The sequence below is a fragment of the Candidatus Acetothermia bacterium genome, assembly GCA_024653305.1.
GTDB lineage: Bacteria > Bipolaricaulota > Bipolaricaulia > Bipolaricaulales > Bipolaricaulaceae > JACIWI01.
The window spans coordinates 1-56,577 of record JANLFW010000004.1 but is presented as its reverse complement, the minus strand read 5'-3'; the positions used below and the strand labels follow the sequence as shown (position 1 = coordinate 56,577).

The following is a 56,577-nucleotide window of genomic DNA, read 5'->3' as shown; positions in this document are numbered from 1 at the left end:
TACCATCCCCGGGTACTTCGGGGGGCCGGCGGGTGGGATGGTGGTCGCGGCGGAACGCGACCTCGGCGGGTTTACGGTGGGGGCCGTGGTGGGGATCGGGGCCCGCCTCCAGGACTGCGTGATCTCCTGTCTGGGCGCCTACGAGAAGACCTTCCCCGTGGACCCGTTCCCGGGTGGGTTCCAGTTCACCTACGCCGAGCTCACGGCGGAGGAAGTTCCGTTCTGGTGCGGGGTGACCCTCGACCTGGGGTTTGCGTTCACCAAGGAGGAAGGGTTCGACTACCTCGAGGTGGTGGCGCGTGGCTTTCCCATCTGCTGCGGGATCAGCTTCGACGCCTCCGCCAAGTTCACCACCATCGGCAAGACGGTGGCGGTTGAGCCCAAGTGGGAGGGCGTTGGGGAGGCGTGCTTCCAGGTGTACGGGGACGCGGTGTTCACGGACCACACCTGGCGGGGCCTGGAGATCTACGGGTTCAAGGCCCGCTGTGAGCTTGGGGGGTGCGGCTACGCCGAGTTCCTGACCGCATTCAACGTGGCCAAGGTCGAGGAGATCTTGGATGAGGACGTGCGTGAGGACGGCGAGTTCGAGTACCTGAAGCTTGGGTTCTGTGGTCCGGGCTGCTGCGGTGGTCGGTACTCCCTGGATGTTGGCCTGTACTTCAAGCCCGCGGGCACCCTGTTCGGGCTGTCCCGGTTTGTGGCCGAGGCGGCGGTCCCCGTCCTGCAGAACCTCACGGTGACCACTTCATTCACCGCTGAGGTGGGTGGGGACATGGGCCTCAGCGTGGGCTGGGTGCTCACGTTCTAGGGAGGTGGGCCAATGACGCGTTGGAACACGGCGATCTTGGGCGGGGTGATCCTCGGGATCCTGACCCTCTCCGGGCGTCTCTTCATCCCCGCCGTGCCCACCGGGGTGATCGAAGGGTACGTGGTGGACGCCGGGGCCGGCTCGCCCGTGGTCGGAGCCCACGCGACGGTCACCGTGGTCCAGAACGGGGTCACCGAGGTGTACGGGCCGTACACGGTGCCCGCGGGCGGCTTCTGCCCGTCTTGGGGGTGGCCCGACTGGTGGGAGAACACACCCGATCCCATCTTCGGCCTGTTCACCGGCCCGGGTGGTCCGGTCGTGTACTGATCTTTTGGGAACAGGGGGCCGGGACGAGTCCCGGCCCCTTTTCTTTTCCCCTCACCCTGACCCCGACGAAGGGAGGAGCACCCGGAGGGCGGAGGGGAACAGGGGGGGCTACAATCGCCGGCGATCGCCCGATGGACGTAGCGCGGAGGTGTGAGGAGATCCTGCGGCGGGTCCCCCCTGGGGTGACGGTGGTGGCGGCCGCGAAGGGGCGGAGCGCTGCGGAGGTGCGGGAGGCGATCCGGGCTGGGATCGCCCACATCGGGGAGAACTACGTCCAGGCGGCGGAAGGAAAGCGCCGGGCCATCCCCGAGCCGGCCACGTGGCACATGATCGGCCCCCTTCAGCGCAACAAGGCCCGCCGGGCCCTGGACACCTTCGACTGGATCCAGACCGTGGACTCCCTTCCTCTTGCGGAGAAGCTGGAGGGGGTTCTCGCCCCGCGGGGAGCCACCCTTCCCGTGCTCGTGCAGGTGAACGTGGGCTGCGAGCCCCAGAAGGCAGGGGTCCTGCCCGAGGCGGTGCCCGAGTTCGTGCAGGCCCTGGTCCGTCTCCCCCACCTGCGGGTGTGCGGGCTCATGGCCGTCCCCCCTGCCCCCGAGCGGCCCGAGGACTCCCGTCCCCACTTCCGGGCCATGCGCCGGCTGTTCGAGGCCCTCCGGGCCGAGGGGATCCCTGGGGTGCGGATGGAGGTCCTGTCCATGGGGATGTCCCAGGACTGGGAGATCGCCGTCGAAGAGGGGGCGACCATGGTCCGCCTGGGGACGGCACTCTTTGGCCCGCGCCCTTGACCCCCGCGCCGTCCATAGTACCATTGGTGGCACGAAATTCAAATTCGTGCTACAAGGAGGAACCATGCGACCTATGCGCCTTGCGATTCTCTCGGTCTTAGCCCTCGCCGTTCCCCTCTTCGGCCAACCCCTTGCCGTGGTGGCCACGTCCGTGGTTTTCGGGGACCTGGTCCAGGCCGTGGGCGGTGAGGAGGTCACGGTGACCACCCTCATCCCCGCCGGGTTCTGTCCGGCCCACTACGACCTCAGGCCCAGCGACCTCCTGGCCGTGGCCAGGGCGGAGCTCGTCCTCTACCACGGCATCGAGCCTTGGCTGGAGCGGCTCCTTGGGAACGTGAACCCCGGGGCCAAGGTCCTCGGGCTTAAGGGGGCCTGGAACACTCCCGAACTCCTTGCCGAGAAGGTCCGGGCCGTGGCCCAAACCCTCACCGAGCTCCGCCCCGAGCGAGCCGAGTACTTCGCGGAGCGGCTGGAGAGGTTCCTCTCCGATCTCTCGGCGGTGGCCGCCGCAATCCTCGGCCGGGCCCAGGAGCTCGGTTTAGCCGAGGTCCCGGCGATCGTGATGCAGTGGCAGGCCGACTTCGCTCAGTGGCTTGGGCTCACGGTGGTGGCCACCTACCCCCCTGAGGAAAGGTTGACCTTGCGGGACCTTTCTGAGCTTGCGGCCGCAGGGCGGAAGGCCGGGGTTTTGCTCGTGATCGACAACCTGCAGTCCGGGACTTCTTTTGGGGCCCGCCTCGCTTACGTTCTCGGGGCGGTGCACGTGGTCCTCACCAACTTCCCCGGGGCCATTCCCGGGGCGGGGGATCTCGTATCCATGCTGGAGGTCAACGCCCAAGCCGTGTTCGCCGCGGTGCAAACGGTGCGGGAGCGGCCATGAAGTGGCTTGCCCTCGATCCCACCGTCGACCCCCGCGAGCTCTGGGAACTCGGGGCCAGGCTTCACGGCCACCGGGGCCCGTTCTTGGCCGTGGGGATCCGGATGGGGCTTTTGGCCCTCCGGCTCCTCCGCTCTTCGGGGTTCACCGGGATCCGGGCGGAGGCCGAAACGGGGGGTAAGCCCCCGGTTTCCTGCCTTGTGGACGGCCTACAGATCGCGACCGGCTGCACCGCTGGGAAGGGGAACCTCGCGGTGCGGGAAGGGGGACGTCCGGCGGCCCGGTTCGTGAGCGGGGACCACGCGGTTCGCATCGCCCTGCGGGACGAGGTGGCGCGGGCCCTCCTCGATGGGGGGGCCACCGAGGACCAGGTGGAGTGGATCCTTTCTGCCCCTGTGGAGGAGCTGTTCACGTGGGAGAGCCCGCCCTTGAGCTGAGGGACGTTGCGGCGGCCTACGCCGGGGCGGACCGGCCCGCCATCATCGGTGTCTCCTTGACCCTGGGGCAGGGGGAACTCGGCGTGGTGGTGGGCCCGAACGGGGCGGGCAAGACCACGTTGCTCGAGGTGATCCTGGGCCTCCTCCCCTATCAGGCCGGATCGGTGCGCGTGTTCGGGGCCGAGGTAAGGGCCGCCGGCCCGGCCCTGCGGCGCCGCGTCGCCTACCTCCCCCAGGACCTGGTCTTCCCCCCGGACACCCCTTACCTCACCCGGGACGTGGTCATGATGGGCCGGTTCGGCCGCCTCCGCCCCTGGCAGCGCCTGCCGCGCCGGGACCAGGAGCGCGCCCGCGAGGCCTTGACCGCATTCGGCCTCGCGGACAAGGCAGGCTGGCCCATCGGCCACCTCTCCGGGGGGCAGCAGCGCAAGGCCCTCCTCGCCCGGGCGTTCGCGAAGGAGGCAGCTCTGTTGCTTCTGGACGAGCCGTTTTCCTCATTGGACCCCGCGGCCCGGGCCGACCTCGCCCAGGCCATCCTCGCCCTCCGGGGGGAGGGGATGACCGTGCTCGCCGTCCTGCACGAGGACGTCCTCCTCTCCGAGGCCGATCGGGCCTTCCTCATGCGAGAGGGGAAGCTTTCCGAGCTTTCTTCCCTCCCTTTCTGCCTGGAGGAGCTTTGGGAGCGGCCCCTGCCATGTGGGGCTTGATCCTCCCAAGTCTTGTGGGGAGCGTCCTCGCGGGTGGGCTGTCCGGGCTCCTCGGGGTATGCGCCCTGAGGCTTCAGCTTTCGTCGGTGGGGTTCGCCATGGCCCACGCCGCGTTCGCCGGGGCCGCCCTGGCCCTCCTCGTTCCCGTGCCCCCGGTGGTGCTGTCCCTCCTCTTCGCCCTGGCGGTGGCGGCCCTGCTCGGGCCGGCGGCAGAGTACACCCGGCTTCCGGCGGAGGTGGTGTTGGGGGTGGCCTTCCCCCTCACCATGGCCTTGGGGTTCGTGTTCCTGGCCCTGGCCCCCGGCGAGGCCATGGCCTCCCCGGCCCTGTCCCTCCTTTGGGGGAGCCTCCTTGGGGTGGGCTGGCGCGACGTGGCCCTCCTCGCCGGGGTCCTGGGGGGGAGCGCCCTCTTCATCGGTCTCTTTCGCCGGGAGGTCCTCTCCGTGCTCCTCGAGCGGAGGCTGGCCGAGGAGGCGGGAGTTCCGGCCCGCCCGTACCTGTGGCTGATCCTGTTTTTGATTGCCGCGGCGGTGGCGGTGTCCCTGAAGCTCGTGGGGGGAATGTTGGTCTACTCCCTCCTCATGCTCCCGGCCTCGGCGGCCAGCCAGCTCGTGTGGGACATGAAAAAGCTCCTCGTCCTCTCTCCCATCCTTGGGGCCCTGTTCGCCCTCGGGGGTCTTGGGGTGTCGCTGGCCCTGGACCTCCCGGCGGGGGCGTCCATCGCCCTGGTGGCGGCGACCGGGTTCGCCCTGGCCACGGTCTTCTCCCCCAAACGCCGCCGTCCCAACCCCACCCCGAACTAGGCCAGGGACGCCAAGCCCCGAAGGAGAAGCCCCACGAGGAGCGCGACCCCGGTGGTGCCGAGGAAGACAAGGCCGGTGCGCCGGGGCCCCAGTTCCCGCCCCAGGGCGGCCAAGGTGGCCACACACGGCATGTAGAACAGAACGAACACAGTGAAGATCACCATCTGCCCTGGAGCAAGGACGGCGGAGAGGTCGGCCGTGCCAAAGGCTTGGGTGAGCATCACGAGGGAGAGCTCTTTACGGAGGAGGCCGAACACGAGGGGCACCCCTGCCTCCGGGGGCAGGCCCAGCGGCCACGTGAGGAACCGTACACCGGCGTTCAGGCCCCCTGCCCATCCCAGGGCCTCGGCCAGGGCGAACACGGCGCTCGTCCCAACGAGGAGGGGCCAGGCCACGGCCACAAAATCCCGCAGCCGCAGCCACACCTTGCCCAAGGTGGTGCGGCCCCCCGGCCGCCGATAGGGGGGGATTTCCAGGATCAACCCAGGCCCCATCCCCGGTAGGAACCGCCGGAGCAGTGTGCCCGAAACGGCGATCACCGCGGCGTTTAGGAGGTACAACCCCAACGCCACAAGCGGGCCCATGAACCGGCCCACGAGCCCAAACACCACGATGGCCCGACCGGCGCAGGGCACCATCACCGCGAGCGCCGCGGTGACCAGACGGTCCCGATCGTCCTCGAGGATCCGGGTGGCCAGGACCGCCGGTACCGAGCAGCCGTAGCCGAGGAGGAACGGGATCACGCTTTTGCCGTGCAGGCCCATGCGGTGCATGAGCCCGTCCAGGAGGAACGCGGCCCGGGGCAGGTACCCCACGTCCTCGAGGAGGGCGAGGAGGAGAAGGAACGGCACGAGGTAGGGGAGCACGAGGGCGAGCCCGGCCCACAGCCCTTCCATCGCCCCCACCGCCACCTGCCCCCATGCCCCCGGCCCCACCGCCCCGGCCAACGCCTCGGTCAGCCCGGAAAGGGGTTCCCGGAGGAGCCTCTCCAGGGTGCTCCCCACCTGAAACACGATCCAGAACAGGGCGAACAGGACCAACCCCAGGATGGGGTAGCCCAGGTAGCGGTGCATGAGGACCGAGTCGGCCTGGTCCCGCCAGTCCAGGTGGGCGTGGGTCACCTGGGCCACGGCCTCGAAGGTGCGCACCGCTTGGGCGTGGCGTTCGTCGGCGAGCACGAGGGCGGGGTCCTCGCCCCGGGTTCGGGCCAGGGCCTCCCGCACCGCGTGGACTTGGGCCGTGGCCGCGGGGGGGACGTCTGGGAGTGGGGCTCCAGCCAGGGCCTGGATCGCCATGTACCTCGGGGGAAGGCCGGTATGGACGGAGGCCAAGGCGTTCTCCACTGTGGTCAACGCTTGCTCCACGTCGGCCGAATAGCGGGGTGGGTTGGCGGGACGGGCGTTGGGCAGGGCGGCGAGGAGGGCGGGGAGGCCTACCCCCCGGGTGGCCACCGTGGCCACCACCGGTACCCCAAGGAGCTGGGCCAGCTTCTCCTGGTCGACGGCGACGCCTTTGCGCCGTGCCTCGTCCATCATGTTGAGGCACAGCACCATTGGGATCGCCAGTTCGGCGAGCTCCAGGGTAAGCTCAAGGGACCGGGAGAGGAGGGACGCGTCGATCGCGTGGACTACGGCGTCCACTTCGCCGGAGGTGAGGAAGGCCCGGGTCACTTCCTCGGCCCGGTCGCCGGAGGACAGGGAGTAGGTGCCGGGGAGGTCCACGACCTCCACTGGTTGGCCGGCCATGTGGGACCCTCCCCGCAGGATTTCCACGGTGGTGCCGGGGAAGTTGGAGGCCACGGCGCGCCAGCCCACGAGGGCGTTGAACAGGGTGGATTTTCCGGAGTTGGGCTGGCCGACGAGGGCGATGCGACGGACGTTCACGGCAGAGGCTGGACGAAGATCCGGCGGGCGATGCCGCGGCCGAGGGCGACCCGGCATCCGTCCACCTCCAAGAGCACCGGCCCCCGCCAGGGGCCCTGGGCCACCGTGCGCACCACTGCCCCGGGGCGGATGCCCAAGCTGCGCAAGCGCAGGGCGAGGCCCCGGCCGCCGCCGATGGCCACCACCCGCCCCGGCTGGCCGGGGGGGAGGGCGTCCAGCGATCGCCAGCAAAAATCGATACTCATTTTCAAACTGAAACTCTACCCCGGCTCACCCTCCCCGTCAAGAGCACCCTTTCCACCCCCGTCCCCACACGGGTACGCCGGAGAGCGGACACCCCGCCTGGCAGGCTCGCCATGGCCCCCGTAGCATCGGGCCATGCCGCGGCTGCACGTGCTGGTCCTGGTGGTGATCCTGTTCCTCCTCACCCTCGGCCTCACCGGAAGCCTCCGCCAACCCCTCACCCGACCGGGCGCGGTCGTGGTGGTGGTGGACGCCGGACACGGTGATCACGACTCGGGCGCGGTCGTGGCCGGGGTGAAAGAAAAGGACGTGAACCTGGCCATTGCCCTGCACCTCTTTGCCCTCGCCCGGTGGGAGCCGCGGCTGGAGGTGGTCCTGACCCGGGCCTCCGATCGGTACGTCGAGCTGAAAGACCGGGTCGGCCTGGCCGACCAGGTGGGGGCGGCCCTGTACCTGTCCATCCACGCCAACGCGTCCGCGGACAAGGGGATCTGCGGGGTGGAGACGTGGGTGGACAGCACCCGCCGGCCCGACGACCCGAGCTTTCGCTTGGCGGCCGAGGTCCAGCAGGCGCTGGTACGCGCCACCGGGGCCACCGACCGCGGCGTGCGATCCCAGCCCCTGTACCTCAGCCGCACCAAGCTCCCGGCGGTGCTGGTGGAGGTGGGCTACCTCACCTGCCCCGAGGAACGCGATCGGCTTACCTCGTCCCTGTACCAGGGAAAGGTCGCCCGCGGCATCTTGCAGGGCATCCTCGCCTTCCTCGGCGGACCTTGACCGGTGACCCGTCACGCGTGAGGGCGATGCGTGACGAGAGTGCTAGCCCTTACCGCTCTCCAGCCACGCCCAGATGAACGGCCATAGCTCCCCGTCCAGCACGCTCTCGACGTTCCCCACCTCGACCTCGGTGCGGTGGTCCTTGACGAGCTGGTAGGGCTGGAGCACGTAGGACCGGATCTGGTGTCCCCACTCGATGTCGGCCAGTTCCCCCCTCAGTTCCTCGAGCTTCTTCGCCTGCTCCTTCTCCAGGAGGGCCCGCAGGCGCGCCCGCAGGATGCGGAGGGCGGTCAGCTTATTCTGGTGCTGGGAACGTTCGTTTTGGCAGGACACGACGATCCCCGTGGGGAGGTGGGTGATCCGGACCGCGGTCTCGTTCTTCTGCATGTGCTGGCCGCCGGGGCCGCCGGCCCGGAACGAATCGATTTTGATGTCCTCCTCGGCGATGTCCACGTCCTCCTCGGGGACCACCGGGGTCACGGTGACCGAGGCGAACGAGGTATGACGGCGACGGGCGGCATCGAACGGGGAGATGCGCACAAGGCGGTGGATTCCGGTCTCCCCCCGGAGGAGGCCGTACGCGTACCGCCCCCGCACCTCCAGGGTCGCCGACTTGAGCCCGGCCTCCTCACCAGGGGTTTCGTCCACCAGCCGTACTTGGAACCCATTGCGTTCGCAAAATCGGGTGTACATCCGGAGGAGCAACTGCGTCCAGTCTTGGGCGTCGGTCCCCCCGGCCCCGGCGTTGAGGGCGAGGAAGCAGTCGTTGCGGTCGTACGGGCCGCTGAGGAGGAACTGGAGCCGGGCCCGCTCCACCGCCTCGGCGAGAGCGGTGAGGCGCCCCTCCGCCTCGGCCTTGGCCGCCTCGTCCCCTTCCTCTTCCGCCAGCTGCCACAGGACCTCGGCCTCCTCGAGCTCGGCCACGAGCGCCCTGAACTCCTGCAGCCGCTCCTTGGCCGCCTCCAGCTCCTGGACCTTGCCCTGGGCGGCCGCCCGGTCTTCCCAGAACCCGGGGCGGGCCATGTCCGCCTCGATCACCGCCACCCGCTTTCGCAACGCGTCCAGGTTCAGCCGCCGTTCCAGGCGCTCCAATTGCTCCTTGAGGTCGCGCAGCCGCTCCATGAGAAGGAACTTAGCCCGGTTCGGGAAAGACCGCAAGCTATAATCTGCCGTGGCCGGTATCCTGTACATCTGTTCCACCCCCATCGGGAACTTGGAAGACGTGACCCTGCGGGTGCTGCGGATCCTCCGCGAGGTGGACGTGATCGTGGGGGAGGACTCCCGCCGCACGCGGAGGCTCCTCGCCCACTACGGCATCCACACCCCGTTCGCCCCGAGCCTCTACCAGGGGGTGGAGGCGGAGCGGGTGGAAGGGGTGCTCCGCCTCCTCCGGGAAGGGAAGGATGTAGCCCTCGTTTCGGATGCGGGGACCCCCCTCATTTCCGACCCTGGGTATCCCTTAGTACGGGCATGTGTTCGGGAAGGGATTCCCGTGGTGCCCATCCCCGGTCCCACCGCGGCGGTGGCCGCCCTGGTGGCCTCAGGCCTTCCCCCCGACCGGTTCTTGTTCCTCGGGCACCTTCCCCGCCCGATCGGGCCCCGCCGGCGGGTACTGGAAGGCCTTCGGGACCTGGACTGCACCGCGGTTGCCTACGACTCCCCACACCGGATCGTGGCCACCTTGGGCATCCTGGCCGAGCTGTACCCTGACCGGCCGGTGGTGGTGGCCCGGGAGCTCACCAAGCTTCACGAGGAGTTCGTGCGCGGGACGGCTCAGGAGGTCCACGCGGCCCTGATGGCCCGCGGGGAGGTGAAGGGGGAGGTGGTGGTCCTCATCGGTTCCGCTCGGCCAACCCCACCCTCCACCCCGGAGGCCGTCCGCGACCTCTACCACGGGCTCCTTGCCCAAGGCCTCACCCCGAAGGAGGCGCGGGCCGAGACGGCCCGGCGGTTGGGAGTTCCCCGGCGCACCGTATACCGGGGCATCCACGGCCCCCCTCCGGTGGAGGGGGACGAAGCCCTTGGCTAAGATGGCGACCGCTAGAGGCCGTTATGTGCGCTCTCCATATCCGGGAATTTGCGGGAACCGCGTACGTGCTCCGGCGGTACGTGGCGGAGGTGGCCGGCCGGATCGTGGGCCACGGGGTCTACCACCACATGCCCCACCGCTTCCATCCCGGGCGGTTTTGGATGTGGGTCGAGGTCCACCCTGCCCACCAACGGCAGGGGATCGGTACCCTCCTCTATGACCGGATCCTCGCCGACCTTCTGGGGCTCGGGGCCGTGCTCATCAACACCTCGGCCCGGGAGACGATGCCCGGGAGCATCGCCTTCCTCGAGAACCGCGGGTTCCGCGAGGCGATGCGAAGCTGGGAGTCCCGCCTTGACGTACAAAGCTTTGACTTCGCCCCGTTTCAGGGGTACACCAAGCGCATGGATCGGGAGGGCATCACCATCACCACCCTGGCCGAGGAGAAGGAGCGGGACCCGAAGTGGCTGGAGAAGGCGTACGATCTCCACACCACGGCGATGGCCGACGTCCCCGCGCACACGCCGTACACGCCCCCACCCATGGACGAGTTCGTACGCAACCTCATCGAGCACCCCAACACCCTGCTCGACGGGTACTTCGTGGCCAAGGACGGGGACCGCTACATCGGGGAGAGCTTCCTCAGCCGGAACAAGGAGGAGCCGGAGCACCTGTATCAGGGCCTGACCGGGGTGCGGCGGGAGTACCGCGGCCGGGGGGTGGCGGTGGCCCTCAAGCTCAAGACCATCGAGTACGCGCGGGACCACGGCTACAGGCTGATCAAGACGTGGAATGCCACCACCAACGAGCGGATGCTGGCGATCAACGTTCGGCTTGGGTTCGTGCGCCAGCCGGCGTGGATCGAGTTCGAGAAGAGCCTCGCAGGCACGGGATGAGGGCCGTTCCCGTCCTCGACCTGGCCGGCGAACCGTACGAGGTGGGTTATGAGCACGGTCGCCGGGCCAAGGCCCTGATCGAGCACAACCTAGACCTGTACTTCCGCCGGTTTCGGGACGAACTGGGGCTGTCGCGGGACGAGGTCCTGCGGCGGGCGCGGGTCCACCTCGAACGCATCCGGACGGGGTTCTCCGGCTACGCGGCGATGGTTGGCGGTTTGGCCGCCGGGTCTGGCCTGCCCCTCCTCCCCCTGATGGCGCTCAACGCCCGGTACGAGCTCTTCTACGGGGAGTTCGTGCGCCAGGGGCTGGGCGGGAGCGCGTGCACCGCGTTCGCTGCCCTGCCCGAGCACGTCCAGGAGGGACACCTGATCCTGGGGGAGAACTGGGACTGGTTCCCCGGGGTGGCCGAGCTGTGGCTGCGGATCCGAGGGGAGGACCTCGCAGTCCTGTGCTTCACCGAGGCCGGGATCGCCGGGGGCAAGATCGGGCTCAACTCGGCCGGGGTGGGCCTATGCGTGACCGGCCTCGTGTCCCACCTCGACCGCTGGGAACGGGAGGGTGTCCCGTTCCACGTGCGGTGCTGGCAGGTCTTGAACGCCCGCACCTTGGACGAGGCAGTGGCAACGGTGGAGTCAGACGGATCTCCTGGATCGGCCAACTTCCTCCTCGGGCAGGCCGGACGTCCCGGCCAGGGGGCGGCGGTGGACCTGGAGCGCGCCCCGACCGGGGCCCTGCGGTGGGAGCCGCAGCAAGGCTTCCTCGTCCACGCCAACCATTTTCTGGCCCCAGAGCGTCTGGGGCTCGTCCAGCCGCTCGCTGAGGAGCGGCACTCCACCTACCTCCGCCAGGCGCGGCTCACCGAACTCCTCGGCCACGCCGCCGCCCAAGGACCGATTGCTGCGGAGGCCCTGCAGGACTTCCTCCGCGATCACCTGGGCTTCCCCGACTCCGTATGCCGCCATCCGAGCCCGGCCTTCCCGGATCACGCCCAGTACCACACGGTCCTGTCGGTGATCATCGACCTCCACGCCCGCCGCCTGTGGCACACCGCCGGGCCTCCCTGCCGATCGGGCTACAGCGAGGTCGCGCTTGCGGAACCCTGAAATCCGTCCGAGCGCGCCGGGACACGGGCGTTGGACTCCGGTCAAAACGCGTCGCGCAAGGGGGAAACGGCCATGGACCGTGTCATTCCAGTAAAATAGTGACTCCAGGGAGCTTGAAAACGTTGATGCTGCCATGAGAAGCCCGGAGTTACCCGAGTACACGGAGGGCGAGGAGATCGCGAACGCGGTCACCCACGCGGTGGGGACGGGCCTCAGCCTCGCCGGCCTCGCCGCCCTCGTGAGCCTGGCCGCCCTGCGCGGGGGCGACCCCTGGCGCCTCGCGAGCCTCAGCATCTACGGGACGACCCTCGTCCTCACCCACCTCGCGTCCACGCTGTACCACGGCTTCCGCGACCGCAGGGTGAAGGCGTTCTTCCGCGTGGTGGATCACGCCGCGATCTACCTTCTCATCGCCGGTACGTACACGCCGTTCCTGGTGATCAGCCTGCGCGGGCCGTGGGGTTGGACGCTCCTTGGGGTGGTGTGGGCGATGGCCATCGCCGGTGTCGTGTTCAAGTCGGTCTTTCTCGGGCGGCTGCGCAAGCTCTCGGTGGTCACGTACGTGGTGATGGGCTGGCTGGTGGTCGTGGCTTCTGATCAGGTGCTCGCCCACATTCCATTGGGGGCGCTCGCGCTCCTGCTTGCCGGCGGCGTCGTATACACGTTGGGGATCGTGTTCTATGCTTGGAAACGTGTCCCGTTCAACCACGCGATCTGGCACCTCATGGTGCTCGCTGGCTGCATGTGCCACTACTTCGCGATCTTCCTCTATCTTTTGCCCACCCGCTGACCAGACCTCGCCGTGATCGAGCCCTGGTGGGGCCCCGGCGCGGGTGATCGAGACGATCAGCCTCCATCCGCCCGATCCGACGCTTCCCCGAGGATCTGGGCGATGTGCGCCTCCAGTTTGGGGTAGTGCGAGCCTTCCCAGTAGAGCTTGCCGCAGCCTGAACAAAGCAGGTACTCGTCCCGCCACGCCGCGACCCGGGGCGGAATCCGCGGCAGGACCTCGGCCTTGGCCACCGGCTTGAGAAGGCCGTTGCAGGCCATGCACCGCTGGAACGGCTGTACCTGCCCGGCGAGGTCGAACCGCCGCACCACCTCCCGGGCTTGCTGCACGGGCTGGGTGGAGCGAATCCAGTACCCATGGGTCACAGCATTGTGCTTCAGGAGCTCACGATCGCGGGTCAGCAGAATCCGCCCCTCCCGCGCGGCGATGGCCACGATCACGTCGTCTTGGTAGTGGTTCGTGTGAAGGGTGTCGAACCCGAGGAGCCGCAGCAGGCGGGCGAGCTTGCCGAGGTGGACGTCGACGACGAACGTGGGCCGTCGGAGCGGCCTCCCTCGCAGCCGGGAGAGGCCGGAGACGTCCAGGCTCTCGAACATCGGGTACACGGCCACCCGATCGCCCGGGCTTAACCGGTGCGAGAATCCCACCGACTCCCCGCCCACCAAAATCAGGTCGACCTCCACGTGGGGCACACCCAGGGCCTCGATGGCGTCCTTCACCGCCGGGGCACCGGGGAAGCTGTAGGGAATGGTGCGCTGCCGCTGCTCAGCTGGCAGGAAGTCGTTCAACTCCGCATAGAATCGGAAGTACGCCGTGCTCAGGCCCTGCTCGGACACGCCGCCACCTCCCTCCGGCCCCTTGGGATCTCGCAAGCTCGGTTTGGATGGGGTCGCCGCCAGGCGACGCCGAGCCACCCCCCGCGTCGCCCGGGTTCTTGCGCAGCCAGCGCCGCATCCAGGCGATGACCAGCACCGTGCCAATCATGCCCACGCCGCTTCCGAACGGGAACGCGGCGGCTAGCCCAAGGCCGTCCACCACCGCTCCACTCACGACGGGCCCGAACATCTGCCCGAACGCGAACGCGCTCCCCTGGAGCCCGGCCAGGGTTCCCATCCCGTAGGTGCGCCCGAGCGCGGTGCGGATCGCCACCAGCGACGCCCGGCCCAGAGCCGAGAATGCCCCCATCGCGAACGCGAGAAGCACCACCCCCCACGTCGAGCCGACGAACGGGATCGCCACCAGGGCCAATGGCGCACAACCGCTTCCGACCACGATCTGGCGCATGCGCGGATAGCGGTCGGCCAAGAACCCGAACGGGATCTCCAGGAGCCCCTCGGTGAACATGTACACCGATAGGACCAAACCGATGCTCGCCTCGTCCGCGCTGAGCGCCGCCACCGCGTACAAGGGGTAGAACGTGTTGAACGCCTGGCGCCAGAACCCGCGCGTGGCCGCGTAGGTCATCATCGCCTTCACCGCGTCGTGGGCGATCACCTGACGGATCGGGGCCATCCGAGAGGGGCGCGAGACCGCGGGCAGCCGACGGTCGGCGGGCACGGTGAACACCACGAGCAGGAGCGAGACCATGCTCAGCGCCGCCATCGCGTAGAACGCGCTCTCGTACGACCACGCCGCCCCGATCCCGCCGCCGAGAACGGGCCCGATCGCCATCCCCATGAACTGCGACGAGTAGAACAGGTTCGTGTACTGCCCTTCCTTCCCGCGTGGGGTGAGGTCGCCCACGTAGGCCTGGGCAAGCGGCGTGACCATCACCGACGCGATCCCCTGGAGGAACCGGAACAGCCCGAGCTGCCAGAGGTTCCCTGCCAGGGTGTACAGGATCGAGACCGCGGTGTAGGACGCCAGTCCGGCGACGATCAGGGACTTCCGGCCCACGCGGTCGGAGGCACGGCCAAGGATCGGGCCGAACAGGGTCCGCGACGCCGAGAACGCGGCGAACACGAGGCCGATGGCGAGGCCGCTTGCCGAGAACGTCCTCGCGTAAAGGGGCAAGATCGGGGAGATGATCCCAAGCCCGATCTGCGCCGTCGCCGTGGCGAAGAAGAGGCTGACGAAGATGCGCACCAACGGTTCCCTTTCCGATGTTGAAGCCAACCAAGGATAACTCTTCCAGACCCGTCCTTCCGCACGCCGCGGGGAAGCACGCCCTGTGGGGCCGGCACCCGATGTTCGCGACCTCGACCAGCCGGGTTACGGGATCCTCAAGATGGCCTTGGTCCGTTCCACCTGGTCTGGGGTGACGATCTGGTTCTTCTCCACGGTGCCGCAGCAGGAGAGTTGATCCCGTTGGTGGACAGGCGGTCGAGGAGGGTGGCGAGTTGGCCCGGCTGGTGGGGAGGCTCATCACGAGCGCCTCTCGTTCCTCGAACTCGATCCCCAGCCCCTTGAGGACCTTGCGGGTCTTGTCCGGGTTGTCGGTCACGATGGCGATGACCCCCTCGTCGAGGACGGTCACACCCGCGATCCCCTCCAGGTTTACGTGCTCCGCGCCGAGCGCCGCCGTCACCTCCACCAGCGGCCTGAGGTTGTTCCCGAGGATGAACGAGAACTCCCTCACTCCGATCACCTCCGTGGGCATCCTACCGTGCTCGGAAGGCGGGAAGAAATTCCGGGGGACGACAACGGCTGGGCGTTGCCGGGGACGGACGCGGGATCTAGCCGCCGTCAGCGGCCCGTGTCCACGGCGGCCTTCGTCCGGTACACCGGGGTGCACCACCGGCGGTACCGTGGTTCTTGGCCGTGCACGGCGGCGTCGTACAGGGCGCGCACGTGGGTAGAGATAGGACCCAGAGCGCCGCTCCCGACCTTGCGGTGGTCCACCTCGATCACGGGCACCACGCCTACGGCGGTGCCGCATAGGAATGCCTCCTCGGCCACATACAGCTCCGACCGATCGATCGGGCGCTCCGTGACCTCGACCCCGGCGTCGCGGGCGAGCTCGATCACCGTGGCCCGGGTGATCCCCTCCAGGATGTCATCGGTCACCGGGGGCGTGATCAAGACGCCGTCGCGCACCAAGAACAAGTTGGCCGCACTGGCCTCGGACACATGCCCATCCTGGCACAGCATGATCGCGTCGTCGAACCCGTTCAGGAACGCCTCGGTCTTCGCGAGCGCCGAGTTGACGTAGGCGCCGGTGATCTTGTTCCGGGCCGGGGTCGCGTTATCGCCCACCCGTCGCCACGAGGAGACCATCACCCGTGCCCCGTTCGGCTTGCCGATGTAGTCCCCGAAAGGCATGGCGAAGATCGCGCACTCGCTGGCCAGGTCGTGCAGCCGAACCCCGATCGCCTCGCTCGCCTTGTACGCGAGCGGACGGATGTAAGCATCGGTCCTGAATCCTTCGCGGCGGAGCAGATCTAGGGTGACCTCGCACAGCTGATCGACGGTGTAGGGGAGCTCGATGAACAGAAGGCGGCAGTTGCGGACAAACCGGGCGAAGTGCTCCCGGAGGCGGAAGATGTAAAGCTCCTCATCTTCTTCGTTCCAGTAGGCGCGGATTCCCTCGAACACCCCGGTGCCGTAGTGGAGGGCCGAGGCCATGACGCTGACCTTGGCCTCCTCGATGGGGATGATCTCCCCCTTGAAGAACGCGTACCGGTTGTTCTTCATCGCCTTCATGCCAATCCTCCTTGTGTGAGCGAGCCCATGGCGGTCTCGCTCTGCCCTTTGCTTGGCTTCAGCATGCGGTCACCTCCACTTGCGCGTCGGCGGCGATCCTCTCTGGCGCCAAGACCCGGCGGGCACCGGGAAGGAGGTTGATCCCAAGCCCCAATACGGCGAGAAGGGTGCGGATGGACACACTCGGGGTAGGGCGGAAGCGGGCCCTTCGGATCGACCGGACGCATCATGCTGTTCCCATTGGACCGATCTAGGAATAGTATAGCCCACCTCCGTTCGCGGCGAGGGCGACGCCGCCCAGGCCCGTGCCGGTGAGCTTTCGCCCTAGACTAATCCACCGACAAGTTGTCGGTGGGAGATGAGCTGCACCCGAGTGGAGCTGGGGGATAGCTACCTCATCCCCGGTGGGATCGAGCACCGGTACGAGAAGGTGGCAGGAGCACGAGAGCATCGGTATCCTTGTCCTGATGGTCGATCAGGGCACGAACCTCTCTTTGTACCGGCGGTGGCGCCCGCAGCGGTTCGCCGAGGTCGTGGGGCAGGAGCTCGTGGCGGGCACCCTGCGCCGGGCGGTGGCCCAGGGGAAGCCCGGCCACGCCTACCTGTTCGCCGGCCAGCGCGGGGTGGGTAAGACCTCGGTGGCCCGCATCTTCGCCCGCGCTGTCAACTGCCTCGCCTCCGAAGGCGGTGAGCCCTGCAACCGCTGCGAGTCCTGCCGACGTATCCTCGCTGGGCGGTCGTTGGATGTGGTGGAGATCGACGGCGCATCCAACCGGGGCGTGGACCAGATCCGCCAGCTCCGCGAGGAGGTGGCGTACGTCCCGGCCGGGGCCCGGTACAAGGTGTTCATCATCGACGAGGTGCACATGCTCACTGGGGAGGCGTTCAACGCCCTCCTCAAGACCCTTGAGGAGCCTCCGCCTCACGTGCTCTTCATCTTCGCCACCACCGAGCCGCACAAGGTGCCCTCGACCGTGCTCTCCCGGTGCCAGGCGTTCGAGTTCCTCCCGATTTCGGAGGACCAGATCGCCGCCCATCTCCGCAAGATCGCAGCCGCGGAGGGGATCGCCCTGGCCCCCGGGGCGGCCGAGCTCATCGCCCGGCGGAGCGGAGGGGCCATGCGGGATGCAATCGTGCTCATGGAACAGCTCGGCCAGGGTGGGGAAGTGACCGAGGCGGCGGTGGTCGAGCTCCTCGGTCTCCCCCCGCTTTCGCAGGTAGACGGGTTCCTGGCTGCACTGGCTGGGCAGGACCCCGACCGGGCGCTCGAGATCGTGAACGACCTCGCCGAACGGGGGCGGGACCTCGTCCTGTTCCTGGAGGAGGCGGCGGCGCGGGCCCGGGACCGGATCATCGCCGGGGAGGCCCAGTTCATCCCGGTCGCCTGCCGCCTGATCGAGCTGCGGGCCGAGCTCCCCCGGGCGTTCTCCCGGCGCCTCCACCTGGAGGTGGCGGTCCTCGAGCTGTGCGGCCCCCCACGGGCCGCGGCCCAAGCCACGGCCGCGCATTCGGATCCGGGGACGTCTGGATCCGCGGGAGCGCCAGCGGAAACGCACCCGGACTCAGGGGCCACGCCCCAGGCCATGGACCCGGTGGGAAAGGCGTGGCAGGAGATGCTCGCCGAGATCCTCAAGGAGAGGGTGGCCGTGGCCGCGTTCCTCGCCCCGGCCACGGCGACCCTGGTGGACGGCCTGCTCACCATCCGCCTCCCCGCGGACTGCGGGTACCACTACGAGTCCCTGCTCGACCCGGAGGTGCGGGCGTACGTGGAGGGCACCGCGCACCGGTTCTTCAGCCCCCTCCTTGCCGTGCACATCGCCTGGGAGGGGGGAGGGGGCGCGAAGCCATCGCTCGAGGAAGGGGCCAGGTTGCTGGCCCAGGCGCTCGAGGGGACGATTCTCCGGGAGGAGGACCATGGGACTAGGTGATCTGCGCAATCTGATGAAGCAGGCCCAGCGGATCCAGACCGAGATGCAAGAGCGGCAACGGAAACTGGGCGAGGCCCGGGTCGAGGCCACCTCCGGCGGGGGGATGGTGCGGGCGGTGGTGACCGGCCATGGGGAACTGGTGGAGCTCGCGATCTCCCCGGAGGTGGCGACCCCCTCCGAGGTGGACATGCTCGCCGACCTGGTGGTAGCGGCCGTGCGGGAGGCCCAAGCCAAGGCCAAGGACATCGCGCAGAAGGCGATGGCCGACCTGGCCGGGCTGCTGCCTCCAGGGTTCACCCCATGATCCCCCCGCTCGCGGAGCTGCTCGCCGCCCTGACCCGGCTTCCCGGGATCGGCCGTCGGTCTGCAGAAAGGATCGCGTTCTTCCTCGTAGCCAAGCCCGAGGAGGCCAAGCGCCTGAGCGAAGCCTTGACCGGGCTTCCTCGGATCGGGCGTTGCCCGCGCTGCGGGAGCTTCTCCACGGAGGGCCTGTGTCCCATCTGTCGGGATCCCGGGCGTGACCCGACCACGATCTGCGTCGTGGCCCGGCCGTGGGAGGTGGAGCACCTCGAGCGCACCGGGGAGTACCGGGGCCTGTACCACGTGCTGGGGGGCCTCATCTCCCCGAGCAGCCACGTCGGGCCCGAGGACCTCAACGTGGCCCAGCTCGCGGAGCGAGTCAAGAACGAGGGGACGCGGGAGGTGATCCTGGCCTTGGAGCCAAAGCTAGAAGGGGACCTCACCGCCATGCACATCCTGCGTCTGCTCAAGCCGCTCGGGGTCCAGGTGTCCCAGATCGCCCACGGGGTTCCGGTGGGCCGGGACCTGGAATCGGCGGACGAGCTCACGCTGGGCCGCGCCCTCAAGGGCCGCACCACCCTGTGACTTCGGTTCACCCGAGGCCGGTTCGGCGGAGGTGCCGATGACTTGGGTGCTGTTCTTCGCTACCGCTGGTGCAATCATCTACGCCGGGAGTCGGCTCGCGTTCTACGGAGACGCGCTGGCGGAGAAGACCGGGCTCGGACGCACCTGGATCGGGCTCGTGCTGGTGGCGGCCACGACCTCGCTCCCCGAGCTCATCACCGGCCTCTCCGCCTCGGCGGTGTTCGTCGTCCCCGACATCGCCGTGGGGAACGTGCTCGGGGCGTGCATGCTCAACCTCGTGATGGTGGCGGTGCTGGACGCGGTCGGCGGACGGATTCCCTGGGTGGCCCGCGTCCATCACGGACATGTCCTCCCCGCCGGGTTCGGGCTCCTTCTCCTCGGCCTGGTAGGCGCGGGCCTCGGCGCTGGAAGATCCCTGCCCAGCCTGGGCTGGATCAGCCCGATCACCCCCCTCCTCTTCGGGGGGTACCTCCTTGCCCTGCGCCTCGCGTTCCTCCACGAGCGGGGACGCGAATTCCCGGGCGCGCGAGAGCCGGAGTACGCGCGTGTCCCCCTCCGGAAAGCCCTCGTCCGCTACGGGACCGCTGCCGCGGTGGTCATCGCCGCCGCCATGTTCCTGCCCCGGTTGGGAGAGGAGCTGGCCCGGGAGACCGGGCTTGGTCAAGCCCTGGTGGGGACGCTCCTCATCGCCTGGTCCACCACCTTGCCCGAGTTGGTGGTGGTCGTGTCCGCGGCCCGCCTGGGGGCGGCCGACCTGGCGCTGGGGAACCTCCTCGGGAGCGTGCTCTTCAACCTGACGATCCTGGCCGTGGATGACCTGGTCTACACGGGCGGCCCTCTCCTCGCCGCCGTGCACCAAAACCACCTGGTGACGGTGGCGGCGATCGTGCTGATGTACGCTCTCCTCCTGGTTGGGTTGAGCTACCAACCCAGGAGGAAGGGCCTCATCCTCCTCTCCTGGGACACCGGGGCGATCGTCCTCGTGTACCTGGGGGCGATGGGGCTCTCGTACCTCCTGCGCGGGGCCTGACCCCGGGGGGCCTCCGGTCTTGGAAAACGATTCCAGACGTGAAACCCCTTGACGCCATCCCCAGAGGTTGGTATACTTCCTTTTTGCCAGGAAGTAAGTATGCGGCGCAAGGGCGCGTTGGGACTGTTGCGGGATCACAACCGGGGCATGGTGGTCGACCTGTTGCGCACGGGGGGCCCGATGTCCCGCACCGAGCTTGCCCACCTCACCGGCCTCGCCCCGTCGGCCATCACCCGGTTCGCCCGTGACCTCCTCGCCGAGGGCATCGCCCGCGAGGTCGGCAAAACCCGGTCCAACGGAGGACGGCGGGCTGTGCTCCTCGCCTTCAACCCCACCTATGCCCATGTCATCGGGGTCAAGGTGGAACGGGAACGCGTCCTCGCCGCCCGGGTGGACTTGGCCGGGCGCATCGCCCGCCGCTGGGAAGCCCCTCTGCCCACTCCGCCCATGCCCGATGAGGTGTTTTCCCTCGTGAGGAACGCGTTCCAGCGGTTGGCCCGCGGCCGGATCCTCGGGGTTGGGGTGGCCATCTCCGGGTTCGTCGACGCCCACGGGGTGGACCTGTACTCACCCATCCTCGGTTGGCACAACGTGGCGGTGGGGGAGCCCTTGGCGGACCGCCTCGGCCTCCCGGTGCGTGTGGAAAACGACGTGAATGCCCTGGCCCTGGCGGAGTGCTGGTACGGGGCGGGGCGCCGATTCCGGAACTTCGTGTGCATCACGGTGGGAGAGGGGATCGGGGCCGGGGTCGTGATCGGCGGAGAGCTATACCGGGGCGCCTTCGGCGGGGCTGGGGAGGTGGGCCACATGACCATTGACCCCGCCGGCCCCCGTTGTCGGTGTGGGGAGCAGGGGTGCCTTGAGGTCTTTGCCTCGGACTGGTTCCTGGCCGCTGAGGCCGAGCGTTTGGGTCACCCAGGGATCCCGAGCTTGGTCGCTTCCGCCCGAAGCGGCGACGCCTCGGCTCGTGAGGCTTTCGTCCGAATGGGGAGGTACCTTGGGATCGGGGCAAAGAACGTGGTGAACCTCCTCAACCCGGAGGCGATCGTCCTCGGCGGGGAGCGCATGACCGACGCCGACCTGTTCCTCCCTGCGCTGGAGGAAGAGGTGCGTCACCACGCGTTCCCGGAAACGGCGCGGGAGCTGGCCATTGTGCCGGCGGAGCTCGGGCCGGACGGGTTCCTCATCGGGGCGGCGACGCTGGTCACCGCCGAGGCCTTCCGGTCGCCCATGGAGAGGACGGGATGAACGAGCTTGTGGTGCGGATCGAGGACGACGGACGGCTGACCTTGGTCGGCGCCGGCCGGCCATGGGCGGTGGGATTGGGGGTTCGGCTCCCCGCGGCCGGGGAGTGGCGAGAAGGGGACATGACCTCGGGCCCGTGGGAGACGGCCGACGGCCACGATCGGTGGGGGCGGTATCGCCTGTGGCGCCGGACGTACGGCGTGGGTGGCGAGCCCCTCCTCACCTTTTCCGTGCGTGGTTATCCGGGTGCGGTCTTGGTTCAAGCGGAGCTCCGGCGGGACCTCGCCGGACTCTCCACGGTCGACTCGTTCGATGAGCCGACGTTCCTCGCCCCCACGTTCGCCTTCCCCGACGACCTCCGGTTCTTCCTCGCCACGTTCGGCTTGGGCGGGGCGGGGGACCGCTACCCAGGCGGGTACTGGCCCACCGCCTGCCTCGGCCGCGGGCCGGGGGAGCTCCCCAAGGAGGCGTTCGCGCCACTGGTTGTTTTTTCCGATGAAGGGGCGGTGGCCATCGCCCCGGCCGATCACTTCCTCGTGAGCCCCCTCGTGCGCCTCCCCGGCGGGGCCGCCCGGGGCCTCTCCGGGGCGGTGGACCGGCTCCCGGCCGGGTTCACCCTGAGCACGTGGTTCGTGGCCGGGGAGGACCCCATCTCCGCGCTGCGAAACCTTGGGGACCGGTTGCTCCTCCTGAGCGGGAAGGCCCGGCCCGCCCCCCTCGAGCACCCCCTCCTCTCCACCTTGGGCTACTGGAACGCCTACGGGTCCTACTACACCGAGCTCCTTCACCCCATGGACGGGGCCCTCCTCGAGGCGCTCGCCGCCTCGTTCTGCCGAGAGGGGATTCCGGTTCGGTACTTCGGCCTCGACCTTTGGTACCCGTACCGGACGATCGGCCGGGCGCAGTGCTTCCGCCCCGATCCGCGCAAGTACCCGCAGGGCCTGGCCGAGATCGCCGCCCGCACCGGCCTTCCCTACGTGTTGCACCTGTCCGCGCTGGCCGAAGACAACGCGTACGGCGTGGACGGCGAGGGGCCCGACGTGTACCGGGCCATCGCCCGGGAGGTCAAGGGCGAAGGGGGCATCGCGGCGTGGCACGATTGGCTGAGGACCTGTCAGTATCTGGACCAGGCGTTGCGGGCCGATCCCGGGGCGGCGAGGCGGTGGTTTTCCGGCATGGCCCGTGCGTTCCGCGAGCAGGGGTTGCCGGTGCTCCTGTGCATGCAGACGATGGGCATGGCGCTCGCGTCCACCCAGGAACCCAACGTCGTCGCCGCCCGCACCCACACCGACTGGCTGTTCGCCCAGCGGCCGGCGCTCGAGGTCGCGGCCCGGGTCGGCCATCCCGAGTTCCTGGATGCGTGGACGCCGGCCCGCGTCCTGCGCCGGCAGAACCTGCTCATGGGGGCGGTGCTGTGGACGCTGGGCCTCGCGCCGTTCCACGACCTGTTCCTCACCCGGCCCCACCCTGGGTTCGGTGGTGACGGCCCGGTGGAGGACGCGATCCTGCGGGCCCTATCCTGCGGCCCGGTGGGGTTCGGGGACCAGCTGGGGTTGGCCGATCGGGATCTCCTCCGTCGGCTCGTCCTCGCCGATGGCACCCTCGCTCAGCCCGATCGTCCGCCGTTCCCGGTGATCGACACCCTCGGCTCCGACGTAGAGGCCTTCTGGACGGAGCGGGACCTCGGCCCGGCCCGTTGGGCCTACGTGATCGCGATCAACACGGCAGAGGAGGAGCTCCCGTTTCGGTTGGATCCGCCGGTGCCCGGGGAGTTCCTGATTTGGGACGGCTTGAGCGGCGGGGCGGTGGGGGCGATGGAGGGACGGCTCCGCCCGGGAGGGGTGGCCTACTTCGTGCTCGCTCCCGAACGGGAGGGCATCGCTCCGGTGGGGTTGACCGATCTCCTCGTCCCGATGCCCAGGAAGGCGGTGACGGAGGCGGACTGGAATGGTGGCTGGCGCCTCCGCCTCTCCCACCCGGTGGGGCCGGTGGCGATCGTCGCCAAGGGGTCGGTCTCCGTGGACGCCGAGGATGGGATGAAGGTAACCCTTGACCGTCGCGGGGATGTCTGGCTATGCCGTGCGGCGGGAGAAGGATGGCTCTCCGTACGCGGGAGGTGAACAATGCGCAGGCTGTGGGCAACGGTGATCCTCCTCCTGGCAGCGGCCGGAGGGGGGCTGGCGGAAAAAGGGCCGCTGAACGTGGTCATCGTCTGGCACCAGCACCAGCCGCTCTATTGGAACCGGCTCACTGGCGAGTACGAGCTACCCTGGGTGCGGGTGCACGGGGTGCAGGAGTACATCGACTCCCCCCGGATCCTCGCCGGGTTCCCGGGGATCCGCGTGGCCTACAACCTCCAGCCGAGCCTGCTTTGGCAGCTCCTCGATTACGTGGAGATCACCGAGGAGGAGCGGGCAAAAGGCGGACTTTACGAATACATCGGGGCGGTGGACAACCACCTCCGGTGGACGTGGACGCTCCTCCATGATCCGCAGTCCCTGACCCCGCAAGAGCGCGCGGCCATGCAGACCCAAAGTTTCTGGATCAACCCGTACATGCTGCGCCCCGGGGGCAAGTACTTCGATCCCCGCTACGCCGCGCTCAACGCCCTCAAGGACCAGCGGGCGCTCACGGACCAGGAACTCCTCGACGCGGCCGGCCTCTTCCTCCTCTGGCAGATCTCCCCTGAGCTCCACCAGGAGCTCGGGGTGGCCGATCTGCGGGGGAAGGCCGGGTTCACCGCGGACGACATCGCGCGCCTCATCCGCGCCCAGCACACGGCCCTTTCCTGGGTGGTGGACGCCTACCGGGAGGTCCAGGCGTTGGGAAGCGAGCTCATCACCAGCCCGTTTTTCCACCCGATCCTGCCCCTCCTCGCCGGACGGGGCTGGGACGAGGATATCCTCGGGCAGCTTGAACTCGCCCAGGAGCAGCATGCCCGGCTCTTTGGGCCCCCGGCCCAAGGGGTATGGCCGCCGGAGCAGGCCGTGTCCGAGCGGGCGGTGGCACTCCTTGGGGAAGCCGGGTTCGCTTGGACGGTGGCCGATGAATGGACGCTCGCCGCGGCCCTCGGCCGGACCCCATCCCGGGCGGAACTGACCCAGCCCTGGCGGTTTGAAGGGATTGCGCTCTTCTTCCGGGACCACAACCTGTCCGACAAGGTCAGCTTTGCCTACGGGAACAAGCCCACCGCGGAGGCGGTGGCCGACTTCATGGACGAGCTCCGGCGTACCTGGGAGGCGCTGGACGCCCCAGAGGAGCACGTCCTGGTGGTGGCCTTGGACGGGGAGAACTGGATGTTCATGGCTGGGTACCCGGACAACGGCCGGGAGTTCCTGCGCGCCCTGTACCGGGCCCTGTCCGAAGCGGAGTGGGTGCGCACGGTCACCCCGGCGGCGTTCCTCGCCGCCCACCCAGCGCAGGTGGAGCTCGCCCGTATCCCGGTGGGATCGTGGGCCGGGGACCTCTCCACCTGGACCGGCGAGCCGGAGGAGGATGAAGGGTGGGCGAGGCTTGCCGCCGCCCGGGCGGCGGTGTTTGCCGCCGGCGCCCCGGAGGCGGCGCTCGAGGCCCTCTATGCTGCCGAGGGTTCCGACTGGTTTTGGTGGTACGGGACCGACCAGGACTCGGGGACCGATGACCTCTTCGACTGGCTCATGAAGGCCCACCTGGTGGGCGCCTACCGCGCTGCGGGGTACAGCGACGCGGAGATCCCCCAGGTGCTCTTTTTGCGCCTGCGGACACCCACCTCGGCTAACCTGGGCGAGGTGAAACCCACCTTGGACGGGGTGATGGGCGCGGAGGAATGGGCCGAGGCCGTCTTCTTCCCAGGGTGCGGCCCCATCGTCCAAGCCGCGGTGGGATATGGGGAGAACCTGGTTTACCTCCTGGTGAGGTTTGACCGCCCGGCCCAGGAGCTGATCGGCCAGGACCTGTACCTCGTGCTCTACGCCTCGGGCAGGCCCGGGGAGCCGGCCAACGTGGCGGCCCGGCACGCCGGGGACCAGCTGGGATTCGCCCTTGTATCGGCGGTGGAGCTGGACCTGGCCAAGGTGCGCCCGGACGGGTCCGGGTTCGTGTTCCGCTACGGGGCGGACGGGAAGGGCGGCTGGCGGCTGGCCTCCCCTATCCGCACCCTGCTTGCCCGCAAGGCGGCGGTGGGGGAGGTGGTCGAGGCGGCCGTCCCGTTCGAGGAATTGGGTGTCGAGCCGGGGCAGAGCCTCACGGCGGCCGTCGCCCTGGAGCGGCCCGGGGAGCTCCTGGGACAAGCGCCGGAGCGGCCGGTGCTCGCCCGCATCCCCACCCTCATCCAAGGGGTGGAGGTGTGGGCGATGGCCGACCCGACCGGGGACGACCACGGCCCGGGGGCGTACACGTACCCGCTAAACCGGGTGTTCCAGGAGAAGGGCCTGTTCGATCTTGTTCGGTACGCGGTCTACGACGCCAGGACCCGCTGGCAACTGGCGTTCGAGTTCCCCGTGCTTCCCAACCCGTGGAACGGGCCCCACGGGTTCTCCCACCCCATCATCTACCTGTACCTGGACGTGGCCGCGGGCGGGAGCACGGAGGCGCACCCGGAGGCCGAGGCGGCCCAGGTCGCGTTCCACCCCGACCACCCGTGGGACTTCTTCGTCAAGGTCGCGGGCTGGCCGGCGTACGGGCGACACCTGTGGACGGCTGGGGGCGAGGGGCCGTTCCTCGTGGAGGTGGCCTCCGACCTGAAGAGAGGACGGATCATCGTCACCATCGAGAAGTCCTTGGTCCCCGAGCTTCGGGGGTGGCACTACGTGCTGGTGGGGTCCCAGGATGGCTACGGCAAGAACCACCTGCGCCCGATCGGGGCGACAGCCGGCGAGTGGACCGGCGGGGGCTGTCCGGATCCCCTGTGGGCGCCCCAGATCTACGACTACCTGGCATCGGAAGGAGCTTCTCAAGAGGAGCTCCTTTCCGCGTACGACCCGGCCGGGCGGCGCTACGCCACGCTTGTGCCGGTGGAGGTGCGCTGGTGAATGGGTGTGAGCGTCGAGGTGATCGTGCAAGGGAACGAAGAGGCAGAAAGCCAAGGGGGAATGCAGGATGCGGAAGTTCGGAATCGCGGTCCTGATCTTGAGTGCGCTGCTATTGGGCGGACTAGCTCAAGAGGTTGAGTGTCCAGGCTTGAAGGTAGCCGTCACCTTTGTTTACACCCCGCTGGAAGATGAAACCGTCACCTCGGTGAGCCTACGCGGCTCGTTCAACACCTGGGGCGAATGGCCCATGGAAAAGCAGCCCGACAGCTCCTGGGCCATCACCGTTTGCCTGGAGCCCGGAACCCATCAGTACAAGTTCTTCATCAACGGGCGGTGGCCCCGGGACATGGCCACCGCCCGCGGCGGCGGCCCGGTCGATCCCGAGGCCGACGGCTACGTTGACGACGGGTTCGGGGGCCAAAATGCTGTACGCATCGTCAAGCCGGTTCTCGTAGGCCCTTCCCCGATGTTTGACCCCCATGACCCCGCGTACTTGTGCATCGCCGACGATCGGCTCGTGCTGCGGTTACGAACGGCGCCCGGTCAAGTGGAGTCGGTCCGCCTGGTCACGGATCAGGGTGAGTGGCCCATGGAGCGGCAGCTTTGGTGGGACTGGGGCGAAATGTGGCGCATTTCCCTTCCGGTGTTCGAATCGTTGGACTATTGCTTCGTCGGCACTGCCATCGACGGTTCGGAGTTCACCGTGCCGGACGATCCCTCCGAGCCCTTCTTCTTCGACGGCGCCGACCGCTTTCCCCAGCTTAAATGGGTAAGCCAAGGGATTGCCTACCAGATCTTCCCCGACCGTTTCTACAATGGGGATCCGGAAAACGATGTACTGGCCCTCCAGACCGACGAATTCTTCTATAACGAGCTCTGGACTGAGGGGGGGCCTGTCCTTTCCTCTTGGAGCGATCCGATCACTCCAGAGCACTGTTGCCACCAGTATTTCGGTGGGGACCTTCGGGGTGTCGTCGAAAAGCTAGGCTACTTGAGCGAGCTAGGGGTGACCATACTTTACTTAAACCCCAGTTTCGACTCGGGGAGCGCCCATGGCTACGACACCCGCGACTACCTCAAGGTGAGCCCAAAGTTCGGCACCGAAGCCGATCTAAGGCTGCTTTTGGACGAAGCGCATGCCCTGGGCATGCGCGTGATCTTCGACTTCGTTCCCAACCATACTGGGATAGGCTTCTGGGCGTTTCAAGACGTGGTCCAAAACGGGCCGGAAAGTCCCTATTGGGACTGGTACTTCGTCCGCAAATGGCCTTTCCTCCTCGGCGACGGCAATGCCTATGAGGGTTGGTGGGGGTTGGGAAGCCTTCCCAAACTGAACACCGCGGGCCCCGAAGTGAAAACTTACCTCTTCGATGTAGTGCGCCACTGGTTGGACTTCGGGTTTGACGGGTTCAGGGTAGACGTGCCCAACGAGATCATCAACGCCCATGGCTTCTTCTCCGAGCTGCGAGAGCTCGTGAAAGCCCGCCATCCCGAGGCCTATATGGTGGGTGAGATCTGGCAGCTCGATCCGTCCTGGGTGCAGGGCGATCAGTTCGACTCCCTCATGAACTATGCCTTGGGTCGCGACGTGCTGCTACCCTATGCGCAGGGGAACGCCGATGGGGAGCACACCCTGTCTGAGCTCAGCCGCTACTTCGCGGCCTACGGGGAGAACGTCGCCGCCATGGGCTTCAATCTCGTGAGCTCCCACGACACGTCGCGCGTCCTCACTGACCTGGGCGGAGGCGGTTTCGGCGAACCCCCTGCCCCTGAGGCCATCAAGCGGCTCAAGCTGCTCTCCACCCTGCTCTACGCCCTGCCGGGGGTCCCCGTGGTCTTCCAAGGGGATGAGCGGGGCATCTTGGGTGAGAAAGGGTTCCACGATGCCCAGCGCTACCCCATCCAGTGGGATGTGGTGAACGAGGAGCTTCTCGCCCATTACATCGGGTTGGCCCAGATGCGGCGGGCGATCCCCGCGCTCACAAGGAGCGCAGTCCGCGCCTACGCCGCCAAGGAGGGCGTGCTCGCTTTCTTCCGTGGGGAGCAAGGCGAGGTGCTCGTTGTCGCCAACAACGCTCCCAGGATGGCTTCCTTGGAACTTCCCCCTGGGAGCTGGCGGCTCGTCGGCGGAGAGACGATCTTCCGGGGCCGGGTGGTCATGCCCCCTGTCCAGGCCTGGATATTGGCGCGGGAGGAGTGAGGTGGATCGACGGCGAAAGGGCCGAGTCGGTCTTGGGCTGGCAGACCACGAAGAAGGGGGTGAGAAGAGCGAAAATAGATGGTGACAGAAAAAGAAGGGAAACCCAGGCTTAGTTTAATCAAAAATGAGGAGGGATGAAGGATGCGGAATTTCGGAATCGCGGTGTTGAGCATTTTGGTATTGGGGATGCTGGGCCTGGCCTCCGAGCCGGGGAAGCTGATCGTGTGGTGTGACGAAACCCGAGCACCGGCCCTCACGGAGGCGGCGCAGAAGTTCACCGCCGCCTATGGGGTGCCGGTGGAAGTTGTGGAAGTGCCCTTCGGCGATATCCGGGGCAACCTGGCCGTCACTGCTCCCACCGGGGAGGGCCCGGACATTATTATCGGCCCCCACGACTGGATCGGCGAGCTGATCTTCAACGGCCTTCTTGAGCCGATCTTCCTCCCGGCAGCCCTTTTGGCCCAGTTCGACCCAGCGAGCTTGGAGGCCTTCTCCTGGGCCGGGGAGCTGTACGGTCTTCCCTACGCCACCGAGTGCGTGGCTCTGGTCTACAACAAGGACCTGGTGCCCGAGCCGCCGGCCACCTTCGAAGAACTGATCGAGATTGCCAAGGCCCTCACCGAACCCGAAAAGGGACAGTATGGGTTCTTGATTCAACAGCCGGATCCCTATCACACCTTCCCCCTGCACTCCGCTTACGGGGGCTACGTCTTCGGCAGCACGCCGGAAGGGACCCTCAACCCCTGTGACATCGGCCTGGACAGCGAGGGCTCCGTCAAAGGCGCCAGGCTCCTCGACCGTCTGGTGAAGGGGGGGATCCTGTTCGCGGGGGCCGATTACCAGACCGTGACCGGGCTGTTCAACGAGGGGCTTTTGGCCATGTTCATCGGAGGTCCTTGGACTCTCCCTGGCATCCACGCCGCTGGGATCAATTACGGCGTCGCCAAGATCCCGCTCATCGAGGGGAACACACCGCGGCCGTTCACCGGGGTTCAGGGGTTCATGGTCAGTGCCTTCAGCGAGAACAAGATCCTGGCTAACCTGTTCCTCAAGGACTTCCTGGCCACCAAGGAGGTCATGCTCGCCATCTACGAGCGGGGCCAGCGGCCGCCCGCGTACTTGCCCGCCCTGGCGGAGCTCGCGGACAATCCCGACATCCAGGCGTTCGCGGCCAGCGCTGCCGACGGGATCCCCATGCCCAAGATCCCGGAGATGGCCTCGGTCTGGGGTGCTTGGTCGGATGCTCTGGAACTAATCGTCTCCCAGAAGCTCGGTCCTGAGGAGGCGATGAGGAACGCCGCGGAGCAGATCCGCACGCTCCTCGGCTGCAAGTAGAAAGGAAGCCTAGGGGCCGGCCGGTTCCGGCCGGCCCCTCCCATCATGAGCTGGAGGAAGATCTTTGCCCAAGGGGCGACCGTCCTGGCCCTCGGCCTCCTTGACGCCCTGGGCATCTGGGCCTTCTCTTCCCTCCTTTTGCGGGGGGAGTACTGGATGGCCGCGGGCTTGTCCGTCGCCCTCGGTCTTATCAACTGGATCTATCTTTCGAAACGCACTTACCCTCTCAAGTACCTCATTCCCGGCCTTCTCTTCCTTACGCTGTTCGTCCTTTACCCTGTTGGCTACAACATCTATATCGCGTTCACCAACTACGGGACCGGCCACATCCTCTCCAAGGAACAGGCGATTGCTCAGTTTGAGAGCAAGTTCTATCTTCCCCCGGACACCGAGACGTTCCGCTACTCGGTTTTCCAGCGGGAAGGGGGAACGGAGTTTGTGTTTCTCTTTTACCCCGAGGACGGTCCCGTGTTGTTTGCCCGCAAAGGTGAGGTCACCCCTGTGGATCCCGGGGATCAGGATTTCTTAGACGAGGACAGCGACGGCGTCATTGACGGTGTTCAAGGGTACCGGCGCCTGGCGCTCCCCGAGTTGGTTCGGAACCTGTCCACGCTGCAAGCCATGGCGTTCCCGCTTGGGGAGAAAATCCTGCGGATGACATCGCTTCAGGAGTTCTCCGCCTACGAACACCGCTACCGCTACGATCCGGAAGCCGACGCCTTGGTGGACCTACTTTCGGGCACCGTGTATCGGCCGGTGGAGGGCTTCTTCACCTCCCCGGAGGGAGAGATCCTCCTCCCTGGGTTCACGATCGTCGTCGGGTGGAGGAACTTCTTCGCCCTGGTGACCAACCCACAGATCTCCGGCCCGTTCTTCCGGGTCTTTGCTTGGACGTTCGCTTACGCGTTCTTTTCGGTCCTCCTCACATTCGCCCTAGGGCTCTTTCTGGCCTACCACCTCAACAATCCCTACCTGCGACTTCGAAGGGCCTACCGGATGCTCCTCATCGTGCCATACGCCATTCCGGCCTTCATCTCCGTCCTCATGTGGCGCGGGTTCTTCAACACCGAGGTTGGGGTCTTCAATCAGATCCTGTACAGCCTGTTTGGGGTCAAGATCCCTTGGCTCCAAGACCCGTTTTGGGCAAAGGTGGCGTTGCTCCTCAACAACCTTTGGCTTGGCTTCCCCTACATGATGATCATCTCCCTGGGGGCGCTTCAGTCCATCCCTGAAGAGCTCCATGAGGCGGCCCAGATTGACGGGGCTTCGGCTTGGCAAAGATTCTGGCGGATCACCTTCCCGCTCCTTTTGGTGTCCTTGGCACCTCTGCTCATCGGCTCGTTCGCGTTCAACTTCAACAACTTCACGAACATATACCTGCTCACGGAGGGCCGGCCGCCCATCCCTGGGGCTCTGACCCCGGCCGGGTCGACGGATATCCTCATCTCATATACCTATAGGCTTGCCTTCGAGGGACAACGAGGGAATCAATATGGTCTCGCTTCGGCCGTATCCATCCTAATCTTTCTCATCATCGGCACCATTAGCTGGATCAACTTCCGGTTCACCCGGGCCTTGGAGGAGGTGTCCGAGAATGTATAGGCGCCCGACCCTGGTGGGCGCCATCGTTCGGCATCTCATCCTCTGGATCGCGATCGTGTTCGCCCTGTTCCCCGTTGTGTGGATCCTGTCGGCTTCGTTCAACCCCACCAACACCTTGGTCGGCCAACGGCTCATCCCCCGGAACCCCTCGGTGGGCCATTACCAAGAGCTGTTCACCAACCCTCAGCACCCATTCCCGATATGGATCGCAAACAGCGTCAAGGTCTCCGGGCTCACCGCCCTGTTCACGACCACTCTGACCGCGCTGGGGGCGTATGCCTTTTCCCGGTTCCGGTTCCGGGGGCGCCGAACCGGACTCATGGCACTCCTTCTTGTACAAATGTTTCCCCAAATGCTGGCCATGGTGGCGCTGTACATCCTCTTGCTCAGGCTGGGGGGCTTCATCCCGGCCATTGGCCTGAATACGCATACCGGACTGATCCTGGTGTACTTGGGAGGAGCGCTCGGGTTCAACACCTGGCTCATGAAGGGGTACTTTGACACCATCCCCCGCTCGCTCGAGGAGTCGGCCATGATCGATGGGGCTACGCGCTTTCAGGCCTTCACCAGGATCATCCTACCTCTTGCCCGGCCCATCCTGGCCGTGGTGTTCATCCTCCAGTTCATCGCTACGTACTCAGACTACCTTTTGGCGAGCGTCCTGCTCACCGGCGTTCAGCGGTACACTCTGGCCGTGGGCCTGCGTCTGTTCATCACGGGACAGTACACCACTCGCTGGGGAATGTTTGCGGCCGCCTCCATCGTGGGGGCCCTCCCCATCGTGCTCATCTTCTACCTCCTGCAAAACCAGCTCATCTCGGGGCTTACCCGCGGAGCCGTCAAGGGATGAACCCGCCGGAGTGGGTGCGGGACGCCGTCTTCTACCAGATCTTCCCCGATCGGTTCCGCAACGGGGACCCGCGGAACGATCCACCCGGAGCAAGGCCCTGGGGAGAGCTCCCCGATCGAGCAAGCTTTTTCGGCGGAGATCTGTGGGGAATCCTGGAGAAGCTGGATTACCTGGCGGACCTCGGGATAACCGCCCTGTACCTCACCCCGATCTTCAAGGCTCCCACCAACCACAAGTACGACACCGAGGACTACTTCCAGGTGGACCCGGCCTTTGGGGGGAACGACGCCCTCCGTGAGCTCACCTCGGCCCTGCACGCCCGCGGCATGCGCATCGTGCTCGACGGGGTGTTCAACCACTGCGGGGAACGGCACCCCTTCTTCCAGGACGTGCTCCGGCACGGCCGGGCCTCCCCCTACTGGGACTGGTTCACCATCCGGGGAGATAGGGACGTTCGCGAACCGGAGCCCAACTACGTCTGCTGGGCCGGTTGCCCCACTTTGCCGGAGTGGAACCACCGAACCCCCGCAGTGCGGGGATACTTGCTTTCGGTGGTACGCCACTGGATACGCGAATACGAAATCGACGGCTGGCGCCTGGACACGGTGGAATACCTGCCCCCGGACTTCGTGCGGGATATTTTCCGGACGGTCAAAAAAGAAAACCCTGACGCCTACGTCCTCGGGGAGGTGATGGGGATCGCCACCTCCTGGTTCAAGCACGGGGCGCTCGATGGGGTGATGCACTACAAGCTTTGGGAGGGGCTCGTCCACTTCTTCGCCCAAGGGACATGGGATGCCCGCCGGTTCGCCCACTACGTCTACAGCCTGTGGCGTAGTTACCCGGAGGAGAATGGGTTCGCCTGCTACACTCTCCTTGGAAGCCACGACAAACCTCGTTTCCTAACCCTTTGCCAGGGAGACAAACGGCGCCTGCTTCTGGCCACGGCCTTTCTGCTCGGCTTTCCCGGTGCACCGGCGATCTACTACGGGGACGAAATCGGGATGGAGGGCGGGGAAGATCCGGACTGCCGCTGCTGCTTCGCCTGGGACCAGAACCTATGGGACCAGGAGGCCCGCGCGGCCGTCCGGGAGCTTGTGCGCCTACGCCGTGGTGAGCCGGCCCTGCGCGGCGGGGACTTACACTTCGTCGAGGCGCACGGGCGAACGCTTTGCCTGCGACGGACCCTTGCGGGGGAGGAGGTCTTCGTCGTCCTGAACGCGGGGGACGGGGAAGAAGCGTTTCTCCTTCCAGGAAGGTTTCGGGATCTGCTCGCCGGAGAGGAAGTATCGGGCGAGGTCATCCTGCCGCCGTGGAGCTTTCGGATCCTCAAACGGCGAACGTGATCTTGCCCAAACACCGGAAATTTTTACCGCGCCAGCACCTGGGCGAGCTCGAAAAGCTCAGGATCTAACTCCTTCTTGTACCGGGCCGCTTCGGCGAGCGGGGTGGTGGCCACCGCCCCCCGGATCCAGCCCACCAGTACCCCGTGTTCGCCGCGGGCGAGGCAATCAACGGCCGCCGCCCCGAGCTGGGTGGCCAGCAGGCGGTCGAACGCGCCCGGGGCCCCGCCCCGCTGGACGTGCCCGAGGATCGTCACCCTAAGCTCAAACCCCAGCCGCTTTTCGTTCTTCCGGAAGTATTCGGCAAGGCGGGAGGCGTTGTACCGCGCCCCCTCCGCCACCACCACCAGAGCGTGGGGCTTCCCCCGCTCGTAGGCCTGATGGAGCTCGGCGGCCAGCGCCTCCGGGTCCGTCTCCACCTCGGGGATGACCACCGCTTCCGCCCCGCCGGCGATGCCGGCCATGAGCGCCAGATACCCACAGTCCCGCCCCATCACCTCCACCAGGAACGCCCGCTGGTGCGAGGAGGCGGTCACCTTCAGTCGATCGATCGCCTCCAGGGCCACGTTGAGGGCGGTGTCCACGCCGATGGTGATGTCGGAGCCCACGAGGTCGTTGTCGATGGTGGAGGCCACCCCCACCACGGGGAACCCGAGCCGCGCGAGCCCATACGCCCCACTTTGGGAACCGTTTCCGCCGATGACCACCAGGGCATCGATGGCGTGGCGGCTCAGGGTCCGGAGGGCTTCTTGCTGCCCGGCTTCGGTTCTGAACTCGGGGCAGCGGGCGCTGCCGAGCACCGTCCCCCCAAGCTGGATGATGCCGCCCACGTCCCGCGCTCCGAGGGGGATGAGGGCGCCCTCGAGGAGGCCGGCGTAGCCGCGGCGGACCCCGAACACCTCCCACCCGTGGGCGATGCCGGTACGAACCACGGCGCGGATGGCGGCGTTCATGCCTGGGGCGTCGCCACCGCTCGTCAATACAGCCACCCTGGTCATCGTCAAAACGGTTAGCCGGGGCGGGCCTTGATGTGGCGGGCGGCGAGGATCCCGGTCAGGGCGGCGAACACGATCCCCCGGGAATGCCCGGACGCGTCCCCCACCACGTAGAACCCGGGGAGCCCCGTCTCCATCCCCGCCCCTACCCGATACTGGGTATCGTAGAACTTGATCTCCGGCGCGTACACCAGCGTCCCCTCAGACGCGATTCCGGGCATGATCCGGTCGAGCACGTCGATCGCCTCCACCAGGTCCACCACCACCCGGTGGGGGAGGGCCATGGAGATGTCCCCCGGGGTGAACGCGGCGAGCGTGGGCTGAATGGAAACCCGCCGGATGCGGTCGGCGGTGGATCGCCGCCCAGCTCGGAGGTCCTTCAGCCGCTGCAGGATCGGCCGGCCGCCGCCGATGGTCGTGGCGAGCTTGGCGATGGCCCGGCCGTATTCGGTGGTGTCTTCCACCGGGTCGGTGAGCTCGATGTGCACCAGGAGAGCAAAGTTCGTGTTCTCCGTTTTGCACTCGTTCTCGGCGTGCCCGTTCACGAGCACGAACTCGTCGTGGTCCTCCTGGACCACGAATCCCCGCGGGTTGGTGCAGAACGTGCGGACCATGTCATCGTAGGTCGAGGTGCGTACGCGGAACTTGGCATCGTACATCACCCGCTCGATGGGGTCATAGAGCTCGGCCGGGAACTCCACCCGCACCCCGACGTCGAGGGGGCCAAACTGGGGACCCACCCCCAGGGAGCGGGCCACCTCCCTGAGCCAGTACGCCCCCACCCGGCCCGGGGCGGCGATCACCGCGCCGGCGTGGATCTGTTCCTTACCGAGGTCCACGACGAACTCGTCGTTCGCCCAGGCGATGGCCTTGACCTTGTCCCCTAGCCGAAACGCCACCCCCCGGTCGAGGAGGTCGCGGTACATCGCGTCGATGACCTCGCGGATGCAGCCGGTGCCGATGTGGCGCTGACGGCCGGAGATGAACTCCACCCCAGCCTCGGCGGCGGCCTTCTTCAGGCGAGCCAGCGCCTTGTGGTCCTCGCCGGAGTACTGGGCAGGGGCGCCGTAGCGGGTGAACACATGGTCAACGTAGGCGATGAGCTCGGCCAGTTCGGCCACGGAACAGCCGATCGCCGCCGGATCTCCCCCGATGCGCGGGGTCAAATTCAGTTTGCCGTCGGAGAAGGCACCGGCCCCCCCCACCCCGCACGTGATGCTCCGGCGCTCCCGCGGGGCCTGCCCCTTCTCCACCACCACCGTGGAAAGCCCGGACTCGGCGAGCTCCAGGGCGGCGAACAACCCCGCCGGTCCCGCTCCGATCACCGCTACGTCGTACCGCACCCGCTCTCCTTCCAGGGCCGGGGCAACCCCCGGTGTCCTGCCCTCGGATTTGGGATATCCTGAAGACGGCTTCGAAAAATCGTAGCCGGTTCTCAGGGGAGCGCAAGTGCGGATCATCGGCGGGGCTCACCGGGGGAGGAAGCTGGCCGAGTGGCATGGGACGGACATCCGCCCCCTACGCGACCGGGTGCGCACCGCCTTGTTCGACACGCTGGGCGGGCTCGTGGCCGGGGCGGAGTTCCTGGATCTGTTCGCTGGCACGGGTGCGGTGGGCTTGGAAGCGCTATCGCGGGGAGCCCGCCGCGCCGTGTTCGTGGACAGCTCCCCCCACGCGGTGCGCCTGATCCAGGAGAACATCCGGCGCCTGGGCTATCGGGACCGAACCGAGGTGCTGCGCCTCGATGCGCTAGCGGGGATCCGCGTCCTGGCCGAACAGGGACGCGCCTTCGAGCTGGCGTTCGTCGGAGCACCGTACGAGAGCGGACTTGCCCAACGGGCGGTGGCCGCGCTGGGGGAGTTCGTCCCGCTCGCCCCGGGGGCGCTCGTGGTCGTCGAGACGTTCCACAAGGAGGGGGTCGCCGCTCGGTACGGCGCCCTTCGTCTCGAGCTCCAGCGCGCGTACGGGGAGACTCGGCTCTCGTTCTACCGGTTTGTCCCCGACGAAATGACCGGCTACACTGCGCCCCAACAAGGGGTTGACGATGGTTGAGCCCTTCATCCTCATCACCAACGACGACGGCTATCTCTCCCCCGGTCTCCTCGCGCTGCAGAAGGCGCTGGCGAAGGTGGGGGAGACGTGGGTGTTGGCGCCGGACCGCAACTGGTCGGCTGCTTCCCGCACCCGGGTGTTCCACAAACCGCTCCGTCTGTCCACCGCCCGTCTGCCGGACGGGGAGGTGGTCCACGTGACCAATGGCTCCCCGTCGGACTGCGTGCTCCTGGCCCTCCTCGGGCTTGCCCCCCGGCGACCGGACCTGGTGGTGGCGGGGATCAACGCCGGGGCGAACCTGGGTCGTGACGCGACCTATTCCGGCACGGTGGCTGCGGCCATGGAGGGGGCCTCGGCCGGGCTCCCGGCGATCGCCGTGTCCCTCGACGTGGGATCGGAGGAGGCGGGACAGGGGGGGCCTGACTACGAGGTGGCCGCGCGGTTGACGGCCCGGATGGCCAGGCTGACGCTGGCCGAGCGGGCGGTGCTGGCCGGGACCCTTCTTAACGTGAACATACCCCGGGGAAAGCCAAAGGGGATCCGGATCACCCGCCTCGGGGGGAAGCTATGGGACGACGAGCTCGTGCGCGGGGTGGATCCCCGCGGGCGGGATTACTACTGGCTCACCGGGGAGATGCTCAGCTCGCCCCCGCCGGGGGAGGAGGAGACCGACGTGTGGGCGGTGCTCTCGGGGTACGTGTCCATTACCCCCCTCCAGCTCGACCTCACCGCGTACGGCGTGCTCGACAACCTGCGGCGGTGGGAGCAGGAGATCCCCGCCGATTAGCCCGATACCCGCCGGGATCGGCCGCGATCTCCGCACGCTGTGCAGCCCCAGATACGACGGTGAAGACCGGGGGTGTCCTGGAATCCAGTTCCCGTATGGCTTCCTCGTCGCGGGACGGACGTCCACAGGAAACCGTGAGGGACCTATAATCCGTGGTATGGAGCTGCGCATCGGGTGCTGCGGGTGGGCGGCGCTGCGGCCCGCCGACGTGGGCGAGGCCGACTGGAGGGGACGCTTTCCCCACAAGCTCCAGCTCTATGCGCTCCACTTTCCGCTCGTGGAGGTGAATTCCACGTTCTACCGCGTCCCGCGCCCGGCCACCGCCGACCGCTGGCGGGCCCTGGCCGACGGGGTAAACCGGGAGTTCGAGTTCGCGGTCAAGGTCCACCAGGACATCACCCACAAGGCACGGTTCCGCGGCTGGGAAGCCCGGGAGGCATGGGCCCGCTCCGCTGAGGTCGCCCACCGCCTGCGGGCCAAGATCCTTCTCCTGCAGTGCCCGGCCTCGTTTGGGCCAACCCCGGAGAACACGGACGCCCTGGGCGGTTTCCTTGCCGATATCGACCGGGATGGGTTTCTTCTCGTGTGGGAGCCACGGGGGGACTGGGGAGAGGATCCGAAGCGGGTCGCTGCGATCTGCCGGGAGTTCTCCCTCGTCCACTGCGCTGACCCGTTCAAGGCCCTCCCCGTGACCGCCGGCCCGATCGCCTATCTACGCCTGCACGGCTCCCCGCCCGGGGAGCGCATGTACCGCTACACGTACACCGATCAGGATCTGCAGTTCCTCGTGGAGCAGGTGCGCTCACTGGAGGCAGAAGCCGTGTACGTGCTGTTCAACAACGACACCATGGCCCGGGATGCGCTGCGTTTTCGGTGTCTGATGGAAAGATGACCGGGCAACTCTACTGTCCGCGTTGTGGCTTCACTGTGCAGCCGACGCCGGTGCCGGCCCCCTGCCCGCGGTGCCGGGTCCCGTTGACCTACCGTCGGGATCTGCCCCGCGACCTCAAGCGGGGGGATCTGGTCGGGCGAGGCGTGTGGCGCTATGCCCCGTTCCTGCCGCCCGTGGAACCGGTGACGCTGGGGGAGGGGGGCACCCCACTCGTGCCGTCGCTGCGCATCGGCCCGAACCTTGGGATCACCCTTTGGTTCAAGCTGGAGGGCGGCAATCCCAGCGGGTCGTTCAAGGACCGCGGGGCGGCGGTGCTGGTGGCCGTGCTGCGGTCGTTCGGGATCCGGGCGGTGGCCGACGACTCGTCGGGGAACGCTGGGTCAGCCCTGGCCGCGTACGCCGCCCGGGCCGGGCTGCAGGCTCAGCTGTTCGTCCCCGCCTACGCCTCGGAGAAGAAGCTCGCCCAGATCCGCGCCTACGGGGCGGGACTCGCCCTCGTCCCCGGACCGCGGGAGCGGGCGGCTGACGCCGTGCGCGCGGCGTGCGCCGCCGACCCCGGTCTTGCCTACGCTTCCCACAACGAATCCCCGTACTTCCTCGAGGGCCTGGCCACCCTCGCCTACGAGCTGTTCGAGGGCCTGGACGGGGAGGTCCCCGACCACGTGGTGGCCCCGGTGGGGGGTGGGGGCCTCTTCCTCGGGCTCGGGTACGGGTTCGCCCGCCTGCGCGCCCTCGGCTGGCTTGCCCGCGCCCCCCGGGTCCACGCCGCTCAGGCCGAAGCGTGTGCGCCCATCGCCCGCGCCGCCGCCCAAGGGCTGGAGGAGCCGGCACCGGCCGGCTCCAAGGACACGGTGGCCGAGGGGATTCGCATCCCGCGGCCGCCGCGGGGGCGGGAGGTCCTCGGCCTCCTCCGCGCGCTCGGGGGGGCGGCGGTGACGGTGCCGGAGGAGGAAATCCTGGCGACGCGGGCGGAGCTGGCGGAGCGGGAAGGCATCTACGTGGAGCCCACGTCGGCCGTGGCCGTGGCCGCGTTGCGGGCCCTCGTCGCCCGGGGCGCGATCCGGCCGGGGGAGGAGGTGGTCGTCCCCCTCACCGGCTCCGGCCTCAAGGCCGGGTCGGACGCGGCGACGGGATGAGGACATGCGCATCGGAGTCGTTTCCGACACCCACGACAACATGGGGAACCTACGCCGCGCCCTGGCCCGGTTCCGCAAGCGCGGGGTGGAGCTCGTCCTCCATGCCGGGGACATCGTGTCCCCGTTCATGGCCGAACCGTTCCGGGAGAGCGGGCTCCGGGTCGTGGCCGTGTTCGGCAACAACGACGGGGACAAGCTCTATCTTCAGGAGCGCTTCTCCGAGGTCGGGGAGCTGGTCCACGGTCCCCACGAGCTCGTCCTGGCCGGGCGGCGGATCGTCCTCATGCACGAGCCGCGGGTCCTTTCTGCCCTCGCCGCCTCCGGGCACTACGACCTCGTGGTGTACGGCCACACCCACAACCTGGAGGTCCGCGCCGGGACACCCCTGGTGGTGAACCCGGGCGAGTGCGGGGGCTGGCTCAGGAGGCCGACGTGCGCTGTGGTCGACCTCGCCGCGCTTGCGGCAGAGGTTCTCGACCTCTCCTGATCCCCCTCCGCCGACCAGCCCCCACCCTGGACGGACGTCTAGGCGGACGGGGAAGGGACATGCCTCCCTGCTCCCGCCCGGTGTATCATGGATGTAGAAGAGGGGGGACCACCTGATGAAGCAGTGGATCCTGTCTTTGGTGCTGGTTGCGCTCGTGGCTCTTGGCGGTTGGGCCGGGCCGAGGTTGGTGGTGGACCAACCGGTGTACGATTTCGGCCAGGTGCCCGAGGGGATGCTGGTCCAGCACGTGTACGTCCTCCGCAACGTGGGGGACGCCCCGCTCAACTTCACCCAGCCGCCCTCCCGGACCTGCGGCTGCACCTCCGTGTTGCTTACGAAGACGGTGCTCTTGCCGGGAGAACAGGCGGAGCTCACCGTCCATTTCGAGTCCACCGGATACGGGGGGCAGTCGGTCAAGCGTTCGCTCACCGTGTACTCCGACGACCCGCAGGCTCAGACGCAGACCCTGACCATCCAAGGGTTCGTGCGGCCGGCCCAGCCGTTCGAGGGATCGGCCGTCGGCCTCCACGACCACAGGAACTACTACCTCCTCGTGGACCTTCGGGACGCCCAGGCGTTCGCCCAAGGGCACCTCCTGGGAGCGATCAACATCCCGTTCGCCGAGCTTGGGAGCTGGATCCCGCGGCTGCCGCGGTGGCCCTACATCTACTTCTACGACGAGACAGGGGCTGCGGCCGCCCAGGCCGCGCAATGGTTGATGGACCAGGGGTTTGCGGCCCGGGCCGTGGCCGGGGGACTCGTCGGGTGGTGGCAAGAGCTGGGGGGCCTGTTCTTCGTGTGGGCACAAGGGGCACCCCAGACCCTGCCCAGCGGGATCCCGTACTACGGGGGGAACCCGGTCTCCGCCGGTCAGGTCGCCCAGAAGTACCTGGTCCTCCTCGACCTGCGCGACCCGCAGGCGTTCGCCCAGGGCCACTTCCCGGGGGCGGTGAACCTGCCTCGACCTACCTTGGACGTGCTCGCGGCGTGGGCGGCCGCACTGCCGCCTAGGTCGGCCCTCTCGGCTGGGGGCGGGGTCGCCATTTGGTGCCTGGACGAGGATGGGACCTCAGCCGTCCAGGCCGCTCAGTACCTGTGGTCCAACGGGTTTCCCCTGGCACGTGGCCTCATCGGTGGCCTTGCCCAGTGGCGGCTGCGGTACGGGGACGAACTCCTGTGGCCCGGGACCCCATAGGGGGCTTGGGCGTGAACGGCCGGCCTCGTTTCACGTCAGAAGGTGAGCGTGAACCCGATCACTTCCTGGAGGAGCCCGGTGAAGTCGAACCGGGTCCGGGAGTAGAGGCGAACCCCGGAGAAGGCCACGCTCACCTCCACCTCCTGGGCGACGAACCCGAGGAGGTCGAACGTGGTCGTGGACCTGAGCGTCGCTGGGTCGATGGCGAGGCCGAGGAAGAGCTCGGCCCAATCCAGGGCGAGCCCGGCGTCTAGCTGGACCCCAGCCCCCATCTCCACTTCCGGCGATGGGAACCGGTATGCGGCGACGAACTGGCCCCACGCGAACCCCACAGGGTCGAACAGCAACACCGAGTCCGCGCGGAAGCACGAGGTCGTGAAGCTCAGGGACACCAGCTCTTCCTCGAACCACCATCCGGGCACGGCGGTGAGGACGGTGGCCGGGTCATCGTCGATCAGGTGGTAGAGGTCGATCACGCCGAATCCGGTGAGGCTGCGCACGACGAGCCCGAGATCGGTGCGCACGCCCAGGTCGAGGACGATGCCGATGGTGTAGTCCGGGGTCTGGCAGGCATCCGCCAGGTTCTCCACCAGGAACAGGGCTCCCAGGTCCAACGGGCAACATCCGCCGCGGACCTCGAACCAGTACAGGGAGAAGCAGGGATCGAAGCGCATCCCGGTGCGGAGCACGATCCCGTCTAGATTCACCCCCATCGTGATGTGCTCAGCCACCAGCCCATCCAGGGAGAGCTGGGTTCGGCTGGTGACCTCCGCCCCAGCGAACGACAGGGACAGGACGATGGCCGTGTCCACCTCCAGGGTCGCCGGCGGGACCGGGGTGAAGGTGAGTTCGATCCCGAACACGCCGGCGAGGGTGGTGCCTTGGCCCACTGCGGCAATCCCCAGCATCACCGCCAGGATCAGTCCACCCCACGCTTGCGTTCTCATGATGCCCTCCTGCCGTCAGGGTACCGGGGAAGGGGGGGCGGGGGAGGAACGAAGTCAAGGCGGCCCAGCCGCATTTGTCCGGGCTGCCCCGGACCCCTGTCTACACGAGGGGGGCGAGCACGTCGGCCAGGGTGGGGCGGCCGATCTCCTGGAGCTCGTACCGGACCCGGGTCGCCGGCGTGGCCAGCCGGATCAGGCGCCGCAGGTCGATGGGGGTGGCGATGACCACCACCTCACATGGGACCTTGGCAATGGTCGCCGCCAGCTCCTGCACTTGCTCCTCGCCGTACCCCATCGCCGGGAGCACCGGGCCGAGGTGGGGGTACAGGGCGTACGCGGCGGCGATGGACCCCACCGCATACGGGCGCGGGTCGACCAGGGTTGCCCCAAGCTTCCGCGCCGCCACCGCCCCGGCACCGAACGGCATCTCCCCATGGGTCACCGTGGGGCCGTCCTCGATCACCAGGGCCTTCCGTCCCGCCACGAGCTCCGGATCCTCCACCGTGATCGGGGACGCGGCCTCGATCACGGTGGCCTGCGGGTTCAGCTCGGCGATGGACGCCCGCAGGCGCTCGATGGCCTCGATCCCCGCCGAGTCCACCTTGTTGATCACCACCACGTCGGCCTGCCGGATGTTCACCGACCCCGGCCAATAGGTGCGCTCGTGTCCGGCCCGCCAGGGATCGGCGACCACGATCAGGAGGTCCGGGCGGTAGAACGGGAAGTCGTTGTTGCCCCCATCCCACAGGATCACGTCTGCCTCCTCCTCCGCCCGCCGGAGGATACGGGCGTAGTCCACCCCCGCGTACACCACCGTCCCCCGCTGGAGGTGGGGCTCGTACTCCTCCCGTTCCTCGATCGTGCACCGCGCCCGGTCCAGGTCATCGAACGTGGCGAACCGCTGCACGGCCTGGGCGGCGAGGTCCCCGTAGGGCATGGGATGGCGGACCACCACCACCCTTTTCCCCCACCCCCTGAGCACATCCACGACCCGCCGGGTGGTCTGGGACTTGCCACAACCGGTACGGACCGCGCACACCGCCACCACCGGCTTGTTGGCCCCAAGCTGGGTGGTGCGGGGGCCCATCAGCCAAAAGTCGGCCCCGGCCGCGGCTGCCACCGCCGCCCGTTCCATCACGTGCTGGTGGGACACGTCGGAGTAGGCGAACACCACCCGCTCCACCCCGTGTTCCCGCACGAGCTCGAAAAGCCGCTCTTCCGGTTCGATGGGGATGCCGTGGGGGTAGAGCTTCCCCGCCAGCTCCGCCGGGTAACGGCGGCCCTCGATGCCCGGGATCTGGGTCGCGGTGAACGCCACCACCTCATATGCGGCGTCATCGCGAAAAAAAACGTTGAAGTTATGAAAGTCACGGCCGGCGGCGCCCATGATGATGACCTTGGTCCTACGCATGTGATCACCTCACAGGATAGGATGGTGTGGTCACGGGATTATACCCCATCCCCCTCGGACCATTGGCCGTTCCCTCTGCCGGGGGTATGATCGGGGCGATGACACTGGCCAACGCGCTCACCGTGCTCCGCGGGGTGCTCATCGCTCCCACGGTGATCGCCGTGCTCGCCGAACGGTGGTGGCCAGCGTTCGCCGTGTTCCTGTGCGCCCTCGCCACCGACGTCCTCGACGGCTGGATCGCCCGGCGGCACCGGGAGGTAACCGAGGTCGGCCAGCTCCTGGACCCGACCGTGGACAAGCTCTTCTACCTCGGGCTGTTCTCCTCCTTGGCCGCGGTGGGAAGGCTCCCGCCCATGGGACCGGTCCTGTTCCTCATCCCCCAGCTCGGGCTGGGGGTGGGGACGCTGTTTCTGTGGCAACGGCGGGAGGAGTTCGTGGCCCGCTGGCCGGGCAAGGCCGCGGCCGGCCTCACCGCCCTCGCCGCCGTCCTCCTCCTCGTCACCCCGTACGGGGGGTGGGCGTTTTGGGCGGCGGTGGCCACCCAGTTCAGCGCTGGGGCGTACTACTTGGCCCGCCAAGCCAGGGGAGGAACTCGGGCGGAGGCGGGGCCTCGAACTCCATCCACGCCCCGGTAGCCGGGTGACGGAACCCCAGCCGCCACGCGTGGAGGAGGAGTGCCTCCCCGCGCTTCCCGTACACCGGGTCCCCCACCACGGGGTGGCCGATCGCCGCGAGGTGCAGGCGGATCTGGTGGGTGCGCCCGGTGTGCGGCCGCACGAGGAGCAGGGATCGGCCCTGGTTCCGCCGCAGCACGGTGAACTCCGTGCGCGCATCCTTGCCCATCCCCCCGAGTTTCATCCGCCACGGCCGCGCGTCATCCCGTTCCACCCGCCCTTCGATCGCCCCCTCGTCCACATCGAGCTCCCCCTCCACCACCGCCAGGTACTCCTTGACCACCGTGCGGGCTTGGAACTGGGAGACGAGCGACGCTCGGGCGGACTCGGTCCGGGCCAGGACTAACGCCCCGGTGGTGGCCACATCGAGGCGGTGGACCACGCCGGGCCGACCCGGCGCCCCCGGCGCCAGCGGCCCCTGGGCGAGCAGGGCGGACACCACCGTCACCCCGCGCCCGGGACCCACCGGGTGGACGGCGAGGCCGCGGGGCTTGTCCACCACCACTACCTGCTCGTCTTCGTACAGGATCGGGATCGGGTACGGGGTGGCCGGGATCCCCGGCCCGTCCCAGGCCACGACGACCTCCTCCCCGGCTTGCACCCGCCGGTCCGGGTCGGGGGCGCCCCCCCCGATGGTCACCGCCCCGCTGGCCAAAAGGGCCCGGACGTAGCTGCGGGAGATCCCGAGCTTGCGGGCGAGCAGGCGGTCCACCCGCTCCCCGGAATCGGCCTCGGCCACCGAGACCCGATCCACACGCGATCCGCTCTTTGTGCCCATCCTGTGGGGAAAGTATAATGAACAAACATGGAAATGCTACGGGAAAAGATCGACGCGCTCCTGCGCCAAGGTGCGGACCGAGCCCGGGTGGAGTTGTACCACTGGGAGCTCCACCGCTGCCGCGATTACGCACGGCTCGTGGTGTACATCGACCATCCCCGCGGCGTGACCGTGGACGACTGTGCCCGGGCCAGCCGGGCCATGGAGGCGCTTTTGGACCAGGCGGATCTGCTATCCTCTTCTTATCTCTTGGAGGTGTCGTCGCCGGGGGTCGAGCGGGGGCTGTGGGAACGGTGGCACTACGAACGGGTCTTGGGCAAGCTCGTCCGGGTGCAGGTGGCCCCTGGAGAGGGGGAGGCGGTCCGGACTCGGTACCAGGGGCGGCTGGTGCAGCTGGTGGACGACGCGATCACCCTTGACCTTGGCCAGGACCGGGTGGACGTCCCCCTGTCGCGCGTGGTGCAGGCCCAGGTCGTCTATGAGGGGGAGGGCCGATGAACATCGATTTCCTCGAGGCGCTGGAGGAAATGGCCCGGGCGCGGGGCATCGACCGGGAGGTGGCCTACGAGGCCATGGAGAAGGGCATTGCCGCTGCGTACCAGGCGGAGTTCGGCGGGGACGAGCCCCCCGAGGTCAGGATCGACCGCCGCTCCGGCGACGTGTACGTGAACGGGACCCGGTTCGATCTGGGCAAACTGGGGCGGATCGCGACGCGCCGGGCGGAGGAGTTCTTCCGCCGGGAGATCCTGCGCCGCCGGCGGGAGACGCTCTACGAGATGTACTCCTCCCGCATCGGGGAGATCCTGAACGGGTTCGTGCACCGGTTCGAGGGGCGCGACGTGTGGATCAACCTGGGCGAGGCGGAGGCGCTGCTCCCGGACGAGGAACGGATCCCCAGCGAGCGGTACATCCCCGGGCGGCGTCTGCGCGCCTACCTCTACAAGGTGGAGAAGACGCAAGGGGACCCTAAGATCTACGTGTCCCGCGCCCATCCCCAATTCGTGGCCAAGCTCCTCGCCCTGGAGGTGCCGGAGCTGGAGCAGGGGATGCTGGAGGTGGTGCAGGTGGCCCGGGTGGCCGGGGTGCGGTCGAAGGTCCTCGTGCGGGGGGTGGACCCACGCATCGATCCGGTGGGGAGCTGCATCGGGGCGGGGGGTAGCCGGATCCGGGCCATCAGCCGGGAGCTGTCCGGGGAGAAGGTGGACATCGTGCGGTGGACCGAGGACGTGCGCCAGGTGATCCGGGGTGCGCTCGCCCCGGCCAGCGCCCTGGAGGTGGAGTTGGACGGAGCGGCCAAGAAGGCCGTGGTCACCGTACCTGCCAACGAGGTCTCGCTCGCGATCGGACGCGATGGTCACAATGTAGAGCTAGCGGCCAAACTCACCGGCTATGACATCACCATTCGGACCCCATCCGGAGAAGAGTCCAAACAAGGCTGAACGCCGCGGCCTGCGGGCCCGCGTGCTCGGGGGGATCGTCTCCATCACCGGGCGCTGGGCGGCGGTGGTGGCCGTGTTGGTGGCCGCCCTGGTGGGGGCGGCCCTGTACTACATCCAGGATCTCCCCATTCGCAGTTCCTACATTGACCTCTTGCCGGAGCGCGACCCCCTGGTGGAGAGGTTCCAAGAGGTGCAGGAGGAGCTGGCCACCACGGATGTGGTGGCGGTCCTGCTCACCCTGACCGCGCCGCCGGCCTCGCTGGAGGAGCGGGCGCGGATCCTGTTCGCCGCCGCCGACCGGGTGATCGCCGAGCTCGACGACCCCGAGATCATCGGGGCCTCGTACCGACTTGGGCAGGGAATTCCCGTCCCCCCCGAGCTCCTCCTGTTCCGCACCCTGTCCCCTGAGGAGCTCTCTCGCCTGCGGGACATCGCCCAGGAGGTACTGGCTCTTCTCCCGGCGCTGCCCCCGGGCGGCGTCCCGTCGGTGGCCGAGCTCCTCTCGGCGGTGGCGTCCGGGGCCATCACGGATGCGGACGCGGTGGAGAAGGCCTTGCACGAGCTTGCCCAGGCCGGATGGAGCACCGTCGCCTTGCTCGAGGACCTGCCCCGGGTGCAGGGGCTCCTGGACGAGGCGGCGGGCATCGTCCGCGCGGTGAAGGCCCGCCCCCTCCCCGAAGACACCGGCCAGCCGATCCTGTCCCGGGATCACACGCGCCTGATCGTACAGATCTGGCCGGCCCGGTCGGCCTACGAAGGCCTGGACTACAACCACCGCATCACCCGCAGCGTGCGGGATGCGGTGGCCCGGGCCGACCTCGGCGCGGTGGGGGTCACGGCCGGGGTCACCGGGCCGTACGTGACGAGCGTCGAGGTGGACCAGGTCATCCGCCGGGACATGAACCTGGTGACCATCATCTCCTCCACGGCCGTATTCGTGCTGATCCTCATCGCCTTCACCAGCCCGTTCCTGTGCGTGGTGGCGTTGGTGCCGGTGCTCGTGTCGGCCCTTCTCACCATGGCCTGGGCCAAGTTCGCGGTGGGCGGGTTCAACCTGCTGACCGCGTTCCTGCCGGCCCTGGTGCTCGGGCTGGGCATTGACTTCTCCGTGCACCTTCTCGCCCGGTACGCCGAGGAGCGGGTGCTCGGCAGCTCGGTGGGGGCGGCGCTGGCCACCGCCATCCGCAGCAAGGGCGAAGCGTGCATCATCGCGGCGGTGACCACCTCGGCCGTGTTCGCGTGCCTTCTTGTATCCAACTCCCGGGCGCTTTGGGAGATGGGGGTGATCATGACCGTGGGGATCGTGATCGCCCTCGTCATCGGGTTGCTCGTTACCCCGAGCCTGGTCACGCTGACCTATGCCGTCTTCCGGCGTCAGTTCCGGGAGCGGCCTCCGCTCCCGTCGGTCCGCCTGCGGCATGCCTATCATCGGCTTCTCCTGCAGCGCCGGGGGGTGGTCGTGGTGGGGCTCCTCATCACCGGGGCCCTCGTGTACCAGGCGAGCCACGTCCACTTCCGGTTTGTGTCCGCCCAGCTCGCCCCACCGACCTCGGCCCAGGATGTGCTCACCACCATCACCCGCGAGTTCGCCGGCGAGATTTGGCTTGGGGACACGTTCCGGTTCTTCTGCGCCCGGCCAGAGGACATCAAGCCCCTCGAGGCAAAGCTGGCCGCCCATCCCCTGGTGGAGTCCACCGCTTCCGTGCGCGACCTCCTCCCCCAGGAGCTCTTGCGGGGGCAGGTCTCCCTCCAGGACGTGCCGCTGGCCGCGGCCCACCAGGCGGTGGGAACCCTGCAGGAGAACCTGGAGCGGTGGGACGCCATCTTGGCCGACGTGGAGATCCTGCTGTCCCGCCTGTCCCAGTTCGAGCTCCTCGCCGCCCTGAGCGGGCAGACCCGTCTCGCCGGTGTCCTCGCCCAGGGGACGGACGAGCTGGTTCGGGTGTGGCGGTCGATGCGGGGGGTAGACCGGGCATCGGTCCAGAAGACGGTGGCCGAGCTGGCGGCCGACCTCGCGGTGCTGGCCTCGTTCGTGGCGGCCATCGAGGCCCTACCCCCGGAGCCGGAGTTGGTGGTCCGGCTGCTTTCGCTCCTCCCGGAGGACATCCGGGCCCAGTACTCCACAGCGAAGGCCCAGTACGTGGTGGAGGCGCGGATGAAAAGGACGCTCTACGAAGGTCGGAACCTCCAGGAATTCTTGGACTGGACGGGAACCCTGGGGGTGGAGTACTTCGGGCTCCCCGAGCTCCAAGCCCGCCTGGAGCGGTACATGAAGCGAGACTTCGCCCTCTCCACCATCTTGGCCGTGGTCCTCATCCTGATCTTCATCTGGCGGGACTTCCCGCGCCCAAGCGAGGCGCTTCTGGCGATGGCCCCGCTGGCGATGGGGTACGTGTGGATGTTGGCGGGGATGAGGCTCCTGCGGATTGAGTTCAACTTCACCAACATCGTGATCTCCCCTCTCCTCATCGGGATCGGGGTGGACAGCGCCGTGCACCTTCTGCATCGGGTGGAGGAAGAGCGGCGGCAGGGTGGGGACGCGGTGGCCCGGGGGGCCGCTACCAGCATGGCTCCCATCCTGACCAGCTCCCTGACCACCATGGCCGCGTTCGGAGCGCTCCTGGCCGCTCATACCCCAGGGCTCCGGCTCCTGGGGACCTCGGCCCTGCTCGGGCTTGGGTTCACCCTGCTCGGGAGCCTGCTGTTCGTCCCTGCCGGCGCGGCGTGGTTGGTTGAGGAAACCCGGCCGAGGGAATAAAGTGGGTCAACTGCCTGACCGGCCCAAAGGAGGGATGGGAAATGGCCACGACCAGTGTGCTTGCGTTCATCGGATCGGGCGCCCTCCTGGTGGGCCTGGCCGCCGGACTCCTCCTCGCCCGGTGGCATAACCGCCGCCTCGGGCGCAAAGCGGAGGCCATCCTGGAACAGGCACGCCAGGAGGCTGAGCGCATCTATCGAGAAAAGCTCCTCACCGTGCAACAAGAGGTTGCTGAGCTCCGCGAACGGGAGGAAGAGAGACTCCGCAAGAAGGAAGCCGATCTTGCCCAAGCTGAGGAACGGCTCCGCGGGCGGGAGGACCGCCTGGGCAAGAAGAGCAATTATCTCGAGATGATCGAGGATTCCCTCCGTCAGGACGAGGCGGAGCTGGGGCGGCTGATCGAGATGGGGCAGAAGCTCCTGGCGGAGGAGCAGGCGCTCCTGGAACGGCTGGCCGGGCTTACCCAAGAGGAAGCCAAGGATTACCTGTTGAAGCTTGTGGAGGCGGAATCCGAGCGGCACTTCGCCCGAAAGATCGCCGAGGTGGAGCGGCGCACCAAGCAGGAGGCGGAGCGCCGGGCCCGCCGCATCCTCGCCGATGCCGTGCAGCGCTATGCCTTGGACTACGCGGAGGAGGCCACCGTGAGCGCGGTGCCCCTCCCCAACGACGACTACAAGGGGCGCATCATCGGCCGCGACGGCCGCAACATCCGGGCGTTCGAGGCGCTCACCGGGGTGGAGGTGTTGGTGGATGACACCCCGGAGGTGGTGGTGTTGTCCTCGTTCCATCCCATCCGGCGCGAGGTGGCCCGGTTGGCCCTGGAGCGGCTCCTCGAGGACGGCCGCATCCACCCCGCGCGCATTGAGGAGATGGTGCGCAAGGCCAAGGACCGGGTCGAGGAGCTGATCCAGGAATACGGGGAGAAGGCAGCGTTCGAGGCCGGGGTGGACCTGCCGGCGGAGCTGATCGTGCTCCTAGGGCGGCTTCACTTCCGCACGAGTTTCGGCCAGAACCAGCTCCAGCACGCGCTCGAGGTGAGCTTCCTCGCCCGGCTCCTCGCCGAGGAGATCGGGATCGACCCGAAACCCGCCAAACGGGCCGGCCTCCTCCACGACCTCGGGAAGGCGGTGGACCAGGAGGTGGAGGGCCCCCACGCCCTGATCGGGGCCGACCTCGCCCGGCGCTACGGGGAGCCTTGGCCCATCGTCAACGCCATCGCCGCCCATCACGGCAACGTGGAACCGGCCACGGTCACCGCGGTCCTCATCCAGGCTGCCGACACCCTGTCCGCAGCCCGGCCCGGGGCGCGGAAGGAGACCTACGAGCGGTACTTCCAGCGGCTGGAGGAGCTGGAAAAGCTGGCCTGCGCTTACCCCCAGGTGAAGGAGGCGTACGCCATCCAGGCCGGCCGGGAGGTGCGGGTGATCCTGAAGCCGGAAAAAACCACGGATGACGCGGCCGCAAAGCTCGCGTATGATATCGCCCGGCGGATCGAGAAGCAGATCCAATACCCAGGGGAGATCAAGGTGACCGTCATCCGCCAGACCCAGTTCGTGGAGACGGCCCGGTAAGTAAGGAGGTAACCGTGAACGTGCTGAAGATCGCGTCGACTTCGGTTGCCAGTGCGGCCGCGGGGGCGGTGGCGAACACGTTCCGCGAGGAAGGTGTGGCCGAGCTGCAGGCCATCGGCCCCAAGGCCGTGAACCAGGCGGTGAAGTGCATCGCCATCGCCCGCGGGTACGTGGCCCCGAGCGGGCTCGACCTGTTCTTTGTGCCCTCGTTCGTCGAGGTGGACGTGAACGGAGAAACCCGGACGGGCATTCGGTTTACGGTGCGGTCCCGCACTCCGCCGGTGGCGAACCTACGGCCGCGGAGCCACAAGGAGGAAGGTCCCACTGCCTCCGCAGAGGCATGGCAGGACATCTGACCCGCTGCGGGAGGCGCTGCGCGGGCTGGCCTTGGTCGGGCAACTGGGGTTCACCGTGGCTGGGGGGGCGTTGGTTGGGTACGGTGCTGGCTATGGGATCGACCTTCTGACCGGGGGCAAGGGCGGGCGCCTCGGCGGGATCCTCGTCGGCTTGGCCGGCGGGATTTGGGCCGCGGCGCGGAACCTTAAGCGATTCATGGGGAAAACGGGGTGACGAGAACTCATGAACCGGTTCTTCCAACGGCATAAAGTGGCCATCATCATGGTGGTCGTGGTTGGGTTTGTTCTAGGCAGCGTCGGGCTCTACACGTTCCAGCGTTTCTCCCCAGCCGCCAAGGGCAGCGCGGAAGAGACGATCATGACCATCGAGGGGCGCAAGGTCACCCGCCAGGAGCTGGCCCAAGCCTACGACAACCTCGTCCAGTACTACACGCAACTCTACCGGATGTTCGGCCAAGACTTCACCGCCGAGCTCCAGGGTTTGGAGGGAGCGTTTCGCCGCCAGCAGTACGTGGCCGCGGCCGCCGAGGGCATCATCCGCGAGGCGATCCTGGACCGGGAGGCCAAGCGGCTGCGGATCAGCGTCCCCAAGGCCGAGGTGGACCAGGCGGCGCGCAGCCGCTACGAGCAGATCCTGGCCCAGTTCGGCGGGGACGAGAAGGGCCTCGAAAGCTACCTCAAGACCTTGGGGCTAACCCTGGACCAATACCGGCGTCAGTTGGCGATGGCCGAGGAGAGCCGGCTTCGGGAGGAACGCCTGCGCCAGTTCGTGGTCGGCCCCATCCAGCCCACGGACGACCAGCTCCAGGCGTACTACACCACCCACCAAGACCGGTATCAGTCTGAACCGGAGAAGATCAAGGTCGCCCACATCCTGGTCGACGAGGCCAAGTTGGCCGACGAGCTCCTGGGCCGTGTCCAGGCCGCGGGGGCGGACTTCGCCGCGCTGGCCCGGGAATACTCCAAGGACGAGGCCACTCGGGACCAGGGCGGGGAGATGGACTGGTTCGCCCGCGGCGGGTCCACGTTCTCCACCAAGGTGGAGGAGGCAGCATTTGGCCTCGCCCCCGGCCAGGTCACGGTGGTGGACGACGAGCAGGGCTTCCACATCTTGAAGGTCCTCGACCGGAAAGCCGCGGTGATCCCGACGTTCGCCGAGGTCCGCGACCAGGTCCAGAAGGACTACCTCCAGGATGAGGAAGGGAAGCGCTGGAACGATTGGTACGTTGCGCGCCGTCAGGCGGCCCAGCTTGTCGTGTCCGATCCCTTGCTCTCCGCCGCCCTTCTCCTGGGAAAGGACAAGGAGCAGGCCGTACAGGTCCTGCTCAGCGCCCGAGAGGCGGGCACGGGCGAGGATCCCTACCTGAACTACTACATCGGCCGGTTGTACGAGGACCTATTCACCGGTGTCGGCACGAAGCGGGTAGAGCTCGAGAAGAAGGCGGAGCGGACCCCGGAGGAGGAGGCCGAGCTCGAACGCCTCCGTGCCCAAGAGGCGGACTACAAGGCGAAGGCGGTGCAGGCGTACCTCGCGTTCGTGGAGACCGGGGAGGCCGACGAGGCGCTCTACCAGCGGGCGTTGGCCCTGGATCCGCGGAATCCCCAGTTCCGCTACCACCTGGCCGAGCTGTACCGCAGCCTGGGCAGGTACGTCCAGGCCGACACCGAATACCGCCAGGCGATCGAGGCCAAACCGGACTTCGTGGCCGCCTACACCGGCCAGGGGGACGCGGCGATGGCCATGGAGCTCTACGCGCGGGCGATCGAGGCCTACCGCAAGGGGTTGGAGCTCCAACCGGGAAGCGTCACCCTCAAGCTCAAGCTCGCCGGGGCGTACGTGAAGGGTCGGCAGTACCAAGAGGCGAAACCCCTCCTGGAGGAGGTGCTGGCCCGGGAGCCGGAGAACGTCACCGCCCTCACCCTGATGGGGGATCTCCTCCTCGCTCAAGGGGATGCCCAGCGCGCCATCGTCCAGTACGAAGCCGCCTACAAGCGGAACCCGACGTCGGAGGTCCAGATCAAGCTGGCCGGCGGGTACTTCGCCGCTGGCCGTCTGGAGGATGCCAAGCGCCGGTATCAAGACGTGATCAAGCAATTTCCCTACCGGGCTGAAGCCTACGTGGGCCTGGGCGACGTGTACCTCCAGCAGGGCGACCAGGCAAAGGCACTGGACTACTACCGGCAGGCGTTGCCCCGGGCGTTCGAGGTCACGATGAAGGAAACCATCGCCCGGAAGATCGTGGAGCTGGATCCCAAGGATACCACCACCCGGTTCCGCCTCGCCGGCTACTTCCGGGAGCAGTACAAGTACGAGGCCGCCATCCGCCAGTACGAGGCCATCCTCGAGCTCAGCCCGGGCAACCTCGACGCGTTGGTGGGCCTCGGCGACTCCTATGTGCCCCGGGTCCAGTACGACCGAGCGATGGACTACTACCGGCAGGCCTTGGCCGTGGCCACCACATCCCAGCAGCGCCTGGCGATCTACGACAAGATGGTCGCCTGCGAGGAGCAGCGGGTCGGGCCCGGCCAGCCCCTTGGCCCCCAGGGGCTGGAGGCGCTGTGGCAACGGGCCCTGCTCGAGAAGGAGCTCGGGCAGAAGGACAAGGCTAAAGCGGACCTGGAGCGCATCCGGGCCGCGGACCCCAACTTCCGGGCGGGCGAGGTCGGCCCGCTCCTCGAGGAACTGGGCGGCACGGCGGAGCCGCCGTCGCAATGAGCGTGAGGAAGCCGCGGGCGCCGGACGGCGCGGCGCGGGCGCTGGGGGAGCTCGTGCAGGTGATTGCCCACCTGCGTGGTCCGGACGGGTGCCCGTGGGATCGGGCCCAGACCCACCGCACTCTGATCCCCTACCTCCTGGAGGAGGCGTACGAGGTGGCCGAGGCCCTCCAGGCCGAGGCCTCGGTCGAGCTCCGTGAGGAGCTGGGGGACCTCCTCCTGCAGGTGCTCCTTCACGCCCAGATCGAGGCCGAAGCCGGCCGGTTCGACATCGGCGACGTGGCCGACGGCCTGCGGGAGAAGCTCGTGCGGCGGCACCCCCATGTGTTCGGCGAGGGGGAGGCGGCCACCCCGAACGAGGTCCGCCGACGGTGGGAGGAGATCAAGCAGCGGGAAGGCGGGCACCGATTGGACCCGAGCAAGCCGGCCCTGCTTGCGGCGAGCAAGTTCGTCGAGGTGAAGGAGGCGTCCGGGGAGCCCGTCCCGGTGGGACGGCATCTGCGCATCCCCGAGGCCGCTCCGGACCCGGAGGCGGTGGTAGGGGAGATGCTGGTGGAGGTGGCCGCCCTTGCCCGCCACTGGGGATGCGACCCCGAACTTGCCCTGCGCAAGTTCCTGGCGCGGAGTGAGGGTGGCCATGGGTGACCGGTTCGCCCGGCTGCGCGAACTTTCCCCGCCCCCGGAGGCGGCCGTGGTGTGGGTGGAGACGGACGACGAGGCCCTCCATTTCCTGGACGCGGCGTTCTCGGCCATGGACGGGGTGGCCAACGTACGCCGGGAGTACCGGGATGTGGGCGGGCGGAAGCTGTTCAAGATCTACGTGGCTCCGGGAAGCGTTGACGAGGTCCTTCGCGTGCTACGGGCCGCCGCCGAGCACGTGACGATCGGGGAAATCCAGATCGAGCCGTGAGGTGGGTACGGCCCGACGAAGAAGCCCCCACCGTCCACGACGTGGACTACCGCGGGCTTGCGCGGCGGGGGAGGGGGGCCCTTCTTTTCGATCTCGACAATACCTTAGGCCTGTGGCGCCGGGGGGCGTTGGATCGACGTGTTCGGGAACTCCTGCGGGGCCTTCAAGGTGGTGGGTTTCGGTTGGCCGTGCTCTCTAACGCCCGGCTTCCCCCGGACGCCCCGGTGGTGCAAGAGCTGCAGAGGTTGGGGATCCCGGTGGTGGCCCCAGCCCGGAAGCCCTTCAAGCGTGGGTTCCGCCGGGCCCTGAGGCTCCTGGGGGCCGAGCCTTTCGAGGCGGCGGTGATCGGGGACCAGCTCCTCACCGACGTCCTTGGGGGGAGGCGGATGGGCCTGTACACGGTGCTCGTGGAGCCCCTGGGACCCGAGGAGTCCCGGCTGACCAAGGTCAACCGAGCCCTGGAGCGACTCTTGGGCCGCCGGCCCATTTGCAGCGCAGCGGCAAAGTCGTCCAAGCACGGAAAGGGGTAGACAAACAATGAGCGAGAGATCAAGACCCGACCCCCACGGATCCGGTACCAGTGGCTTCAACGGGGGATCCGCCCTCGACAGGGCGAGGGAGCTCAGCGCGCCGTACACGACAAAGCCAGGGGTCATCGGGGTCTACCTCGTGGGCTCGGCCAGCCGGCCGTTCCGGGACCGGCTCTCCGATTACGACATCGAGGTGGCCATGGACGACGCGGCCTACGCCGCCACCCCAATGGAGGAGCGGCACGTGTTCGTGATCGACGAGGGGCCGCCGAAGAAGGTGGACCACGAGTTCTACCTGCGTTCGTGGAGCGAGCTCGCCGCACTGGAACGGTCCACCCACGACCTCGACCACTACCCGTTCCAGCATGCGGCGATCCTCCACGACCCTGCGGGGCGGCTGGCCACCCTGTTCCGCCGCCTGGCCGTGCTCCCCCCGGAGGTGCGGGAGGTCCGGCTCAAGGTGCACTACCTGGAGACGGTGTTCGCTCTCGGTCGGGCTGCGAAGTGCCTGGACCGGAACCGGGAACTCACCGCTCGGCTGATCCTCGGCGAGGCCGGCCTCGCGTTGGTCAAGCTCCTCGCCGTGGCCCGCGGGTCGTGGGCTCCGACCCGGCACTGGGCGGTGGAGGAACTGCGCCTCCTCGGCGTCCCCGATGACCTCCTCAGCCACGCCGCCGCCATCCTCGCCGCCCCCACCCACGATGGCCTCAAGAACCTGCGGGACGCGATCCACCGGTACCTTGACGGTCTCGGGGAGTCGTTCCACCATGACCGGATGGCCCTCGTCCGCTGGGCGTTCCTCACCGCGGCCGGCAAACAGGCGTTCGCCACCTGGAGCACACGGTAGGAGGCGTGCGACCATCTCCGAGGAGACCAGGGGGCTCGGGAACCCGGCTACAAGTTCTCGTCGAGCAGAATAAGGAAGGGGCCCCGTTTCCGGGGCCCCGCTTGGTCTAGCTCGTTCTGGACGTGATTTACCGTGCCGTCACGTTCTTGGCCTGCGGCCCTTTCGGGCCCTGTTCGACCTCGAACTCCACGATCTGGCCTTCGCGCAGGGACTTGAAGCCGGGCATGTTGATCGCCGAGAAATGCACGAACACATCCGGCCCGCCCTCCTGCTCGATGAAGCCGTAACCCTTGGAATCGTCGAACCACTTCACCTTGCCGGTGGCCATTGGTTGTTCCCCCTCCTTTTCTTACCGTTTCGACCGACTACACGTGCCCCTACTCGCTCGTTGGGGAACTCCCAACAGCCACTTCGGTTGCACTTCGTCCGGTCCAGCAAGCGATAAGTATACCAAAAGCAAGGGGAAAAGCAAGGGCCCTTCCTTGGTGCGCCAGGAGATCGTTACCAGGCCGAGGCGTTGGTGACGGGGTGGTTGAAGGAAGGCGGTGCTCCTCCCA

53 protein-coding genes and 1 pseudogene (1 of these 54 only partly in view) are annotated in these 56,577 nt (G+C 68.0%); 42 read left to right on the top strand and 12 right to left on the bottom strand.

Features of this window, described 5'->3' with window-relative positions; translation table 11 throughout:
• The 7 genes from NUV94_02570 to NUV94_02540 form a co-directional block, all read left to right on the top strand.
• Window positions 1-808 carry the 3' portion of a hypothetical protein gene (locus NUV94_02570; protein MCR4391672.1) on the top strand. It extends 104 nt beyond the left edge of the window, so only the last 808 of its 912 coding nucleotides appear in the window; the start codon falls outside the window, past its left edge; its stop codon occupies window positions 806-808.
• Window positions 809-820: 12 nt separating this feature from the next.
• The gene (locus tag NUV94_02565; GenBank protein MCR4391671.1) at window positions 821-1,135 is read left to right on the top strand and encodes a hypothetical protein; all 315 of its coding nucleotides are present in this window, start codon (window positions 821-823) and stop codon (window positions 1,133-1,135) included.
• Between the two features lie 131 nt (window positions 1,136-1,266).
• Window positions 1,267-1,923: a YggS family pyridoxal phosphate-dependent enzyme gene (locus NUV94_02560; protein ID MCR4391670.1), complete on the top strand. Its 657-nt coding sequence runs from the start codon at window positions 1,267-1,269 to the stop codon at window positions 1,921-1,923.
• A gap of 73 nt (window positions 1,924-1,996) precedes the next feature.
• Window positions 1,997-2,803, top strand: a complete 807-nt coding sequence (locus NUV94_02555) for a metal ABC transporter substrate-binding protein (GenBank protein ID MCR4391669.1) — start codon at window positions 1,997-1,999, stop codon at window positions 2,801-2,803.
• A complete protein-coding gene (locus NUV94_02550; protein ID MCR4391668.1) occupies window positions 2,800-3,237 on the top strand; it encodes a formylmethanofuran dehydrogenase subunit E family protein in 438 nt (145 codons plus the stop codon). The genes NUV94_02555 and NUV94_02550 overlap by 4 nt, the downstream gene beginning before the upstream one ends.
• Window positions 3,213-3,944: a metal ABC transporter ATP-binding protein gene (locus NUV94_02545; GenBank protein ID MCR4391667.1), complete on the top strand. Its 732-nt coding sequence runs from the start codon at window positions 3,213-3,215 to the stop codon at window positions 3,942-3,944. The genes NUV94_02550 and NUV94_02545 overlap by 25 nt, the downstream gene beginning before the upstream one ends.
• Entirely contained in the window at window positions 3,932-4,747 is an 816-nt protein-coding gene (locus tag NUV94_02540) for a metal ABC transporter permease (GenBank protein MCR4391666.1), read from the top strand. The genes NUV94_02545 and NUV94_02540 overlap by 13 nt, the downstream gene beginning before the upstream one ends.
• On the opposite strand, the gene feoB is transcribed toward NUV94_02540, so the two are convergent.
• Window positions 4,744-6,630 carry a ferrous iron transport protein B gene (gene feoB, locus NUV94_02535; protein ID MCR4391665.1) on the bottom strand — a complete coding sequence of 629 codons (1,887 nt, stop codon included), beginning with the start codon at window positions 6,628-6,630 and terminating at the stop codon, window positions 4,744-4,746. The two genes, NUV94_02540 and feoB, sit on opposite strands and share 4 nt — an antisense overlap.
• Window positions 6,627-6,875, bottom strand: coding sequence for a ferrous iron transport protein A (locus NUV94_02530; GenBank protein ID MCR4391664.1), 249 nt, complete (start codon window positions 6,873-6,875; stop codon window positions 6,627-6,629). The genes feoB and NUV94_02530 overlap by 4 nt, the downstream gene beginning before the upstream one ends.
• Window positions 6,876-7,008: 133 nt before the next feature.
• Between NUV94_02530 and NUV94_02525 the strand changes: the two genes are divergently transcribed.
• Window positions 7,009-7,650: an N-acetylmuramoyl-L-alanine amidase gene (locus tag NUV94_02525; protein ID MCR4391663.1), complete on the top strand. Its 642-nt coding sequence runs from the start codon at window positions 7,009-7,011 to the stop codon at window positions 7,648-7,650.
• 42 nt (window positions 7,651-7,692) lie between these two features.
• Here the strand turns inward: NUV94_02525 and prfB are convergent, their stop codons facing one another.
• Window positions 7,693-8,772, bottom strand: a complete 1,080-nt coding sequence (prfB, locus tag NUV94_02520; GenBank protein ID MCR4391662.1) for a peptide chain release factor 2 — start codon at window positions 8,770-8,772, stop codon at window positions 7,693-7,695.
• A 49-nt stretch (window positions 8,773-8,821) separates the two neighbouring features.
• On the opposite strand from prfB, the gene rsmI reads away from it, so the two are divergent.
• From rsmI to NUV94_02500, 4 genes are all read left to right on the top strand, one after another.
• Window positions 8,822-9,679 (top strand): 16S rRNA (cytidine(1402)-2'-O)-methyltransferase, encoded by an 858-nt coding sequence (gene rsmI, locus NUV94_02515; GenBank protein ID MCR4391661.1) that lies wholly within the window; start codon window positions 8,822-8,824, stop codon window positions 9,677-9,679.
• Window positions 9,680-9,702: 23 nt separating this feature from the next.
• Complete coding sequence (locus tag NUV94_02510; GenBank protein ID MCR4391660.1) at window positions 9,703-10,575, top strand: GNAT family N-acetyltransferase; 873 nt, start codon at window positions 9,703-9,705, stop codon at window positions 10,573-10,575.
• Window positions 10,572-11,681: a C45 family peptidase gene (locus tag NUV94_02505; GenBank protein ID MCR4391659.1), complete on the top strand. Its 1,110-nt coding sequence runs from the start codon at window positions 10,572-10,574 to the stop codon at window positions 11,679-11,681. The genes NUV94_02510 and NUV94_02505 overlap by 4 nt, the downstream gene beginning before the upstream one ends.
• 133 nt (window positions 11,682-11,814) lie before the next feature.
• The gene (locus NUV94_02500) at window positions 11,815-12,471 is read left to right on the top strand and encodes a hemolysin III family protein (GenBank protein MCR4391658.1); all 657 of its coding nucleotides are present in this window, start codon (window positions 11,815-11,817) and stop codon (window positions 12,469-12,471) included.
• Window positions 12,472-12,527: 56 nt separating this feature from the next.
• On the opposite strand, the gene NUV94_02495 is transcribed toward NUV94_02500, so the two are convergent.
• The 3 genes from NUV94_02495 to NUV94_02485 all read right to left on the bottom strand — a co-directional run bounded on the left by NUV94_02495 (window position 12,528) and on the right by NUV94_02485 (window position 16,104).
• Entirely contained in the window at window positions 12,528-13,307 is a 780-nt protein-coding gene (locus tag NUV94_02495) for a Mut7-C ubiquitin/RNAse domain-containing protein (GenBank protein ID MCR4391657.1), read from the bottom strand.
• Entirely contained in the window at window positions 13,237-14,556 is a 1,320-nt protein-coding gene (locus tag NUV94_02490; GenBank protein MCR4391656.1) for an MFS transporter, read from the bottom strand. The genes NUV94_02495 and NUV94_02490 overlap by 71 nt, the downstream gene beginning before the upstream one ends.
• A gap of 600 nt (window positions 14,557-15,156) precedes the next feature.
• Window positions 15,157-16,104, bottom strand: a complete 948-nt coding sequence (locus NUV94_02485; GenBank protein ID MCR4391655.1) for a branched-chain amino acid transaminase — start codon at window positions 16,102-16,104, stop codon at window positions 15,157-15,159.
• Between the two features lie 476 nt (window positions 16,105-16,580).
• On the opposite strand from NUV94_02485, the gene dnaX reads away from it, so the two are divergent.
• The 12 genes from dnaX to NUV94_02425 all read left to right on the top strand — a co-directional run bounded on the left by dnaX (window position 16,581) and on the right by NUV94_02425 (window position 33,543).
• Window positions 16,581-18,041, top strand: a complete 1,461-nt coding sequence (dnaX, locus tag NUV94_02480) for a DNA polymerase III subunit gamma/tau (GenBank protein ID MCR4391654.1) — start codon at window positions 16,581-16,583, stop codon at window positions 18,039-18,041.
• Entirely contained in the window at window positions 18,028-18,345 is a 318-nt protein-coding gene (locus NUV94_02475) for a YbaB/EbfC family nucleoid-associated protein (GenBank protein MCR4391653.1), read from the top strand. The genes dnaX and NUV94_02475 overlap by 14 nt, the downstream gene beginning before the upstream one ends.
• Window positions 18,342-18,926 carry a recombination mediator RecR gene (recR, locus tag NUV94_02470; GenBank protein MCR4391652.1) on the top strand — a complete coding sequence of 195 codons (585 nt, stop codon included), beginning with the start codon at window positions 18,342-18,344 and terminating at the stop codon, window positions 18,924-18,926. The genes NUV94_02475 and recR overlap by 4 nt, the downstream gene beginning before the upstream one ends.
• Before the next feature lie 37 nt (window positions 18,927-18,963).
• Complete coding sequence (locus tag NUV94_02465; protein ID MCR4391651.1) at window positions 18,964-19,956, top strand: hypothetical protein; 993 nt, start codon at window positions 18,964-18,966, stop codon at window positions 19,954-19,956.
• 99 nt (window positions 19,957-20,055) lie between these two features.
• Entirely contained in the window at window positions 20,056-21,204 is a 1,149-nt protein-coding gene (locus tag NUV94_02460) for an ROK family transcriptional regulator (protein ID MCR4391650.1), read from the top strand.
• Window positions 21,201-23,321, top strand: coding sequence for a hypothetical protein (locus NUV94_02455; GenBank protein ID MCR4391649.1), 2,121 nt, complete (start codon window positions 21,201-21,203; stop codon window positions 23,319-23,321). The genes NUV94_02460 and NUV94_02455 overlap by 4 nt, the downstream gene beginning before the upstream one ends.
• 3 nt (window positions 23,322-23,324) lie before the next feature.
• Complete coding sequence (locus NUV94_02450; GenBank protein ID MCR4391648.1) at window positions 23,325-26,210, top strand: hypothetical protein; 2,886 nt, start codon at window positions 23,325-23,327, stop codon at window positions 26,208-26,210.
• Between the two features lie 67 nt (window positions 26,211-26,277).
• Window positions 26,278-28,410: an alpha-amylase family glycosyl hydrolase gene (locus NUV94_02445; GenBank protein MCR4391647.1), complete on the top strand. Its 2,133-nt coding sequence runs from the start codon at window positions 26,278-26,280 to the stop codon at window positions 28,408-28,410.
• 141 nt (window positions 28,411-28,551) lie between these two features.
• The gene (locus tag NUV94_02440) at window positions 28,552-29,745 is read left to right on the top strand and encodes a maltose ABC transporter substrate-binding protein (protein ID MCR4391646.1); all 1,194 of its coding nucleotides are present in this window, start codon (window positions 28,552-28,554) and stop codon (window positions 29,743-29,745) included.
• Window positions 29,746-29,790: 45 nt separating this feature from the next.
• The gene (gene malF, locus NUV94_02435; GenBank protein MCR4391645.1) at window positions 29,791-31,347 is read left to right on the top strand and encodes a maltose ABC transporter permease MalF; all 1,557 of its coding nucleotides are present in this window, start codon (window positions 29,791-29,793) and stop codon (window positions 31,345-31,347) included.
• On the top strand, window positions 31,340-32,197 hold the full coding sequence (malG, locus tag NUV94_02430) for a maltose ABC transporter permease MalG (protein MCR4391644.1): 858 nt from the start codon (window positions 31,340-31,342) through the stop codon (window positions 32,195-32,197). Before malF ends, malG begins: the two co-directional genes overlap by 8 nt.
• On the top strand, window positions 32,194-33,543 hold the full coding sequence (locus NUV94_02425) for a glycoside hydrolase family 13 protein (protein ID MCR4391643.1): 1,350 nt from the start codon (window positions 32,194-32,196) through the stop codon (window positions 33,541-33,543). Before malG ends, NUV94_02425 begins: the two co-directional genes overlap by 4 nt.
• A gap of 23 nt (window positions 33,544-33,566) precedes the next feature.
• On the opposite strand, the gene pfkA is transcribed toward NUV94_02425, so the two are convergent.
• Together pfkA and NUV94_02415 are read right to left on the bottom strand one after the other, a co-directional pair.
• The gene (pfkA, locus tag NUV94_02420; protein MCR4391642.1) at window positions 33,567-34,538 is read right to left on the bottom strand and encodes a 6-phosphofructokinase; all 972 of its coding nucleotides are present in this window, start codon (window positions 34,536-34,538) and stop codon (window positions 33,567-33,569) included.
• Between the two features lie 11 nt (window positions 34,539-34,549).
• On the bottom strand, window positions 34,550-35,878 hold the full coding sequence (locus NUV94_02415) for an FAD-dependent oxidoreductase (GenBank protein ID MCR4391641.1): 1,329 nt from the start codon (window positions 35,876-35,878) through the stop codon (window positions 34,550-34,552).
• Window positions 35,879-35,984: 106 nt separating this feature from the next.
• Between NUV94_02415 and rsmD the strand changes: the two genes are divergently transcribed.
• The 6 genes from rsmD to NUV94_02385 all read left to right on the top strand — a co-directional run bounded on the left by rsmD (window position 35,985) and on the right by NUV94_02385 (window position 41,084).
• Window positions 35,985-36,587 carry a 16S rRNA (guanine(966)-N(2))-methyltransferase RsmD gene (gene rsmD, locus NUV94_02410; protein ID MCR4391640.1) on the top strand — a complete coding sequence of 201 codons (603 nt, stop codon included), beginning with the start codon at window positions 35,985-35,987 and terminating at the stop codon, window positions 36,585-36,587.
• A complete protein-coding gene (surE, locus tag NUV94_02405) occupies window positions 36,580-37,374 on the top strand; it encodes a 5'/3'-nucleotidase SurE (GenBank protein ID MCR4391639.1) in 795 nt (264 codons plus the stop codon). Before rsmD ends, surE begins: the two co-directional genes overlap by 8 nt.
• Window positions 37,375-37,531: 157 nt before the next feature.
• Entirely contained in the window at window positions 37,532-38,266 is a 735-nt protein-coding gene (locus NUV94_02400) for a DUF72 domain-containing protein (GenBank protein ID MCR4391638.1), read from the top strand.
• A complete protein-coding gene (gene thrC / locus NUV94_02395) occupies window positions 38,263-39,402 on the top strand; it encodes a threonine synthase (GenBank protein MCR4391637.1) in 1,140 nt (379 codons plus the stop codon). Before NUV94_02400 ends, thrC begins: the two co-directional genes overlap by 4 nt.
• Window positions 39,403-39,406: 4 nt before the next feature.
• Window positions 39,407-39,889 carry a metallophosphoesterase gene (locus tag NUV94_02390; GenBank protein MCR4391636.1) on the top strand — a complete coding sequence of 161 codons (483 nt, stop codon included), beginning with the start codon at window positions 39,407-39,409 and terminating at the stop codon, window positions 39,887-39,889.
• Between the two features lie 115 nt (window positions 39,890-40,004).
• Window positions 40,005-41,084 carry a rhodanese-like domain-containing protein gene (locus NUV94_02385; GenBank protein ID MCR4391635.1) on the top strand — a complete coding sequence of 360 codons (1,080 nt, stop codon included), beginning with the start codon at window positions 40,005-40,007 and terminating at the stop codon, window positions 41,082-41,084.
• Window positions 41,085-41,119: 35 nt separating this feature from the next.
• On the opposite strand, the gene NUV94_02380 is transcribed toward NUV94_02385, so the two are convergent.
• Both NUV94_02380 and NUV94_02375 read right to left on the bottom strand, forming a co-directional pair.
• Window positions 41,120-42,031: a hypothetical protein gene (locus NUV94_02380; protein ID MCR4391634.1), complete on the bottom strand. Its 912-nt coding sequence runs from the start codon at window positions 42,029-42,031 to the stop codon at window positions 41,120-41,122.
• 100 nt (window positions 42,032-42,131) lie between these two features.
• Window positions 42,132-43,442 carry a cyclic 2,3-diphosphoglycerate synthase gene (locus NUV94_02375; protein MCR4391633.1) on the bottom strand — a complete coding sequence of 437 codons (1,311 nt, stop codon included), beginning with the start codon at window positions 43,440-43,442 and terminating at the stop codon, window positions 42,132-42,134.
• A gap of 98 nt (window positions 43,443-43,540) precedes the next feature.
• Between NUV94_02375 and NUV94_02370 the strand changes: the two genes are divergently transcribed.
• A complete protein-coding gene (locus NUV94_02370) occupies window positions 43,541-44,077 on the top strand; it encodes a CDP-alcohol phosphatidyltransferase family protein (GenBank protein MCR4391632.1) in 537 nt (178 codons plus the stop codon).
• Here the strand turns inward: NUV94_02370 and NUV94_02365 are convergent.
• Window positions 43,989-44,894 (bottom strand): RluA family pseudouridine synthase, encoded by a 906-nt coding sequence (locus tag NUV94_02365; GenBank protein MCR4391631.1) that lies wholly within the window; start codon window positions 44,892-44,894, stop codon window positions 43,989-43,991. The two genes, NUV94_02370 and NUV94_02365, sit on opposite strands and share 89 nt — an antisense overlap.
• A gap of 27 nt (window positions 44,895-44,921) precedes the next feature.
• Between NUV94_02365 and NUV94_02360 the strand changes: the two genes are divergently transcribed.
• The 11 genes and pseudogenes from NUV94_02360 to NUV94_02310 all read left to right on the top strand — a co-directional run bounded on the left by NUV94_02360 (window position 44,922) and on the right by NUV94_02310 (window position 56,020).
• The gene (locus tag NUV94_02360) at window positions 44,922-45,392 is read left to right on the top strand and encodes a ribosome maturation factor RimP (protein ID MCR4391630.1); all 471 of its coding nucleotides are present in this window, start codon (window positions 44,922-44,924) and stop codon (window positions 45,390-45,392) included.
• On the top strand, window positions 45,389-46,333 hold the full coding sequence (gene nusA / locus NUV94_02355) for a transcription termination factor NusA (GenBank protein MCR4391629.1): 945 nt from the start codon (window positions 45,389-45,391) through the stop codon (window positions 46,331-46,333). The genes NUV94_02360 and nusA overlap by 4 nt, the downstream gene beginning before the upstream one ends.
• Complete coding sequence (locus NUV94_02350; protein MCR4391628.1) at window positions 46,284-49,091, top strand: MMPL family transporter; 2,808 nt, start codon at window positions 46,284-46,286, stop codon at window positions 49,089-49,091. Before nusA ends, NUV94_02350 begins: the two co-directional genes overlap by 50 nt.
• Window positions 49,092-49,132: 41 nt before the next feature.
• A complete protein-coding gene (gene rny, locus NUV94_02345) occupies window positions 49,133-50,662 on the top strand; it encodes a ribonuclease Y (protein MCR4391627.1) in 1,530 nt (509 codons plus the stop codon).
• A gap of 14 nt (window positions 50,663-50,676) precedes the next feature.
• Window positions 50,677-50,916, top strand: a pseudogene (locus tag NUV94_02340) (stage V sporulation protein S).
• Between the two features lie 133 nt (window positions 50,917-51,049).
• Window positions 51,050-51,232: a DUF3482 domain-containing protein gene (locus NUV94_02335; protein MCR4391626.1), complete on the top strand. Its 183-nt coding sequence runs from the start codon at window positions 51,050-51,052 to the stop codon at window positions 51,230-51,232.
• Between the two features lie 9 nt (window positions 51,233-51,241).
• A complete protein-coding gene (locus NUV94_02330) occupies window positions 51,242-53,734 on the top strand; it encodes a tetratricopeptide repeat protein (GenBank protein MCR4391625.1) in 2,493 nt (830 codons plus the stop codon).
• Entirely contained in the window at window positions 53,731-54,378 is a 648-nt protein-coding gene (locus NUV94_02325; protein MCR4391624.1) for a MazG family protein, read from the top strand. Before NUV94_02330 ends, NUV94_02325 begins: the two co-directional genes overlap by 4 nt.
• Window positions 54,371-54,643: a hypothetical protein gene (locus tag NUV94_02320; protein ID MCR4391623.1), complete on the top strand. Its 273-nt coding sequence runs from the start codon at window positions 54,371-54,373 to the stop codon at window positions 54,641-54,643. The genes NUV94_02325 and NUV94_02320 overlap by 8 nt, the downstream gene beginning before the upstream one ends.
• On the top strand, window positions 54,640-55,173 hold the full coding sequence (locus NUV94_02315; GenBank protein ID MCR4391622.1) for a YqeG family HAD IIIA-type phosphatase: 534 nt from the start codon (window positions 54,640-54,642) through the stop codon (window positions 55,171-55,173). The genes NUV94_02320 and NUV94_02315 overlap by 4 nt, the downstream gene beginning before the upstream one ends.
• A gap of 139 nt (window positions 55,174-55,312) precedes the next feature.
• Entirely contained in the window at window positions 55,313-56,020 is a 708-nt protein-coding gene (locus NUV94_02310; protein ID MCR4391621.1) for a hypothetical protein, read from the top strand.
• A 127-nt stretch (window positions 56,021-56,147) separates the two neighbouring features.
• On the opposite strand, the gene NUV94_02305 is transcribed toward NUV94_02310, so the two are convergent.
• Window positions 56,148-56,348, bottom strand: a complete 201-nt coding sequence (locus tag NUV94_02305) for a cold-shock protein (GenBank protein MCR4391620.1) — start codon at window positions 56,346-56,348, stop codon at window positions 56,148-56,150.
• Between the last annotated feature and the right edge of the window lie 229 nt (window positions 56,349-56,577).

Coding starts and splice junctions, on each gene's coding strand:
- NUV94_02565 (MCR4391671.1), top strand. CDS start 821: ATGACGCGTTGGAACACGGCGATCTTGGGCGGGGTGATCCTCGGGATC.
- NUV94_02560 (MCR4391670.1), top strand. CDS start 1,267: ATGGACGTAGCGCGGAGGTGTGAGGAGATCCTGCGGCGGGTCCCCCCT.
- NUV94_02555 (MCR4391669.1), top strand. CDS start 1,997: ATGCGCCTTGCGATTCTCTCGGTCTTAGCCCTCGCCGTTCCCCTCTTC.
- NUV94_02550 (MCR4391668.1), top strand. CDS start 2,800: ATGAAGTGGCTTGCCCTCGATCCCACCGTCGACCCCCGCGAGCTCTGG.
- NUV94_02540 (MCR4391666.1), top strand. CDS start 3,932: ATGTGGGGCTTGATCCTCCCAAGTCTTGTGGGGAGCGTCCTCGCGGGT.
- NUV94_02530 (MCR4391664.1), bottom strand. CDS start 6,875: ATGAGTATCGATTTTTGCTGGCGATCGCTGGACGCCCTCCCCCCCGGC.
- NUV94_02525 (MCR4391663.1), top strand. CDS start 7,009: ATGCCGCGGCTGCACGTGCTGGTCCTGGTGGTGATCCTGTTCCTCCTC.
- prfB (MCR4391662.1), bottom strand. CDS start 8,772: ATGGAGCGGCTGCGCGACCTCAAGGAGCAATTGGAGCGCCTGGAACGG.
- NUV94_02510 (MCR4391660.1), top strand. CDS start 9,703: ATGTGCGCTCTCCATATCCGGGAATTTGCGGGAACCGCGTACGTGCTC.
- NUV94_02505 (MCR4391659.1), top strand. CDS start 10,572: ATGAGGGCCGTTCCCGTCCTCGACCTGGCCGGCGAACCGTACGAGGTG.
- NUV94_02500 (MCR4391658.1), top strand. CDS start 11,815: ATGAGAAGCCCGGAGTTACCCGAGTACACGGAGGGCGAGGAGATCGCG.
- NUV94_02485 (MCR4391655.1), bottom strand. CDS start 16,104: ATGAAGAACAACCGGTACGCGTTCTTCAAGGGGGAGATCATCCCCATC.
- dnaX (MCR4391654.1), top strand. CDS start 16,581: ATGGTCGATCAGGGCACGAACCTCTCTTTGTACCGGCGGTGGCGCCCG.
- NUV94_02475 (MCR4391653.1), top strand. CDS start 18,028: ATGGGACTAGGTGATCTGCGCAATCTGATGAAGCAGGCCCAGCGGATC.
- recR (MCR4391652.1), top strand. CDS start 18,342: ATGATCCCCCCGCTCGCGGAGCTGCTCGCCGCCCTGACCCGGCTTCCC.
- NUV94_02465 (MCR4391651.1), top strand. CDS start 18,964: ATGACTTGGGTGCTGTTCTTCGCTACCGCTGGTGCAATCATCTACGCC.
- NUV94_02460 (MCR4391650.1), top strand. CDS start 20,056: ATGCGGCGCAAGGGCGCGTTGGGACTGTTGCGGGATCACAACCGGGGC.
- NUV94_02455 (MCR4391649.1), top strand. CDS start 21,201: ATGAACGAGCTTGTGGTGCGGATCGAGGACGACGGACGGCTGACCTTG.
- NUV94_02450 (MCR4391648.1), top strand. CDS start 23,325: ATGCGCAGGCTGTGGGCAACGGTGATCCTCCTCCTGGCAGCGGCCGGA.
- NUV94_02445 (MCR4391647.1), top strand. CDS start 26,278: ATGCGGAAGTTCGGAATCGCGGTCCTGATCTTGAGTGCGCTGCTATTG.
- NUV94_02440 (MCR4391646.1), top strand. CDS start 28,552: ATGCGGAATTTCGGAATCGCGGTGTTGAGCATTTTGGTATTGGGGATG.
- malF (MCR4391645.1), top strand. CDS start 29,791: ATGAGCTGGAGGAAGATCTTTGCCCAAGGGGCGACCGTCCTGGCCCTC.
- malG (MCR4391644.1), top strand. CDS start 31,340: ATGTATAGGCGCCCGACCCTGGTGGGCGCCATCGTTCGGCATCTCATC.
- NUV94_02425 (MCR4391643.1), top strand. CDS start 32,194: ATGAACCCGCCGGAGTGGGTGCGGGACGCCGTCTTCTACCAGATCTTC.
- pfkA (MCR4391642.1), bottom strand. CDS start 34,538: ATGACCAGGGTGGCTGTATTGACGAGCGGTGGCGACGCCCCAGGCATG.
- surE (MCR4391639.1), top strand. CDS start 36,580: ATGGTTGAGCCCTTCATCCTCATCACCAACGACGACGGCTATCTCTCC.
- NUV94_02400 (MCR4391638.1), top strand. CDS start 37,532: ATGGAGCTGCGCATCGGGTGCTGCGGGTGGGCGGCGCTGCGGCCCGCC.
- thrC (MCR4391637.1), top strand. CDS start 38,263: ATGACCGGGCAACTCTACTGTCCGCGTTGTGGCTTCACTGTGCAGCCG.
- NUV94_02390 (MCR4391636.1), top strand. CDS start 39,407: ATGCGCATCGGAGTCGTTTCCGACACCCACGACAACATGGGGAACCTA.
- NUV94_02385 (MCR4391635.1), top strand. CDS start 40,005: ATGAAGCAGTGGATCCTGTCTTTGGTGCTGGTTGCGCTCGTGGCTCTT.
- NUV94_02380 (MCR4391634.1), bottom strand. CDS start 42,031: ATGAGAACGCAAGCGTGGGGTGGACTGATCCTGGCGGTGATGCTGGGG.
- NUV94_02375 (MCR4391633.1), bottom strand. CDS start 43,442: ATGCGTAGGACCAAGGTCATCATCATGGGCGCCGCCGGCCGTGACTTT.
- NUV94_02370 (MCR4391632.1), top strand. CDS start 43,541: ATGACACTGGCCAACGCGCTCACCGTGCTCCGCGGGGTGCTCATCGCT.
- NUV94_02365 (MCR4391631.1), bottom strand. CDS start 44,894: ATGGGCACAAAGAGCGGATCGCGTGTGGATCGGGTCTCGGTGGCCGAG.
- NUV94_02360 (MCR4391630.1), top strand. CDS start 44,922: ATGGAAATGCTACGGGAAAAGATCGACGCGCTCCTGCGCCAAGGTGCG.
- nusA (MCR4391629.1), top strand. CDS start 45,389: ATGAACATCGATTTCCTCGAGGCGCTGGAGGAAATGGCCCGGGCGCGG.
- NUV94_02350 (MCR4391628.1), top strand. CDS start 46,284: ATGACATCACCATTCGGACCCCATCCGGAGAAGAGTCCAAACAAGGCT.
- rny (MCR4391627.1), top strand. CDS start 49,133: ATGGCCACGACCAGTGTGCTTGCGTTCATCGGATCGGGCGCCCTCCTG.
- NUV94_02330 (MCR4391625.1), top strand. CDS start 51,242: ATGAACCGGTTCTTCCAACGGCATAAAGTGGCCATCATCATGGTGGTC.
- NUV94_02325 (MCR4391624.1), top strand. CDS start 53,731: ATGAGCGTGAGGAAGCCGCGGGCGCCGGACGGCGCGGCGCGGGCGCTG.
- NUV94_02320 (MCR4391623.1), top strand. CDS start 54,371: ATGGGTGACCGGTTCGCCCGGCTGCGCGAACTTTCCCCGCCCCCGGAG.
- NUV94_02305 (MCR4391620.1), bottom strand. CDS start 56,348: ATGGCCACCGGCAAGGTGAAGTGGTTCGACGATTCCAAGGGTTACGGC.